Origin of the sequence: Anabaena sp. 4-3, assembly GCF_001597745.1 — a bacterium.
Lineage (GTDB): Bacteria > Cyanobacteriota > Cyanobacteriia > Cyanobacteriales > Nostocaceae > Trichormus.
Genome location: NZ_LUHJ01000068.1, coordinates 210,961 through 253,314, shown reverse-complemented (window position 1 = coordinate 253,314; position 42,354 = coordinate 210,961). Strand labels below are relative to the sequence as shown.

General features: G+C 41.6%; 37 protein-coding genes. 19 read left to right on the top strand and 18 right to left on the bottom strand.

The window, feature by feature from the left end:
- Window positions 1-330 precede the first annotated feature (330 nt).
- Entirely contained in the window at window positions 331-768 is a 438-nt protein-coding gene (locus A3775_RS20185; protein WP_066378236.1) for a hypothetical protein, read from the top strand.
- A gap of 90 nt (window positions 769-858) precedes the next feature.
- On the opposite strand, the gene A3775_RS20180 is transcribed toward A3775_RS20185, so the two are convergent.
- Window positions 859-1,875 (bottom strand): M28 family peptidase, encoded by a 1,017-nt coding sequence (locus A3775_RS20180; RefSeq protein WP_066426481.1) that lies wholly within the window; start codon window positions 1,873-1,875, stop codon window positions 859-861.
- Between the two features lie 84 nt (window positions 1,876-1,959).
- On the bottom strand, window positions 1,960-2,904 hold the full coding sequence (locus A3775_RS20175; protein WP_066378241.1) for a WD40 repeat domain-containing protein: 945 nt from the start codon (window positions 2,902-2,904) through the stop codon (window positions 1,960-1,962).
- Window positions 2,905-3,073: 169 nt separating this feature from the next.
- On the opposite strand from A3775_RS20175, the gene A3775_RS20170 reads away from it, so the two are divergent.
- From A3775_RS20170 to A3775_RS20160, 3 genes are all read left to right on the top strand, one after another.
- Window positions 3,074-3,529, top strand: a complete 456-nt coding sequence (locus A3775_RS20170) for a hypothetical protein (protein WP_066378243.1) — start codon at window positions 3,074-3,076, stop codon at window positions 3,527-3,529.
- A gap of 70 nt (window positions 3,530-3,599) precedes the next feature.
- Entirely contained in the window at window positions 3,600-4,874 is a 1,275-nt protein-coding gene (locus A3775_RS20165; RefSeq protein WP_066426479.1) for a sulfite exporter TauE/SafE family protein, read from the top strand.
- On the top strand, window positions 4,849-5,520 hold the full coding sequence (locus tag A3775_RS20160; protein ID WP_066426476.1) for a hypothetical protein: 672 nt from the start codon (window positions 4,849-4,851) through the stop codon (window positions 5,518-5,520). Before A3775_RS20165 ends, A3775_RS20160 begins: the two co-directional genes overlap by 26 nt.
- Window positions 5,521-5,629: 109 nt before the next feature.
- On the opposite strand, the gene galE is transcribed toward A3775_RS20160, so the two are convergent.
- A complete protein-coding gene (gene galE / locus A3775_RS20155) occupies window positions 5,630-6,628 on the bottom strand; it encodes a UDP-glucose 4-epimerase GalE (protein ID WP_066426474.1) in 999 nt (332 codons plus the stop codon).
- Window positions 6,629-6,976: 348 nt separating this feature from the next.
- On the opposite strand from galE, the gene A3775_RS20150 reads away from it, so the two are divergent.
- Window positions 6,977-7,672: a hypothetical protein gene (locus A3775_RS20150; RefSeq protein ID WP_066378256.1), complete on the top strand. Its 696-nt coding sequence runs from the start codon at window positions 6,977-6,979 to the stop codon at window positions 7,670-7,672.
- 199 nt (window positions 7,673-7,871) lie between these two features.
- Entirely contained in the window at window positions 7,872-9,623 is a 1,752-nt protein-coding gene (locus tag A3775_RS20145; RefSeq protein ID WP_066426472.1) for an ABC transporter ATP-binding protein, read from the top strand.
- A gap of 144 nt (window positions 9,624-9,767) precedes the next feature.
- Here the strand turns inward: A3775_RS20145 and A3775_RS20140 are convergent, their stop codons facing one another.
- From A3775_RS20140 to A3775_RS20130, 3 genes are all read right to left on the bottom strand, one after another.
- Window positions 9,768-10,445, bottom strand: coding sequence for a sugar transferase (locus A3775_RS20140; protein WP_066378259.1), 678 nt, complete (start codon window positions 10,443-10,445; stop codon window positions 9,768-9,770).
- Window positions 10,446-10,902: 457 nt separating this feature from the next.
- Window positions 10,903-11,583, bottom strand: a complete 681-nt coding sequence (gene surE, locus A3775_RS20135; protein WP_066426470.1) for a 5'/3'-nucleotidase SurE — start codon at window positions 11,581-11,583, stop codon at window positions 10,903-10,905.
- 94 nt (window positions 11,584-11,677) lie between these two features.
- Window positions 11,678-13,099, bottom strand: coding sequence for a WGR domain-containing protein (locus A3775_RS20130; RefSeq protein ID WP_066426464.1), 1,422 nt, complete (start codon window positions 13,097-13,099; stop codon window positions 11,678-11,680).
- 251 nt (window positions 13,100-13,350) lie between these two features.
- On the opposite strand from A3775_RS20130, the gene psb32 reads away from it, so the two are divergent.
- On the top strand, window positions 13,351-14,088 hold the full coding sequence (psb32, locus tag A3775_RS20125; protein WP_066378275.1) for a photosystem II repair protein Psb32: 738 nt from the start codon (window positions 13,351-13,353) through the stop codon (window positions 14,086-14,088).
- Between the two features lie 68 nt (window positions 14,089-14,156).
- Here the strand turns inward: psb32 and A3775_RS20120 are convergent, their stop codons facing one another.
- The 3 genes from A3775_RS20120 to A3775_RS20110 form a co-directional block, all read right to left on the bottom strand.
- Window positions 14,157-14,540 carry a DUF4346 domain-containing protein gene (locus A3775_RS20120; protein WP_066378278.1) on the bottom strand — a complete coding sequence of 128 codons (384 nt, stop codon included), beginning with the start codon at window positions 14,538-14,540 and terminating at the stop codon, window positions 14,157-14,159.
- A gap of 89 nt (window positions 14,541-14,629) precedes the next feature.
- The gene (locus tag A3775_RS20115) at window positions 14,630-15,811 is read right to left on the bottom strand and encodes a GNAT family N-acetyltransferase (protein ID WP_066378280.1); all 1,182 of its coding nucleotides are present in this window, start codon (window positions 15,809-15,811) and stop codon (window positions 14,630-14,632) included.
- 91 nt (window positions 15,812-15,902) lie between these two features.
- Window positions 15,903-16,631, bottom strand: a complete 729-nt coding sequence (locus A3775_RS20110; protein ID WP_066378282.1) for a RibD family protein — start codon at window positions 16,629-16,631, stop codon at window positions 15,903-15,905.
- Between the two features lie 293 nt (window positions 16,632-16,924).
- Here A3775_RS20110 and A3775_RS20105 point away from each other — a divergent pair, with 293 nt between their 5' ends.
- Window positions 16,925-19,009 carry an ATP-binding protein gene (locus A3775_RS20105; RefSeq protein WP_066426463.1) on the top strand — a complete coding sequence of 695 codons (2,085 nt, stop codon included), beginning with the start codon at window positions 16,925-16,927 and terminating at the stop codon, window positions 19,007-19,009.
- A gap of 52 nt (window positions 19,010-19,061) precedes the next feature.
- On the opposite strand, the gene A3775_RS20100 is transcribed toward A3775_RS20105, so the two are convergent.
- The 5 genes from A3775_RS20100 to A3775_RS20080 form a co-directional block, all read right to left on the bottom strand.
- Window positions 19,062-19,709, bottom strand: coding sequence for a heterocyst differentiation related protein (locus tag A3775_RS20100; protein ID WP_066378287.1), 648 nt, complete (start codon window positions 19,707-19,709; stop codon window positions 19,062-19,064).
- Window positions 19,710-19,952: 243 nt separating this feature from the next.
- A complete protein-coding gene (trpA, locus tag A3775_RS20095; protein ID WP_066426461.1) occupies window positions 19,953-20,753 on the bottom strand; it encodes a tryptophan synthase subunit alpha in 801 nt (266 codons plus the stop codon).
- Between the two features lie 93 nt (window positions 20,754-20,846).
- Entirely contained in the window at window positions 20,847-21,158 is a 312-nt protein-coding gene (locus tag A3775_RS20090; RefSeq protein WP_066378291.1) for a DUF3007 family protein, read from the bottom strand.
- A 25-nt stretch (window positions 21,159-21,183) separates the two neighbouring features.
- Window positions 21,184-21,444, bottom strand: a complete 261-nt coding sequence (gene ndhL / locus A3775_RS20085; protein ID WP_255362879.1) for an NAD(P)H-quinone oxidoreductase subunit L — start codon at window positions 21,442-21,444, stop codon at window positions 21,184-21,186.
- 1,001 nt (window positions 21,445-22,445) lie between these two features.
- Window positions 22,446-23,372, bottom strand: coding sequence for a lysylphosphatidylglycerol synthase domain-containing protein (locus A3775_RS20080; protein WP_066378295.1), 927 nt, complete (start codon window positions 23,370-23,372; stop codon window positions 22,446-22,448).
- Between the two features lie 685 nt (window positions 23,373-24,057).
- On the opposite strand from A3775_RS20080, the gene A3775_RS20075 reads away from it, so the two are divergent.
- Complete coding sequence (locus A3775_RS20075) at window positions 24,058-24,609, top strand: DUF6658 family protein (protein ID WP_066378297.1); 552 nt, start codon at window positions 24,058-24,060, stop codon at window positions 24,607-24,609.
- A gap of 80 nt (window positions 24,610-24,689) precedes the next feature.
- Window positions 24,690-25,292 (top strand): hypothetical protein, encoded by a 603-nt coding sequence (locus tag A3775_RS20070; protein WP_066378299.1) that lies wholly within the window; start codon window positions 24,690-24,692, stop codon window positions 25,290-25,292.
- A 215-nt stretch (window positions 25,293-25,507) separates the two neighbouring features.
- On the opposite strand, the gene larC is transcribed toward A3775_RS20070, so the two are convergent.
- Window positions 25,508-26,797: a nickel pincer cofactor biosynthesis protein LarC gene (gene larC / locus A3775_RS20065; protein ID WP_066378301.1), complete on the bottom strand. Its 1,290-nt coding sequence runs from the start codon at window positions 26,795-26,797 to the stop codon at window positions 25,508-25,510.
- 160 nt (window positions 26,798-26,957) lie between these two features.
- Here larC and A3775_RS20060 point away from each other — a divergent pair, with 160 nt between their 5' ends.
- From A3775_RS20060 to A3775_RS20040, 5 genes are all read left to right on the top strand, one after another.
- The gene (locus tag A3775_RS20060; protein WP_066378321.1) at window positions 26,958-27,623 is read left to right on the top strand and encodes an L-threonylcarbamoyladenylate synthase; all 666 of its coding nucleotides are present in this window, start codon (window positions 26,958-26,960) and stop codon (window positions 27,621-27,623) included.
- Window positions 27,624-27,953: 330 nt separating this feature from the next.
- The gene (locus tag A3775_RS20055; protein ID WP_066378329.1) at window positions 27,954-29,168 is read left to right on the top strand and encodes a HetZ-related protein; all 1,215 of its coding nucleotides are present in this window, start codon (window positions 27,954-27,956) and stop codon (window positions 29,166-29,168) included.
- A 348-nt stretch (window positions 29,169-29,516) separates the two neighbouring features.
- The gene (locus A3775_RS20050; RefSeq protein ID WP_066378331.1) at window positions 29,517-29,723 is read left to right on the top strand and encodes a DUF751 family protein; all 207 of its coding nucleotides are present in this window, start codon (window positions 29,517-29,519) and stop codon (window positions 29,721-29,723) included.
- Between the two features lie 121 nt (window positions 29,724-29,844).
- Window positions 29,845-30,243 (top strand): 30S ribosome-binding factor RbfA, encoded by a 399-nt coding sequence (rbfA, locus tag A3775_RS20045; RefSeq protein WP_066378334.1) that lies wholly within the window; start codon window positions 29,845-29,847, stop codon window positions 30,241-30,243.
- A 1,064-nt stretch (window positions 30,244-31,307) separates the two neighbouring features.
- Window positions 31,308-31,544: a DUF4327 family protein gene (locus tag A3775_RS20040; RefSeq protein WP_066378336.1), complete on the top strand. Its 237-nt coding sequence runs from the start codon at window positions 31,308-31,310 to the stop codon at window positions 31,542-31,544.
- A gap of 549 nt (window positions 31,545-32,093) precedes the next feature.
- Here A3775_RS20040 and A3775_RS20035 read toward each other — a convergent pair.
- The gene (locus A3775_RS20035) at window positions 32,094-32,444 is read right to left on the bottom strand and encodes a hypothetical protein (protein ID WP_066378649.1); all 351 of its coding nucleotides are present in this window, start codon (window positions 32,442-32,444) and stop codon (window positions 32,094-32,096) included.
- 449 nt (window positions 32,445-32,893) lie between these two features.
- Here A3775_RS20035 and A3775_RS20030 point away from each other — a divergent pair, with 449 nt between their 5' ends.
- From A3775_RS20030 to A3775_RS20015, 4 genes are all read left to right on the top strand, one after another.
- Window positions 32,894-33,799: a cation diffusion facilitator family transporter gene (locus A3775_RS20030; protein ID WP_066378347.1), complete on the top strand. Its 906-nt coding sequence runs from the start codon at window positions 32,894-32,896 to the stop codon at window positions 33,797-33,799.
- Window positions 33,800-34,111: 312 nt separating this feature from the next.
- Complete coding sequence (locus tag A3775_RS20025; protein ID WP_082803803.1) at window positions 34,112-36,364, top strand: ATP-binding protein; 2,253 nt, start codon at window positions 34,112-34,114, stop codon at window positions 36,362-36,364.
- Between the two features lie 162 nt (window positions 36,365-36,526).
- Window positions 36,527-36,982 carry a response regulator gene (locus A3775_RS20020; RefSeq protein ID WP_066426459.1) on the top strand — a complete coding sequence of 152 codons (456 nt, stop codon included), beginning with the start codon at window positions 36,527-36,529 and terminating at the stop codon, window positions 36,980-36,982.
- 2 nt (window positions 36,983-36,984) lie between these two features.
- Window positions 36,985-39,306, top strand: coding sequence for a PAS domain-containing protein (locus A3775_RS20015; RefSeq protein WP_066426458.1), 2,322 nt, complete (start codon window positions 36,985-36,987; stop codon window positions 39,304-39,306).
- Between the two features lie 77 nt (window positions 39,307-39,383).
- Here the strand turns inward: A3775_RS20015 and guaA are convergent, their stop codons facing one another.
- Together guaA and cbiD are read right to left on the bottom strand one after the other, a co-directional pair.
- Window positions 39,384-41,006 (bottom strand): glutamine-hydrolyzing GMP synthase, encoded by a 1,623-nt coding sequence (gene guaA, locus A3775_RS20010; RefSeq protein ID WP_066426456.1) that lies wholly within the window; start codon window positions 41,004-41,006, stop codon window positions 39,384-39,386.
- A gap of 221 nt (window positions 41,007-41,227) precedes the next feature.
- A complete protein-coding gene (gene cbiD, locus A3775_RS20005) occupies window positions 41,228-42,340 on the bottom strand; it encodes a cobalt-precorrin-5B (C(1))-methyltransferase CbiD (protein WP_066426452.1) in 1,113 nt (370 codons plus the stop codon).
- Between the last annotated feature and the right edge of the window lie 14 nt (window positions 42,341-42,354).

Genomic DNA, 42,354 nt, shown 5'->3' with positions numbered 1-42,354 from the left:
GGTGAAACACTGCTGCGGCTACGATAGTTGGAGGGTTGCCTCCTGCCACAATTGCTCGGCGCCAGGTTGATTTTTTAAAAGAAATACCCAGATTATGGCAAATACATAATCTGGGTGTTTCTTTTTTTTTGAAATTGTCATTTTCCCTCAGCCTTTTTGTGCTTGTTAGTTTAAAGTCCAGTAATAAGATAGTCCAACAGGCGATCGCCCAATCATATCATTTGATTTTCTGTTTTTTCCTATATAAATGTTTGTGGCTGGTAATTGGAAACAACAGCAGCTAAATATTCATCTAATTACATTAGATAGAAAAAATTCTCGGTTGACTCTATGCGTCGCCAAATCACCGTTTATGTTCTCATGTTCTTACTATCGATGATTCTGACTAAGCTTTGGTGGCCTATAGATGATACTCAGTGCAACTCAGAAGCTTTTCTAGCATCAAAAAACCAAAAATTCCAAGTTCAAGCTACTAAGGTAGTAGTTCAGCCGTGGCGTGGTGAACACCATGTATATGGAATCTTTATGGTGCCTGACGAATACAAGAAAACTCCTTTTTTTGTCTTAACTGTGAAAGGTGCGGAAAGTAAATGTTCTAAGCCATTTGGTTACAATCAAAACTATGATGATATCTTCGCTGAACCAAACACTCATCTCATCAGAATGTATTTCAAAACCCGCGTTGCACTGCGGCTAATTCTCCAAGGTTTGTACTCTCAATTAAATAATCCACAAAACTGGACTTTAACTTACCCGCAAGCAAAGTAAGGAATGGGGAGTGGGAAGAGGGGGGAAATCTAGCGTCAGCTTTCCTACGCAGGCGTAAGCCTACCCGCAGGATGGAAGAATAACTAATAACTATTGACTGAGTGACTTGATTTGTTGATTTAACAATTTGTTAGTGGCATTGATGACAATTTGTGCAGAACCAGCAAAAAATGATCGTTCAATATTTTGGGGTATATCACTGGGTTGGTGGTAGTGCGGTGTACGGAGATTAGCCGTATCTGTTACTAACACCGCACCTACTCCTTGATACCAAAACGGAGCATGATCACTACGAAGAGTGTCTGGTGTCATTAAGCCTTTGAGGGGAATAGGTAGCTTTAAGACATCTGGTAGATTATCTATATCTGAATTGCTAAAGGCATTAAGTAAATGCAAATGTTCTGTATCACCGACGGCTACTAAAAAATCACCTTTGTCGCTGGGTGGAGTTACAGGCAAACCCGCCGGGTATTTCTGACAACCTGTTATGTAACAAGCGTAACCTACCATATCCATCACAATCACACCGCGTAGGTTTTGCAAGCGTTTTTCTTGAGCCACAAACGCTTTACTACCAATTAGTCCGGCTTCCTCTTTGTCAAAAAATGCTAGTTGCAAAGTCAAGGGTGTAGATGGAAAACTAAAAACTCGCGCTATTTCTAGTAGCACAGCCACACCACTGGCATTATCATCAGCACCGGGAGATTGATCAACAGTATCATAATGGGCTGCAACTAAAATTGCTCCGGCTGTGGTGTCAGTTCCCTGATGTTCAGCGAAGATATTCACACCTTCTGTAAACTTTTCTAATTTGGGTTGCCAGCCTAGTTTTCGTAATTCATTGATGATATAAGTACGAGTACGCGATCGCTCTGTTGTTGTGTAGCGTTGAAAATTTAACTTTTGAATATGAGTTAATAATTTATCAATAGATACTTGCGGAGCATTGTTAACTTCCTCAAACTCAGGCTGTGGTGACGGTGTGACGACTGGTACACTCTCAACAATTTTTGGGGAGTAACGCTGCTCAAAAAATGTGCTACCTCTACCACCAACAATTACAATTGCTACTAGCACCAACAACGCCAGCCAAATTTTAGCTTTCATTTCAGTTCGTATTTGCCTTTTAGACTAGGTTAACGTAACAAAAAAGAGTTGCAGCCTAGAATCTCCCCAAAGATATAACCGAAATTAGGAGATACGCAAACAAGGATAAAGTATAATCTTTTTATCTCCGCTACCAGCAGCTAATTTTTTACCATCAGGAGTGAAGGCTACAGTATAAACAGAATCATCAGCACCTTGATAAGTACAAATCTCTTGACCAGTTTCTACCTGCCATAATTTGACAGTTTTATCTTTACTACCACTAGCTAATATTTTGCCACTAGGATGAAAAGCTACAGAACAAACATCATTATCATGGCCTAATAATGTACGCATTTCTGCACCAGTATTTATATCCCATAACTTAATTTTCTTATTCTGACTACCACTAACTAAAATCTGACCATCTGGGCTAAAAGCCAAAGAGTTAATATTAGCAAACCAATCAGAATCTGTTTGAATAGTTTGAACTTGTTGCTTAGTTAAATACCAAATTTGAATATTCTTGTCTTTACTACCACTAGCTAAAATTTTACCATCAGGACTAAAGACAACAGATAATACATCATCAGAAAAACCTTTAAAAGATGATATTTCTTGTTTTTTTTCTAATGACCAAAGCTTAACAGTTTTATCTTGACTACCACTAGCTAAAATTTTACCATCTGGGCTGAAAGCAACAGAGTAAACTTTTTCTTCATGTCCTGTAAAAGTATGAATTTCCTTACCTGTTTGCACATCCCCAATTTTGACAGTTTTATCATCACTACCACTGGCTACAGTTTTGCTATCTGGGCTAAATGCAACTGCATTTACACTTCCAAACCATAAAGATTCACCATGTCCCTTTAATATGCAATATTCTTGATTAGCTAACACATCCCAAATTTTGATAGTTTTATCATCGCTAGCACTTGCTAACATTTTGCCATCAGAACTAAAGTCAACACTACGAACTTTACTAGAATGTCCTTTGAGAATTTGGACAGATACTAAATTTTGTAGATTTTTTTGGTTAAAAGTGTCCATGATTTCCGTGCAGGATCAAAATTTCAGCCCTTTGAAAAAGATTAGCACGGATATATGCTTCAAGCAATTTCTGGGAAGTTTGACGGCTTGTCTTTTGACATAATGGCTAATTTAACGTAAATTTCCGCATGAAACACAGGATTTTTCAATTTAGACACTGTAAATTGCCATGCGGTCAAAATTTGTTTTAGCATCAACTACTTTAGCTTGCCTGACTTTGTTAGTGAGTAATGGGCAAATTGCCAGAGGAGATAATCAACACAATCATCACTCAGAGCATGATCATAAAACAATTGAAATTCCTCCTGGTCAACCCATACCAAAAGTTGACTTAGTTGTGCATAAAGATTCCTCCAAAGGATGGAATTTAGAAGCTAAAGTTTCTAATTTCCGATTTGCGCCAGAAAAGATTAATCAAGCAGCTAAACCAGGAGAAGGTCATGGTCATATTTATATCAATGGTCAGAAAATCACGCGATTATATGGTTCTTGGTACTATCTAGAAAAACTCCAACCGGGTAAAAATGAAATCACAGTTTCCCTCAATGCCAATAGTCATGAGGCGTTAGTTCATAATGGTAAAGTGATTCAAGATACTGCAATTATTGATGTGCCTAGAGACTAGGAGCTAGGGGCTAGAGGGTAGGGGCTAGTATATTTTACTCAGCACTATCTTAGACTAGCCATTACCAGATATGTTTGATTTATTTTTAATGACAATTTTGGGTTTTCTGGGTAGCTTTGGGCATTGTTTCGGAATGTGCGGGCCGCTGACGGTGGCGTTTTCTCTGTCTCATCAACCGTCATCACCACAGCAAACATCCCCAAATAATACATCAACTTTAGAAAAACCCGCCACTACTTGGCAACAGCAATTAATATTTCATTTTTTGCTAAATTTCGGGCGAATGCTGAGTTATGCCTTAGTCGGGGCTGGCATTGGTGCGCTGGGTTCGGTACTGTTACAAGGTGGACAGTTGGCGGGTGTGGGTAGCGACTTGCGTCGTGTAATGGCAATTATTACTGGTGTGATGCTGATTTGGTTCGGGTTAGGACAAATCACACCTAACTTATTACCCCGCATTCCTTTGCTACATCCCCTGTTAAAAGGTGGTTTACATCATCGTCTGAGTACAGGAATGGTGAACTTGTCTTTACATCAACGATGGTGGACACCGATACTTTTGGGTATGACTTGGGGTTTAATGCCTTGTGGTTTTTTGTATGCTGCCCAAATTAAAGCGGCGGAAACGGGTAGTTTATGGCTGGGTACGGCGACTATGCTGGCTTTTGGTGTGGGAACACTGCCAACAATGTTAGGTGTGGGTGTGTCTACTTCCTTGGTGAGTCAAGACAGGCGGAGTCAATTATTTCGCTTAGGTGGTTGGGTGACGCTGAGTATTGGGGTAATTACTTTACTGCGGACTGGTGAGACAATGGTAGATTACACCGGACACGCTGCTTTGTTCTGTGTAATCATGGCGTTAATTGCCCGCCCCATTAGTAAATTGTGGGCTTCGCCTTTACGTTATCGTCGCGCTTTGGGAGTGGGGGGGTTTGTGCTGGCTGTGGTGCATACCACCCACATGATAGAACATTCCTTGCAATGGAATTTTGCTGCTTTTTGGTTCTTACCGCCAGAATTTCAACTGGGGATGGCTGCTGGTGCTGTAGGATTGATATTAATGACCCCCGCAGCTGTGACAAGTTGGGAATCTTTGCAAAAATCTTGGGGTAAACGCTGGCGACAAATTCATTTATTAAGTGTACCAGCTTTACTTTTGAGTGCTATTCATGCGGTGTTGATTGGTTCTCATTATTTGGGTTCTTTACGATTGACTTGGGGAAATAAATTAGCAGCTGTTTTAATGGGAATTGTCACCTTGGGAGTTTTGTTAGTGCGAATGCGCTGTTTTTGGTCTAAGTTAAACCTAGAAAAGTTTTATGTTCCCCCCACTAAATCAAACTAAAGCCACCCAAGACAAACAAGTTTCTGCACTTAAGGGTGTGTCAGCTATCCAGTATCTTTCATTTCTGAGTTGCTTAGTTCTATCCATAAATAATATTCCTCCTGCTGCTGCTCATAAAATAGAAATAGCAGGAGATGTTGGCGGTACTCTCCATATTGAACCGAATGATACTCCTCGTGCTGGAGAAGCTGCACAAGCTTGGTTTGCTTTGACTCGTAAAGGTGGTAAATCGATTCCTTTGACTCAATGTGATTGTCAATTAGCTGTGTACGCTGAACCTCACATACCTGGCGAACCTGCATTAATCGAACCATCATTAACGCCTGTGAATGCTGAACGTTATCAGGGTATACCTGGTGCAGATATTACTTTTCCCAAACCGGGAATTTATCAGCTACAGTTAACAGGCAAGCCAAAAGCTGGGGCAAATTTTCAACCGTTTGATTTGAAGTTTGAGGTGACGGTAGCTGCTGGTGCTGCTGGGATAGGGAAACCATTACAAAGCCAGGAAAATGTTGTGGTTGTGGAGAGTGAAGCATCATCCTTGAGAATGGGGGGAATTCCCATCTGGGCGATCGCTCTCTCCACTGTGGCAGTCTTGGGTATAATCTTGTTTGTCTGGCAACGTCAAAAAGGTAAAAGTTGAAAACCCCTGAAAAACAGCAACGCCGTTGCGTATTTCTTGCTGTCTTAGGTAACTATTGTGCATTGAAGTTAGGGGAGATGAGGTTAATTAATCCTCAATCCCCATGCTACTACTTATGTCTGTTTAAGTGCCATTGCCACGCATGGGCAACAATATCTTGAATATTTGGGTACTGGGGTTGCCAGCCTAAAATCTTTCTGGCTTTTTCACCACTACCAATTAAACTGGGGGGATCTCCGGGGCGGCGATCGCATTCTTGTGTTGGTATAGTTAATCCTGTCACCTGTTCGGCAGCTGCTATCACTTCTCTGACAGAGAAACCTTGTCCGTTACCTAAATTGAAAACTTCGCTGTCGCCACCTTTAAGTAAATACTCTAACCCTAAAACATGGGCATCTGCCAAGTCGCTGACGTGAATATAATCCCGAATACAAGTACCATCGGGCGTAGGGTAGTCAGTGCCAAAAATCGAAATAGATTTACGTTTACCTAAAGCTGTCAACAGTACCAAAGGAATAAGATGAGTTTCCGGGTTGTGATCTTCACCTAATAACCCATCAGGATGTGCGCCAGCCGCATTAAAATAACGGAAACGTACCGATTTTAAACCGTAAGCCCCATCAAAGTCAGATAAAATCCGTTCTACCATTAATTTAGTAGCACCGTAGGGATTGATAGGATTTTGGGGGTGGTTTTCCGGAATTGGTACAACGTTAGGTACACCATAGGTGGCACAAGTGGAAGAAAAGACAAAATTCTTAATAGATGCCGCCAGCATTGCTTCTAAGAGAACCAGTGTACCGACAACGTTGTTGCGGTAGTATTTAGCAGGGTCACTCACTGATTCACCGACATAAGCATAGGCGGAAAAGTGCATGACGGCGGCAAAGTTACGAGTTGTAAATAAATTATCTAACAGAGGGCGATCGCTGGTGTCGCCTTCGATCAACTCTACCTGCAACACCTTTTCCACAAGATCACGATGCCCATAAACTAAGTTATCTAAGATCACCACATCATAACCTGCTTGTTTGAGAGCTAATACCGTGTGTGAACCGATATACCCTGCCCCCCCCGTGACTAAAATACTGGGCTTTTCAGGTGACATAGTTTTTCCCTTTGAGTGACGACTACTCAATTAATGTAATTTAGTGGTGTACCAAATTACTCATCTGGAAAATTATAAATATTAGACGCATTGTGAAAAAATTGCACTAAAATCACTACGACAGTAGTCTTTGGTGTGAGGGTTGAGGTATTTTAAGTCAAATTGACAGTTGACTCTTAAATCCAGTTCGTGAAACCTCTAGGCTAACCCTTCAGGGTACTCGACGAGAACCCCATCGGGAAACGCCAGTTGCTTGATATCGAAGAACCCTTTTGACAGTTCCTTAAGTCGAAACTGTCTCACCACCGCACTGGTTCATCACAAAAGGAGATTTGAGAGTAAATATCTATGTTTTTACTGTTAAGCCGAGTATTGTTGTGGCTACTAATTGGTGTGATAGCCTACTCTGTGTTTCAGAGATTTTATCCTGCTGGAACTTTCGTGGGACGATTAGTTTTTGTCATTGTGTTGGTTGTGATAGCTTTATCATTTCTTAACCCCAATGAACCAGCTGTAGCTTCTTTGTGGAGGTTGGTATCCTTTCCCCTCAAACCTTTAGGAGCTTCAGTTTTGATGTTGATTTTAGCGGCTCAAAAAATTAAGGGAGGTGGCATCGATAAACCAGGGGGATATTTAGTTGGTTGGTCGTTGACAATTTTACTGTTGGCTAGTACACCTGCGATCGCCTATTTCTTGGTGAGAGCTCCTTTAGCAACCGGGGCATTTCTCCCCAATGGTCAACTATTATCATCTCCATCGTCAACACTTGTAGCTTTCGAGACACAAACCAACCCGATGCTAGTTACTGATGTGGTTCAGGATTCTATCTTACCCAGTTCTCAACTGAGTCAGTCCACGTTAGCATTCCAATACTGGGAGACGAAAATCCCCCCTTACCTGTTGCAGAATCCTCAACAAATTCGAGAAAGAGGATTAAGACTCGAAGACTTTGTACCCAGTGCAGAAACACTCCAACTCACAACACAAGTCTGGGAAAGTTATCTTAATCAAATTTACATTTTTTTACGTGGTCGTCAGTCCTAAAGTTCAAAGTCAAAAGATGAGGGGAGGGTATGAAGAGTAAAACTTTCTCCTGTCCCCTCCCTCTTGCCCTTCGATTACTCTACGACAACCCCTTTGGAAAACGCCAATCGCACCCTAGTGTCCGGGTAAATCAACAGAAATCCCCTGTTGTGCGTTTTGGCTGACTTCCTGCCCCTTGCCGCCAGCTTTACTTCCATCCATGAAACAATCTCGACGAATTGCTCAACTTGGTGCTTACCTACGTCCCCATTGGCGGGATGCTACTTTAGGCATCCTGGCTTTGTTGTCTGTTAATGGACTAGGGGTTTATATTCCCTGGTTAATTCGTGCTTGCGTTGACCAAATTGCCAAAAACGTGAGCTGGAATCAAATAATACGTTATGTCATCGTGATTATTTTGCTCAGTTCTGCTATGTGGCTGATCCGCATGGCTTCACGACTGTGGATATTTGGCGTAGGAAGACAAGTAGAATTTGACCTCAAACAAAGAATTTTTGAGCATTTACTCAAGCTGGAGCCTGCTTATTTTGCGACTAACACGATTGGGGACTTAATCAGCAGGGCTACCAGTGATGTCGATAATGTCAGGCGGTTGTTGGGTTTTGCAGTCTTAAGTTTTGCTAATACGATATTTGCTTACACTTTAACACTGCCAGTCATGCTAGCCATTAACATCAATTTGACACTAGCAGCCTTAGCAGTTTATCCCTTGATGTTTTTCTTAGTGCATTTGTTTAGTAATCGTTTACGTCAGCAACAGGCAGTAGTACAAGAAAAACTGTCAGATATTAGTGAACTTATTCAAGAAGATGTCAGTGGCATGGCTTTGATTAAAATCTACGCCCAAGAAGAAAATGAGCGTCGTGCCTTTGCCCACAAAAATCAACAGCTATTAGCAGCTAACTTGTCACTGGCAAAAAGCCGAAATACTCTGTTTCCTCTGATTAGTGGTTTAGCTGGTTTGAGTTCACTGATTATTATTTGGTTGGGGACAACGCAGATTGCTGCTGGAACTCTGGCTGTTGGCGACTTTTTGGCATTGCTGATTTACGTAGAACGTTTGGTTTTCCCCACAGCTTTGTTAGGTTTCACTATTACCGCCTACCAACGGGGAGAAGTCAGTATAGACCGTTTGGAAGCGATTCTGAGTGTCACCCCGAAAATTCAAGATGACACAGAGGCGATACATCTACCGCTAGCTGAGGTAAAGGGGGAATTGTTAGGGCGAAATCTCAGTTTCACTTATCCCGGTGCTACTACTCCGGCTTTAGATCAAGTGAATTTTCAGATTCACCCTGGAGAAACAGTTGCAATTGTGGGGGCGATAGGTTCAGGGAAGTCAACTTTAGCCAATGCTTTGCCTCGCTTATTGGAGATTGCACCCGGACAGTTGTTTTTAGATGGGGTGGATATTACTCAGATTAGCTTGGCAGATTTACGTCATGCGATCGCCTACGTTCCTCAAGATAGCTTTTTATTTAGCACTACCATCAAAAATAATATTCGCTACGGTGAGCCTTTGAGCGCACAAGAAGATGTAGAGTATGTAGCTCAATTGTCCCAAATTAACCAAGAAATTATTAATTTTCCGGCGCAATACGAAACTATAGTCGGTGAACGTGGCATTACTCTCTCTGGCGGTCAAAGGCAACGTACCGCTTTAGCTAGAGCCATTTTAGTCAATGCTCCGGTTTTAATCTTGGATGATGCCCTCTCTAGTGTAGATAATCAAACCGCTACACAAATTTTGAATAATCTCTCTCAGGGTAATGACAGTAGAACCGTGATTTTTATTACTCATCAACTTTCCGCCGCCGCCGTAGCTGACAGGATTTTAGTGATGGATAAAGGCAGAATTGTCCAAGTAGGCAATCACTCAAAACTATTACAAGAACCAGGGATTTACAGAGATTTGTGGAGCCGACATCAAGTTGAAGAATTACTAAATTAATGCTTTATTTCTCATGGCTGGGATGGCTGGGTGTGGGGAATTACAAATCTAGTTCTCCACTTGGCAAGTCTGGCTAGTATCATAGCCAATGGGCAATTAACTACTGAAAATTACATAGTTAATTACCCATTAATTGTTATTTATTTAAAAAGCTCCAACTTTGCCAAATATTGCGAAGATTGTTTTTATAATTAGTTGTAAATCATATAAAGGATGCCATTTTTGTTGATATTGTAAGTCTAAATCAACTATTTTTTCAAAATCTTTGATATGAGAACGTCCATTAGCTTGCCATTCACCAGTTAAACCTGGTTTGACATTCAAACGTTGCCAGTGGCGGTTGTTATATTTTGCTACTTCATCACCAGTCGGGGGACGTGTTCCCACTAAACTCATATCACCCATAAAGACATTCCAAAACTGGGGTAGTTCATCTAAACTGCTGCTGCGTAAAAAACGCCCCACTTTTGTCACCCGAAAGTCATTTTTGTTTTTAAAGACAAATCCGTCTGCTTCATTATCTACTAAAGATTTCAGTCTTTCCGCATCATTGACCATGGAACGGAATTTCCAAATCCGAAAGGGACGACCCTGAAGACCATAACGTTCTTGAGAGAAGAAAATCGGGCCTGGACTATCGAGTTTAATGGCGATCGCAATCGGTAGAAACACAATTGCCAAAATTGACAGCCCCACTATGCTGCCTAAAATATCCAACCCACGTTTGAATTTAGAATTTACTGAGGGATGATTGGTAAATTCTATCTTCCACTCTTTATAGCTAGTATCTAGCAATACTTTTTGTGAGGGTGTTTGATACATGGTAGATTTACTATCTTACTTTTAGTAACTCTCGTAATTTTACTGATTTTCCAGCGAAAATTAAACTTTAAGACCACAAAAACCGGGAATTTTACGGTTTTTTTACGGAAACTTTATTTACTTGCAGGTTAACATCAATTTTTGTAAATTTAAGATGAAGAGCAATCCATCTCTGACATTAGAATGGTTAGTATAGTCTAATACGTATTAAATAAATTATACACAGATACAATTAATACTTGTCAAATTGCAATAAGAGACAAGCAGCTATAGCAGTAAGGAGAGCAAATTTTAGCTTTGTGAGGAATTACGCAAGTTTCGTCATGAAACTTGCTTGTAGGGTGCGTCAGAGAAGATTATTCTGTAACAATTAACAGATTTTTGACATCTGACGCACCCTACTAATGTGCCAGTTGTGTCAGTCCTGTTTGGTAAAAACCCAATTATTCGCTATTTCCTAAACCCTGAGTTGAGTGACGGCAATATTACCAGAAAAACAAACATCTACATCACTACCGGGTGTACGTTCCCGTTTGCCATACTCCCCCACATAATAAAAATCATCACCATCAATGTGAAACTTGAGTGGTAAAGGTTTGGTACAAGGTTGACAGAAAACCATTTCAGGTTTTGGTTCTCCTGGTTGTAGATGGGGTAAATTCACATTCCAAAAGTATCCCGGTTCTAGGGGAAGGTGGAGTAACTCAGCTAAAACTTCAGCCGTTAACTTAGCTGCCAACTCCCAATCAAAATTGAGTTTAGCTTTACGATAGTGAGAGATAGCAATACCGGGGATACCGTGCATAGCTGCTTCTCGCACAGCTGCAACAGTACCAGAAATATAAGCATCAACACCCAAGTTTCCCCCAGCGTTGATACCTGACAAGACAAATTTGGCATCTTGGCAAATTTGGGTTAAGGCGATTCTGATACAATCGGCGGGAGTACCTGCGATCGCATACTCAACATCAGAACGCCGCTTCAAATTAATAGGACGAGTCGTGGTAACTTGATGACCACAACCAGATTGATGATGCTTGGGTGCAGCAATAATCACATCTTTACCGTTGACAGCTTCAGCTAAAGCTTTAATCCCTGGAGCATCAATACCGTCATCATTAGTTAATATTATGGTCACGTCGCCTCACTTTGACTTTAAAATTCCAACCTGTTCTCTATTTTGTGTCCCAAGTTGTGATTAAGTTACAATGATTTATCAAGGTGAGTGTCAACTAAACTATTCTGTGAATATCACCATAGGCACGATAAAAACCGCCACTAGCTGATTCACGTATTTCTTGAACAAGGTAACGCGCACCTTCAACACGAATATCCTTGGGAAACTGCACTTTCCAGTTAGAGTTGTACCCCTGAGAAACAACGCGAATTCTGAGTTTAGTTCCTTCTCGAAAGCACTCAACAATCACCCCAGAGCTAGTATTTGTAGTAGTTTCTAGAACAGATGAAGGTGCGACTCCTTCCCCTGATGGTGCTTTAATAACTACAGCTTCGGGAACTGTACCGGTTTGAGCAGAGTGAATCGCCGCTTCACTAGCATCAATGCAAGCCAAATAACCATCTGTAGTCACAAGATAAATATGGTGATCGAAAAACTGCATAGATAAAGCCGAACCGCAGCCTGTAGCCAGCTTCCACAGACGTTCTCCTAGCTGATCAAAACAATAAATCGAAGAACTATTATCTCCGGCAAACACATACTTACCGTTGAGTGCGGTGGCGCAAGAGTAAACTGCCGCATCACATTGATAAATTGAACCAACTTTTCCATCTTTACTAAAGCTGTAAACTTTATGGTTGCTTGTGCCGGCATAGACTGCGGATGCTTCTTGCCAACCAAACAGTACACTACCTTGAGTTTTCTGATGCCACAACATTCGACCTTCTTGGTGATCATACATAGTCACACCTTTACTGTGACCGTGATAAACACCAGATTCGTCACAACGCACCATCCAACCTGAATCACCTTGACTAAGACGAGTCCACTGTGATTCATCATCATGATCAATTGTTGTTACACCACCATTGGCATCAGAGACAGCTAATAGACCATCTTTGATATCTAACCAAAAAATATCAACATTCTCATCAATCTTGTAGCTCACTCGTGGTAGCTTACCAGTCAGGTCGTAAACATTGCCATCATCGCAACCCGCATAAATCCAAACATCATCAGCAACTAAACATTTAACACCATCAGGTAGTTTAAACCGATTGACTACTTCACCCTGATGATTCAAAGCAAAAACTTGGCCTGCTTGATTCCCTACCCAGCAACGTTTGGCATCAATGAAAACTCCAAAAGCGGCTGAGTTAGAAGCAAACTTCCAAAGAATAGGAGCTTGTTTAGCTTTGGAGACGGTACTGCTGATTTGGCGGCGTGTCACAGGACGCTTCTGACGCACACCCATGAGAGCTACCTCATACCCTTTTTTGAGTTTTTCTTTAATCTTTTTGCTAGCTTCTGCTTTGGCTTTATCTGGAGTCGGAAAAGTTTTTGTTTGAGTTTGTCCTGAGTCGCCAATACGACCGTAACGTATGGTTAATTCATTGTCTTTAACAGTCACTTCATAAAACTTATGAGAGCCTCCATTAGCTTCGGAAAGTTCTAAATATGTCTTTGCTTCTGACATAAGTTCTCTCTGGAAAATTAATTAAGGTTTCCAATATACACAGTGAATCGGCGTGTTCATCGGAGTGATGAACCAAAGTAACTACTAAATGAGACTGTGCCATGATTTATTGTGTTAAGTATGTTGCGTTTTAGCACTGATCTATATCACTGACTAATGTCTGAGGCGCGATTAATCAATCCTTGCAAGAGGTGATTCTGACATTAGTTGTATAGTATTTTTGGTGCTAGTCGGTATTATAGGATGATCAAATGAAACAGCTCCTCAACCCAGTTTTTAGGATGAAGACAATCCTCGTCCGGCTGATTTTACCTGTGCTGACGGTGATTTTAGCTTCCTCCCTATTTGCTACCTCTGCCCTAGCTACGGGTGTTTATCAAATACCCAGCCTGACAGCAGGCGATTCCACCTGGGTGATCGATCAAGGTGAAGTCATCAGCCGCATCAATGAAGGTCAAATTAGCAGCAGCTTTGAGAATTTAGCAAAGCAAAGCGGTAAAGAAGTCAGATTTGTGACAATTCGCCGCCTCGATTATGGAGAAACACCAGAAAGTTTTGCTCAAGCACTGTTTGAGACATGGTTTCCTACTCCAGAAGCTCAAGCAAATCAAACTTTGTTAGTTTTAGATACAGTCACTAACGGTACTGCAATTATTTCTGGTGAGCAGGTGAAATCGCTGCTTACAGATGAGATTGCTCAGAGTGTGGCTGAAGAAACATTAGCTGCACCCTTACGGGATGGTAATAAATATAATCAGGCATTTTTAGATGCGAGCGATCGCCTAGTTGCAGTTCTCTCTGGCGAACCTGATCCCGGCCCTCCCCAAATTGCTGATAATGTGCAAGTAGAAGGCACATTCAAAAAAGCCGAAGAAACAGACAAAGGTAATGCCACTGCTTGGGTAGTTGGACTATTAATTGCTGCCACTATCATCCCCATGGCAACTTACTATATTTATCTAGCTGTTCAACCATCCTCAGAAGGTTAGGGAATGGGGAATCGGGAATCGGGAAAATTACCATTTATTGCCCCATGCCCAATACCCAAAGCCCAATTTTAATCTTGAATGTACTCTTGCCCTGTTACTAAAGCGACTTCAGCACGGACAAATTCCCGTCCTAAATAGGCAGCGTGGTCTAATTGAGTTACCGGACAGGGCTGAGTTTCTTCAAAGATTTTCACACATAACTCTTTAGCTGTTCTACCACTAAAAACTGTGGTGTGAGTGCGTTCTACTTTACCCCTAGCCGGAATCACTTTACCTGTTTCTGGATCAACTGCTAAACCCCGGTCATCAATGATATTTGTAAAATGTTTGGCGTAAATTAAACCCTCAGCTCGATCCACGTAGATAATGAAATATCCACTGGGGTCAAGGTCAATATGACGCTGAGAAAGTTTATCATCAATTGCTGTTAAATTTTCTAGAATCAAATCCATAATCGTTCTCAAAAGTAAATTTCTTTAGTCAGGGTTTTTACACTCTAGATCCAGTGTAAATCTTGAGTCACCATATCTTTAACTATTATTTAAGATTTTCGGTTACTAAAAGGTAACTCTGCATTAATCGCCGCAATTTCTTGTGTCTCTAATTGATTAACTTCACTAATGTAAGGTCTGAGAATTTGCGCTAAACGATTATTGTAAAAGCGATGCAGACTGTAATTAGGTGCGGCAGGGAAACCACGCCGTTTTTTATGTCGTCCACCCGCACCAGGGTCAAATAATTGTATACCGTTAGCGATCGCCCACTCAATCGGTGCATAATAACAAGCATCAAAATGTAAACAATCTACTTCTTGCCAACTACCCCAATAGCGTCCATACAATCTATCGCCTTTATACAAGCAAAAAGACATACCCACAGGGTGACGGGCATCCTGTTCACTATAGGCGGCAAAAAATACCACCCGATGCCGATAATCAGCGTTTAGCTGCTCAAAAAACCGCTTGGTTAAATACTTGCTACCCCACCAGCCAAACTTATCACAAGTATCAGCATAAAACTGATACATCAACGGAAACAAAGACTTAGGAATCTCATCCCCAGTCAGGGGTTGTAATTTTAAACCAACCTTTTCTACAGCTTTGCGTTCGCGTTTAATATTGCGGCGTTGGTTAGCATTAAAAACTGCCAAGTAATCATCGAAATTATTAAACCCTAAATTTTCCCAGATATAACTATGGTGTAACCAAGGTGTAAAACCTTGGCGTTCTAACACTGGTTGCCAATCAGGATCAACATAGAGAAAATGACAGCCAGAAATGCGATGTTTAACACAAAAAGCGTCAATTTCATGCACCATCATCGCTGTAATTTCCTCTTCATCTTCCCCATCGGCTATTAAAAAGCGATATCCTTCCGTCGGGGTGAATGGTGTCATCCCCAAAAGTTTAGGATAATACTGCACACCAATGCGATCGGCTAACTCTGCCCACTGGTGATCAAACACAAATTCACCATAACTGTGTCCTTTAACATACAAAGGAGCAGCCGCAATTAATGTTCTGTCTCGCCACACAGTCAAATGATTTGGTAGCCAGCCAGTTTTAGCCGTGGCACTTTGGGAAGCTTCTAGATTATGCAGCCAATTCCACTCTAAAAAAGGCGTTTTTAGTGGTAAAGCTAGAGCATCCCAAGCATCTTGGGGTACTTCATCGATTTTGTTAATCCAAACAAGAGAGTAGCGCGGCTTGAGTTGTTCTACCATTGCAAGGTTTTGGTTACTGGGTACTGGGTACTGGGTACTGGGTACTGGGTAAGATTTTTGCTGATTCCTAGTTCCCCATGAATAGCGTAGTTCACACTACAGGTCTTTGCAGACGATAATGGAGAAAAACTTCTTGTTCTACGGTTTTGACTTCTAGCAATTGTAGGCGAGGTGCGAATTTAGCAATGAAGCCTTCACCATCTACGGGTGTGGGTGCTGTCACACCACCTAAAATGAGTGGACAAACCGTAACCCAAAGTTCATCAATTAAATCTGACTCCAGCATAGAAGCTACCAATGCACCCCCACCGAGTACCGCCAAGCGTGTTATACCTAAAGATGCTAGATGTGCTACAGTCGCAACCATGTCAATTTTTCCCTGTGACGTTTCAAAAACTAAAATCTGATCGAATTTAGGAGGAGATTCGCCGACAGTTGGGGGAAGTGTCCCTTGAGATTCTTCCCAAGACAACGCCCCGGCTGTTGTTGTCAGTAGCCAACGTTTGACAGGTTGTTGAAAAAACTTCATTTCCGGATTCAGGGTGGCTGACTGCGTAATGACTATATGAACCGGCTGGGCGGGTTTGCCCTGTTTGATTCGATGTTGCAGCAGCATAGGACGCGATACGGTCAATGTTGTACCGTAGGCACGCACAGTGCCAGCACCTAATAAAATGGCATCAGAGGCAGCAATTTGTTCTTCTAGGTGTGCTTTATCAGCACTTGAACCAAATCGAGCAGGCGATCGCCTATAATCTGCTATCTTGCCATCTGCACTCATTGCCAAAACTACTGTAGTCTGAGGACGATGTTGCACCATTGAGTTGGTTTGATAGTCTTAATGTTTTTCTTGCTGGTATGATGATTGGCAAAAATCACTTGAAAGCAAGTTACTGTTTACCAATTTCACCACTATATCTGTATGCAACACAACTCACTTTCATCTCTACTCAATATTAGTTTTGGTATAGCACATTGCTTTTTGGTAAGTAAACTTTTGATACCTTTACGGGCTGATGCCAAAGTGCAAGTAACTTAATACAATGTCTCATTTAGCTGGTTGAATTGCATATCTTGGCTGTTGTGGTTTGCAGTTGTGAAGTGAGACACTAGATGGCTAATCCCCGTCAATCATCCTTTAGACGTATTTTAGTAACAAGAATTTTGTTGCTGTTTGTGCCAGTTTTATTTGTGGGACAGATAGCAGCTTTAAATAAGGCACGCTCTAGCCTGTTGGATACTGCGCGGCAAAATCTGACAGAAAGTGCCACTATCAAAGGTGAGAAAATTTTAAATGCGATCGCTAATCTCAAAAATAGTTTATTACTTGCTAGTCGCACAGCAATTGTAGAATCGGGAACATCTGAAGAAATTCAAGAATTTCTCACTCAATTAACACAACAATTACCTCAATACGTCAGTTGTTTACAATTAACTAATTCGCGCAATGGAAACATTATTGCTAGTAGCTGTGAGCAAAATGTAATTGCTAATTTTAACTTATCTGTTCGTGAGCCAAGCTTAGATATTAAAACTGTAGCACCGCCCCAGCCAGGAACTACCGGTCAAAGAAATTCACCCAATCAACTGCAATTGGTACTATCTGCACCTGTGTATAATCGCTCTGGGCAACTGCGATATAATTTGAGTCTGCAATCAGCGTTATACCAACAAACTAAGAGTAAGCGCGGGTCACTCACGGGTAATACTATAGTGATTGACCAAGAGGGCATAATATTAGTACATCCCATAGCTAAGTATGTAGGGAAGAAGATTACCCAACACCCAGATACTGCCCAACTCAAAAGTATTGTCAAAAATGCGATCGCCGGCAAGAAAGAGTCGATTAATTTCTCCTTGGGAGATGGCAAAGAATTAATTGCAGGTTATACAGCGATTGCCGATCCCATCACACAAGAGCAACAACAAAAATGGGTAGTTCTGGCTGTCACAACTGTCGATGATGCCCTCTTAGGTTTAGAAGAAATCAAACTCATCCTCATTGTATTAACAGTTGGTTTAATTGGTGCCAGCTTGTTGGCATCATTATATTTAGCTCCCTACCTCGCAAACCCTGTAGAACAATTACGCGACTATGCCTTAAATATTCATAGTCACCACGCCGCCAACCCCGTACCCTATAACTTTAAGATTCGGGAGTTTAATCAACTGGCACAAGCACTAGACCAAATGGTTGATAGACTCAAAGCTTGGTCAGAAGAAATAGAAGTTGCTTGGAAAGAAGCAAAAACCGCCAACCAAACTAAAAGCCAATTTTTAGCCACAACTTCCCACGAATTACGTAACCCACTCAATATTATTATCAACTGCATCCGCTTAGTTAAAGATGACTTGTGTGATAGTCGCGAAGAAGAAATAGAATTTTTACAACGCGCTGATGAAACAGCTATTCACTTATTAGGAATTATTAACGATTTATTAGATATTTCCAAAATTGAAGCCGGGAAACTCTCTGTAGTGACAGAACCACTTGATTTAAGAAAAATCTTGTTGGAAGTTATTAATTTACAATCAGTCAATGTTCAACAAAAAGGTTTGCAATTAAAAATCAATATAGGTACTGAAGCCATTCCAGTGCAGGCAGATGCAGCAAAACTGCGACAAGTATTAATCAATATCATTAGTAACGCCACTAAGTTCACAGACGAAGGTGGCATTACAATTTCTACATCTGTGCATCATCAGGGCAAATCTCATGTTACCGTTACCATTACCGATACAGGTTTAGGTATTGAACCTGCTCAACAAGACAAACTGTTTCGTCCTTTTGTCAGGATAGACGGTAACAACACCCGGAAATTTGAAGGTACTGGTTTAGGTTTAGCAATTTCCCGTAACTTAATCGAACTTATGGGAGGTAAAATTACTCTCGAAAGTGCCGGACTCAACACAGGCACAACGGTAAAAATTACCTTACCATTAATTGATATTTCTTTATTACCTGTACCCGCCGCAGCTAAAGATAGTCAGCATTTGCCAAACTTACCAAAGCAGGAAACTCAGGAGCCAGAATCAACCGGAGTTAATAATTCTCAACCCCAACAGTTAGAAGCAGAATATCCCCAGCCAGAGGTAGAAAACAATTACGAGGTGAGTATTGTATCGCCATCCGATGTTCTACCTAACCTCTCCACGGCAGAAGTTTGTCTGAAAGAAACATTGAACAGTAAATGTTGAGCGCAGTCCCTACCCATAAATAAATTTGGGTAGGGTACAATCAACTGCCAACTTAGCGCATTTCGTCGTATTCATGAGTTTCCATGCGTCTGGCATCCATACCTGCCGGGGGTAGAAATTCCGCACGACGCATAGGCACTATAGGCTGTGTAGAGCCTTGATAGGGATGAATTACTTGTACTGTCCGGCTAGGACGTTGGCGCGGTGAGAATAAAGCCAAGACTCCAGCGACGACAATACCACCACCAATGGTAAGTGTGGCACCGCCAGCAGCCCAAACTATGGGGGAATGCCACCACCGTTCTTCCGATTGGAAAGCGGCAGCTGCCACTTTTTGGCTGTTTTGCTGGGCTAGTTGCATCTGTTGGTTGTTGTAGTTTTGGAATTGGAACTGGAGTTGCTGGTTTTGCGCTCTGAGTTGTTCGTTGTCATTTTTGATGCGTTCCAAGTCCATTTTCAGCCGTTCTAGTTCTACGCGCTGTTCAGAACTAGGAGCATTAGGTGGCTGACTGGGATATTGTGTTTGCCCATAGGGGGGGTATTGCGTTGGCGGTTGCATTACCGGCGCGACTACGGTAGCTGGCATTTGCGGAGTAACAGCGAAGTTAGGCTGTAGGGAGTTATTTGTCCCCCGGAGCAATAAAAGAGCCGCTAGTCCAGCTACAGCGACACCGCCAATAAATGCCATACTCTCACTCATCGCCTTTCACCCTCAACTGCGATGTCAATTTTACAACTTTTGCCTGACCCACTCTCACACTCATAATTTTTTAAGCCTAGTTAGTTCCACATAATACCCAAAGCGTAAGCTGGTATGTGAGCTAGTTTTTTTACCACTTAGGATGCTGATGTTAATATTCAAGACTATAAATATTAAATTGTCCACCAATTGCGGGTAAAAAAACTGCGTTGTTATACTTTTTAATCTAGTTTATCTTAAACATCAAGATGTTTTGATTGCTGCTTTGAGACTTTGACAGAATTGAGCGATCGCACTTAGTCCTTGTTCGGGTGTCCCTTCGGCTAATCGTTTGACAAAAGCACTACCAACAATCGCTGCATCTGCTCCCCATTCTCTAACTTGATGTGCTTGCTCTGGTTGAGAAATCCCAAAACCGACACCAATGGGTTTATCTGTAGTAGAGCGGATTTTCTGCAATAAATCAGATACTCGTGTTTCCATTTGCGATCGCATCCCGGTAACACCAGTGACACTCACCAAATAGATAAATCCTTGGGAGGAGCGAGCTATAGTTTCTATTCTTTCTGCCGAACTGGTAGGAGCAATTAACAGTGTCAAATCAATCCCCTTTGCGCTAGCTGGTTGCAGTAGTCCGCCAGCTTCTTCTAAAGGTAAGTCAGGAACAACCAATCCAGACACCCCAGCCGTGGCGATTTGCTCTAAAAATTTATCGATGCCCCGGTGTAAAATCGGGTTGTAATAGCTAAATAAAATGATCGGTGCTTGCAAACTCGGTGTAATTGTTTGCAGCATTTCCAACACCGCTTCTAATTTTGTCCCCCGTTGTAAAGCACGGGTAGCGGCGGCTTGAATTACAGGGCCATCCGCGAGAGGATCAGAGTAGGGAACACCCAACTCAATAAAATCAGCCCCATTAGCATCTAAAATCTTTAAAGCGGCGGCGGTGGTGGCTAAATCTGGATCACCAGCAGTAATAAACGGAATCAGAGCGCACTCTTGATTCCGTTTGAGAATTTGGAAGCGATCGGAAATAACGGTCATTAATCAGTAGTCATTATTCAATGGTCAAAAGTCAATAGTCAAACGCCTTCGTCTTGGGACTAGGAACTGTTGACTATTGACTCATAAAACACTTTACACCTGAGATTGTTCTTCCTGCTCAATCTCCGCTTGAATTTTCGCTAATTCTTCGGGAGAAAGTTCATCTAGGCGTTTTTGGAAAAAGGTTTCCTCATACTGCTCCCGTTGTTGATGGTAGGTCATTTTTTGCGACACCGCACGCAAGATATAGGTGGCTAACCAACCAATCAACCCAACGAATAGTAAGACTTGACTCCATATACCAGCTTGTTGACTATCTAAACCTACTACCTGTAATCCTAGATATGCCAAGCCACCAGCAATAAAAATTCCCAAGCCAATACCGAGAGCATCAATACGTCGCATGAGCGTTATGACCTACCAATCTAAGTTAAACTTCAATTTTGCGGGGTTTGGGTCGCAGATTCACAAACGGCGACAAAACCAACAGTCCGGGAAAGAACAAAAATACAAAAAAATACATGACGGTGCGCTCAATCGAGCCAGCCGTATACCAGCGTAGGTTGAGGTAAAGCATTAAAGCCACCGGGACAACTAATAGATAGGCTCCGGCTAAAGCCAGATATAGCAAGGGTACAATCATAAACTCTCTCTTGGGATGGTTCAGATTTATGGTGCATCTGTTTTCCATCATAGGCTGAACGTCGAGGCTGAAGAAACCCTATCTATTGGGCTTTTAAATGTTTCCCGCAAAAATTCCTGATTATTGCTGATCAAAATTATAAGTTAATGCTACAATTGCAAAGCTAGTCAATCAGCGTTAGTCTTGTGCAACAAGATGGTAAATGCTAAACCTATTTGGCTGCGAGGCATTAAAAGCAACTCTAAACCAGAGAAAACAACTCGCCCAATTTAGATAATTTAGATAAAAAGTTTTCCATCGCCCTAGACAAACCACGCAGTTGACGCTAAGATGGGAAAGGCGGTAAATAAAGCCTCCAACCAAATAAATAACTCCCAAAACAATGGGGGGGTGTGGCGGAATGGCAGACGCTACGGACTTAAGTAATTGAGCCTTAAAGAAGAAATTCTTTAAGTGTCCGCTCTCAAACTCAGGGAAACCTAAATCTGTAAGCAGACAAGGCAATCCTGAGCCAAGCCCGAAAATTTTAGGTACAAAAATCTAGAATTTTGGGAAGGTGCAGAGACTCGACGGGAGCTACCCTAACGTGAAGCCGAGGGTAAAGGGAGAGTCCAATTCTCAAAGCCAATGGGCAGTAGCGAAAGCTGCGGGAGAATGAAAATCCGTTGACCTTAAACGGTCGTGAGGGTTCAAGTCCCTCCACCCCCATAAAAATTAACAAGATTAGCCTGCTTAGAGATTCTATGCAGGCTTAACTGTACCTACTTTTGTGCAATTGTCACAGAAATTTGAATTTTGTTTGTCGTGTACCCCTCCGGGGAAGCAAGCTACGCGTAGCCTCTCGCAGGGAAGAGAGGACTTTAGTCTTCGTCATATCTTGCACAATTCTCAATAAGCGTCAGCCGATGCACTGCCAACAACATAAAACTCAGCGTCTTAGCAACTTGCAAGCAATGCCCACCCTACAAAAATTGTTATCAAGCAACAGGTATAAAAAAATCAGGACTAAAGTCCTTACTACGAACCTAGAACAACTACACAGTAAATTTTCACGACTTAGCTAGGCGTTCATCGAGTTGAGCTAAAGCAGCCCCAGCAACTTCGGCGATGATGCTGATGAGACGATACAAAGCGATCGCACTAATTACCACTGCCGAGGGAAAGCGATGTTGTAAAATGGCGATCGCAGTCACTTCAAACACACCCAACCCCCCAGGCGCGCCGGGAACTACAAACCCCAACAACCAAGCAAAACTAAAAGCACCTAATAATAAAGGAATTTGACTGAAATTTAAGGGCATCAGCGCAAACACAGTTAAAATAAAGCCCATACCCCGCAGTATCAAAAATATCAACTCTCCTAATAATGGTCGTAGGGGATAGCGTGCAATACTAACAGTAGCACTGGGCTGGGTGGTAGACTTCTTCGCCTTTAATTTAGACAAAACCCTAATTACAGGGTTTAAAAACCGGGGATGCACTCCACACAGTATGATTGCCAAACATAGCAACTGTATTCCTGGTAAAGTCAAAGTAATATTAGTAGCTGCAAATTGACTACCGAATAAAACAACTATGATTAAAGCCGCCGCCGCCATTAGTAACGGTTCTAGTAAAACGCTGAGAGTAGCTACACCCGTTGCAATATTGGCATTTTTCGCCGCCACAATGCGCCCGTAGTGATGCCACACATTACCCGGTAAATACTTGGCGACGTTGGTTTTGAGATATACTTGGATAAATTGGCTAGATGGTACTGGTTGATTTAACTCTTGCAAAATCCAAGTCCATATCCAACCTGCCCAGGTATGCGCTAATAAAGTCACACCAGTTGCGATCGCTAAAATTGACCATCCCACTTCATCAATGCGGATAGCTGTCACCTCAGCCCAGTTATCCTTTAAGGCTTTACCTACAAAAACTAACGTTATCCCTAAAATTAACCAGCGTAAAATTTGCTTGAGTTTGATAGTCATTTAACAGCCAAAATACCCAAAGCTAATACCAATTCTCTATGAAGTTGCACCAAATCAATGACGTAGAGACGTTGCATACAACGTCTCTACAGTGCGAAATACAGAGCATCTTCATCAAGAAACGGTATGAGTATATATCAAATCTTAAGATAAATCAGCTAAAAACAGATTCTGTCTAAAATATTGTTTTGTATATATCTTCCATGTAAGTATATTTTTTGACTAATTCTTTTTTAGATAATTTTAGCAACTACAAAAATAAATTAATATAATTTATTTAACAATTAATTTTTAATCAATTTGGCAAAATCATAGCAATATAAATAATTAAAAACAGTAAGTCAGTCAGAGAAAAATTAAAAAAAGCAAGGAAACCTCCGTACTGACTGCAAGAATTTTGAATTTTGAATTTTGAATTCGGAGCGCAGCGACGTGACACACCCTAGCAATACCAAATTAGGGATAATGTATTTTGAGATTTCACCAGATATTTAATCCTCTCTCTCCATAGTTAGATAAAATTGGCACATTTTGGGTAAAAATGATGTGACTTACGCTAGAGGACAAGCCAGATTTTACCTTCTAACATGAATAATTGTTGAGCTTAAAACAATATGCAATTCTCTGCTTATTTATTCTCTATAAATAAGCGAGTCAGCTTGTATTTAGTGAAAAGGAGGAAGTAATGAAAAGTTTAATCTCCTTATGGAAAAAGCTAAGACCACGCCAAGTTTTAACTGTATTTTTGGCTAGTCTATTGTTAATATTTAGCACTGCTTGTACTCAAGCAAATCCTCAAGGTTCAAATCCTAGAAATCCTGCTGTACAGGCTGGTGGTGCTAATAATCCTTATAAGAATGGTGGAGACAACTATACCAAATATAGAATGTCTACTGACCCCAAAGTTCATCAAGGAAATGACAGCGCGAGCTTAGAAATAAATCCACAAGTTTTGATTGCTGCGAATAGAGAATCTGAAATACTCTACCCAGGAGCAGAAACACCCACAGGAAGAGTTCTCAAAGAAGGGGAATTACCAATCATTACTGAAGAAGATTACAAACAACCCAAACCAGGTGGTTTAATTCAGCGTGAACCAGATGTAGGGACTCGCATTCAAGAAAGAATTGGCACAGTGCAAGAAAACATTAAAGAAGCTTCTGGTTTTATCAAAGAAAAAGCAGACGAAGCCAGTGCTAGACCTGAGTTACAAAAGAATCCCGCAGTGGGTAGATAGAAATTTGGAAATTTGACACACCATCAAAATTTCATCTTGGTTTACTTTGAATCGATGCAAAAAAAATCAGGAGTTATATAATGAAAAAAGTGATTGATTGGGTAAAAAACCTTCGTCCTCTAAAAGTATTTGCAGTGTTCTTAGCAGGTGTTTTCCTGTTATTAGTACAAGCTTGCAACCGTCCAGGAATTGCAGCCCAGCCACCCCAACCCAGCGCACAACCACCTAATGTGGAAAAATATGACCCTACAAAAAGTTATCCTCTAAATGCGCCTCAAGGTGGGATGAACAATTTTAGTGATGTAGATCCCAGAGCGAGAGCAGAGGAAAAAGCAGCAGAAGCTAAAGCCAAAGCTTTGCGGGATATGGCTAAAAGAAACGTTGAGCAAAAAGGTATTGACAGCACAGAGCAATATGTCCGCAATTATCAGCAAGGTACACCTTTTGGTCAAAGAGTGAAAAACTTAGGTGAAGACATTGGTAGTTCTGCTGAAGAAGTGCGGGAAGGTGTTGTTAAAGGAACTCAACGCGGACTGGAAAATATTAGAGAAAACACCCAGAATGCTACTGAAGATGTGAGTAAGAGTGTTCAGCGTGGTGCAGAAGATACGAGCAGAAACATCCAGCGACGTGCTGAAGATGCAGCCGATACAGTTAACAGAACCATTAGAGACGCTGCTTGAGATTAGTTTTTAGGATGTGAGGATGTGTGTAGAGACGTTGTATACAACGTCTCTACATTACATTTATAGGGGTAAGGTTTAACACACATCTTGCACCTGTTCCTTGATGATAATTTTTGTAGGGTGGGCATTGCTTGCAACTTGCTGAAAGCCTTAGTTTTACCTCATCAGCAATGCCCACCTGACGCTTATTCAGAAAGGTGCAAGATATGACTTTAACCTACAGGTTGTGTTAAAGTGGATTGCCAAGTCTGGAGGGCGAGTTGGTGAATTTCTCGCCAAGGAAGATTGTATTTTCGGGCTAATTCGGCACAATCTTCGTATTCTGGCTGAACATTAGCAATACGTTTATTTGATGCTTGTCCTTGCCATGCTAGCTTAACTCGCACGCTGCCATATTTAGTTTCTACTTGTTGAATTTCTCTGGCTAAGATGCTGCGTTGCTGGGTAGTGCGACGGATGCCTAAAGTGGTGGTTTCGCGGAATAAAATAGTTTCACAATCGAGTAGGTTTTCGGGATGGCAAATCACGGTGAGTAAAATTCCTGGGCGGGATTTTTTCATCCCTATAGGTTGGGTAAAGACATCGACTGCACCAGCAGAAAATAAGGCTTCAAATACATAACCTATGGCTTGGGGGTTTAAATCATCAATTTGGGTTTCTAATACCGAGATGGTTTCTAGATTTGGGCTAGTTGTTGCAGTCTCCTTGAAATTTGACTGTGTACTAGGAGTTTCGCCCAGCCACAGGCGTAGTATATTGGGGATAGGTAAATTGATTGTTCCTGCTCCTAATCCTATCTGTTTGATGGTAATTGGGGGTGTAGCACCAAAGTCTTGTGCTAGAGTGGTAGCGATCGCCGCTCCTGTTGGTGTCACCAGTTCCCGATCAATACCATTACTATAAACAGGACAATGCCGCATTTCCCATAACTTCAAAACGGCTGGAACTGGTACAGCCATTTCACCGTGGGCAGCGTGTACAGTTCCCCCACCCGTAGGTAATGGTGAACAATAGAGTAAAGGTAAACCTGTGGCATCGCTATCAATACCCAACCAATCTAAACCTAAGCAAGTGCCAACAATATCGACAATTGCATCCACAGCACCCACTTCATGAAAATGCACCTTCTCTGGAGCAATTCCATGTACAGCCCCTTCAGCTACCGCCAATTGCCGAAATACAGCCAAACTCCAAGCCTCAGCCCGTGATGGTAAACCAGCTTTGAGAATCATTTGCTCAATTTCTGGTAAGTGACGGCCATGATGGTGTTCGTGGTGATGATGGTGGTGATGGTGATGCTTTACTAAATCTACATCAACTTTAGTCGCTTGCTGACCATTTTTTTGCACCAGTTCCGCCCTTAACTGATATTCTGAGGCAATTCCCAAATTATTGAGGTTTTCGGTTAAATATTCTAAGGGAACACCTAAACTAACTAAAGCTCCCAAGCACATATCACCGGAAATCCCCGTAGGACATTGAAGATAAGCTATTTTGCTCATAAAAGTAGATTATTCAACTAGGTGTTGGCCTTACACAATTATTGTGATCTCATCTGTAACAATTCATTGCACTAAATTAAGGAATTGCCCGTCTGTGTAAATATGTGCAACGCTTAAGTTTAAATTTTCCCTTGAACACCGACTGTTACCTAAAACTTTTATGGCAAAAATTATCTCCGTCCATCCTGAAAATCCCCAAAGTCGCAGAATAGAGGAAATAAGGGCTGCGCTCTCTAGTGGCGCGGTGATGCTTTATCCTACAGATACAGTTTATGCAATTGGTTGTGATTTAAACGTCAAGTCTGCGGTGGAAAGAGTGCGGCAAATTAAGCAGCTAGCAAACGATAAACCACTGACATTTTTGTGTCCTTCACTGTCAAATGTAGCTACTTACGCCTTTGTCAGTGATACAGCCTACCGGATGATGAAGGGACTTATCCCAGGAACATATACATTTTTGCTACCTGCTACTAAGTTAGTACCGAAATTAGTACAAAGTCCTAAACGCAAAACTACCGGGATTCGCGTACCAAATCATAACGTTTGTTTAGCATTACTGGAAGCTTTAGGAAATCCGATTATTTCGACTTCAGCCCATCTCCCACCCGATGTGGTAGAGGATGGCAAAGTTAGTTTCGATGCAGAACTGGGATTGTCACGCGTGGAGTTATTTGATCGTTTGGATAAATTAGTAGATGTAATCGTAGATACAGGTCAAGAACCCACAGATCAAGTATCTACGATTTTGGACTTAACGGGTGATCAGCCAATGATTATCAGACGGGGTTTAGGTTGGGAAGCAGTATCAGCGTGGGTTGACAATTGAACTTGATAGCCTCCCCCGTCGGTTGCCTTGATCATGCCAAAAATTACTGTTTGGCGTTGATCATACCTACAATCACTGAGACTGGACACCAGAAGTTGGCAGAGATTGAGACATATTAAGCTTTTTAGCCATTTTGAAGGCAAAGCAAATAGGCTTATGTTAATCTCTATTCGGTGGTTCGTGAAAAAAGCGACACACTACCGTCTATGTAACTTTTTTTGATTGTCTACTGTCTGATATATCAGCAGTGCTTGTTATGGGCAACTCAGCCTGTTATCAGGTACTGTTCGGCCATTGCATTCAGGTGCAACACCACACCCAGGAAGAGTCATGAAACTAAACTTTGCAAATCTACCAACCTCCGCATCTGCTTTTGCCAAAGAAGTAGCTACCACACAATCACCCACTACAGATGCTTTACTCCAACAACTGTGTCAGGAAATGCAAACTCAGGTTAAAGCATCCTCTAGGTGTATAGAAGCCGTAGCGCAAAGGATTGCTAAAGAAGTTGAGCGTATTTGTGATAAAAGTTCGCGCATTCAAACCTCTGGCAGCGTTCAATCTTGGCAATTAACTTTATCGCGCCATCGCTTGCAAAAATGCCTCTATTATTATCAACTCGGTTCAAGACGCGGACGGGTGGAACTACATAGTAGTTTGGGGGCGATGGTTTACCGCCATGTCACCGTCGCCGGTTCGGAGTTGGGATTTGATGGGCGTTACAGTTTGATTGAGGATTTTTTACAAGCGTTTTACATTGAGGCTATTAAAGCTTTTCGCCGAGAAAATGAACTACCGGAAGTTTACACCCCACGCACACAGTTACAACTAGCTGAGTACATGGCGTTTACAGAGCAGTATGCCAAGCGTCGGATTAATTTACCTGGTGGCAGTAATCAACAATTAATTATCTTACGCGCTCAAGGTTTTGCCCGTCGTCAGCCTCAAGAAACAACTGTAGATATTGAAATGGCTGTAGAATCTGCCAAAGGAGAGGAGGCGGAATCTTACCTACGGAACTCGGCAGTACAACAAATTAGATCACAGATGATTGCTCAAGCTAATTTTGATCCATCTGAAGATTCCGAACGCGATCGCGTGATTGCCGAATTAGTCAATTACTTCGAGTCGCAAGGGCAATCTGACTGTGTAGATTATCTCACGTTGAAACTGCAAGACCTTTCTGCCCCCGAAATTGACGAAATTCTCGGTCTTACTAGCCGTCAGCGCGACTATCTCCAACAACGTTTTAAATATCATGTCCAAAAGTTTGCCAAGCAACATCATTGGCAATTAGTGCATCAATGGCTAGGTGCTGGTTTAGAACACAAGTTGGGTTTGTCTGCCCAGCAGTGGCAAACTTTTGTTAATACCCTATCACCAGAACAACAGCAATTATTAGAATTGAAAACGGCAAGTTACGCTGATCAAGCGATCGCTAAAACTCTCAAATGTACCCCCAAGCAACTGCAAAAGCGTTGGACTCAACTGCTAGATACAGCCTGGGCTATCCGCAACGGTAATAATGAAATGCAAACAGGCTAAATTTGCCACAAACTCACTACATTTCATCAGTGTTTTGTCTCTGAGTTACAGACATTATTACCAATAAATTACATCTACACCCATCTGCATAACGTCACAATTTCTGTATTTTTAGGTTCGAGTTATAGTAATTATGTACTATAGATTGGGGAATCTATAGGCGTTGTTTCGTGGGCGAAATCAAGCCTGTGTCAACATGTCGATGCGTTCGGTTGTTTGGGTTTCCCTGTGTAGAAACAATCCCCGAAATAGAATTTCGGTGAGTGTCAAAGCCCCATAGATTACAATAGGGAAGATAAAATTGATCAAAACAAACTTTTATTCTATAACAAGGCAGTCTCAATCAAAATGTTTGACGGATTTTGGGATAACGTTTTTCGCTACCCCCGCTACTTGATTACTATCATCTTAGGCATTATGCTCAACACCTTTGAGCCGCTATTCCCACTATTAAAACGTCCAGTTACCTTAGTGGCTCTTTTGGGTTTAGTCGTGGGTGGCTTGGCATTCATCACGTTTACTTTACGGGCAATGCTGGGCTTGAGTACAATCTAGATTAAGACTATACTGTGGCTTGGTCTGAAAAACAGGGTTTGTGTTGTCAGCTTCTTGTGCTGCCCTCTCTAACCTCAAGAAAGTTGTTGTTGTCTAACCTCTATGGGGAGGCAGGATTTATATGGCTACAAATCGCCGCGTTTCCCGTGTTGCTGAATTGATTAAACGGGAAGTTAGCCAAATGCTGATCAACGGGATTAAGGATGATCGTGTTGGTGTAGGCATGGTAAGTGTAACTGATGTCGATGTCTCAGGGGATCTCCAACACGCCAAAATCTACGTCAGTATATATGGTACAGAGGAAGCCAAGGCCGAAACAATGGCTGGTCTGAAGTCAGCCACAGGTTTTGTGCGTAGCGAATTAGGGGCGCGGGTGCGATTGCGTCGCACTCCCGAAGTGATTTTTATCGAAGATCGTTCGATTGAGCGGGGAACTAAGGTGCTATCCCTATTAAACCAACTCCAGTATGAGCGATCGCACCATGATCCCAATGAAAGTGATCAAGAAGTCGCAGAATAAATAACCGCTACCAAAGTGTCACCAGCAAACAATTAATCACCGTATCATTCCCCAACCATTTGACAGATGCGACTGGCTCGCGTCTGTTTCAATGTGACTGGATATCAGGAAGCAGAGGCAGCAGAGGAGAAAAACTTTTACCAATGACTAATGACTAATGACTAATCACTATTGGGGGTGAGAACCCCTAAACCTTTACTGGCTAAAAATGTTACGATTCGTTCACAAACAAATTCACCCAATTTCATCTCCTAATAACGAATCTGACTGCAAAAATCTCTATTTTGTTCACAATTGACCATTCTACAGAAATTTACTGACATCCCAGATGTTATGAAAAGATGACTTAAGTCATAATTACAACACATAAGGCTGACTAGCTATACCTCAAGTTGGATATGCCCTGATTTACATACTGTTACTCTAGAAACATCTAGTTTTAACCTGCGACAGATGTTAAGTTCTCCGAATCAGTTAGTCAGCAACATGGTTTGTTCCAGAAATTCCGGACTTACACAACGAGACTGCAAGGCTCACGGGAGAGCGTAAGCTGATGTTTCGGTTTCATCCGTAAGTTCATAAAATTATTAAATTATGGCACTTTCACATCTAGCTAGTGTAAGGTAGCCCTTAACTTGACTATACATTGACGTTGGCTAGAAATTTTGGGTCTGTTCAGCAATGAATATAGCTCCAAATTTCTAGAGATAGTTCTAGTGTGATGATTTGTGTTTTAGGGATGTGCTTTATGGACTTTGTTTTGTCGCCTCCCCAATTGTGCTTCAGTTTGCAAACAGCTTCAGTGTCAGGATTGCTGCATCCACAATGAATTGTTTGCTTGTTTGCCAGCAATCACTGGGGATTGGTAAGCTACACTATGCTCATAATGTCAGAATAATTTGACATATTTAACATTTATTTACATAATTTGAGAGGGTATAGCGTCAAAATGAAATTAGTTCCGTATAGCAAAATACAAAACCCTAAGCGCAAGTCTAATGCCTGTGATATTTCCCATAATGAACGGGAAAACTGTTTACGTGTAAATTTTGTGAGTAAAAACCATGAGTGTGAATACGGTACCCTCTATAAATTACTATTCTCTAGATGTAATTCAGGAAGAAGCACGCCGACTGGTACAAAAAGGAATGATTAGCCGACAGCAGCCAATATATACACTTTGTCAGTACATTCCAGCGCGAGAGTGGGTTTGTGTGGAATGTGAGTTGGAGAAGTGCGATTTCTTATTACGCGATCGCATTGGCGACCTGATTGGTCGTGAAGAGTGGGACAATGACTAATCAAAGATAATTCCAGGGTTGATTTCAGATTTTGGAGCCACTGCCTGACAAAAAGCAGTTGCTAGCCAGATACCGCAGGGTAGCCTCCGGCTGTTGGGGGTTTTCCGTTGTGGTAATTGGCATGATGGGGAGTTAACGTTGGATGAGTAAATATGGCAACTCACGGTTTATTAACAAGCTGAGGGGATAATCTCTGTTTTTAATCCCGCCTTCCCAATCCAGAATCTCAAATTGATCATTAAAGCTCAAGTTTTTTCGTCTGATTTGTCCAACTTTTCAGATAAAAAACCAATAGAAAAAAGTTTTTGTGTAAATCCGGTATTTGAGCTTGAGTATTTTGCTTAAATTTAAGACTGGAGCAGTTTTTTAAGATGAAACTGCTCCTTAATTTTTGATTAATACCTGAGTAGGAAGTTAGGACTCACGCAAGTGTCACACTCAATATCTATATGTAGAGTGCGTCAGCCTGCATCAATCCTGAGAATAAACTTGTGTTTGGCATCTGACGCACCCTACTAATGTACCAGTTGCGTATATGTCGTGGAAGTCTTAACCAGTATGCTGCTCTAAATACTGGTTAACGTCTTCCATCAGGCGGGTAAGTTCAGCTTCTGTAGTTAAACGGATGTTGATATCACGCACGGTGAGCAATACTTTGGCTGCAAAAGGTGTAGGCCAAATATTAGGATTACAGAAAATTTCTAAAAATACCTCTCCAGTGTGACGATATTCTAATGGGGGTTGAGGAGAGACTTTACCAGAGGTAGGTTTTGTCGCCACCGCTTTCAGGCGTTCCATCAACTGGGCGATCGCAGCTTTTAATTCTTGTGCTGCTGGCGGTGAAAAATTGAAAGACACAGAACCTTCAACCAGGTTCAGCGTCAGAGGCGTAGAAGGCATAAGCTGTTGATTATCAGTAATGTCATATCTGGCACCATTCTCAATAACCTCCAGGCGATGCACAGCCAACAACTTAAAACTAAGGTTCTTAGCAGCAGACAAGCAATGCCCACCCTAGAAAAATTATTATCAAGGAACAGGTGCAAGATGTCAATAATTGTACCGAATCTAGGTTAAATCGAGTTTGTGCATATCGCTAAACCTTCTCAATCAAATATCTCGGAGATTAATCCTAAAAATATGCTGTTATCTCCAAATTCTCTCCCAATATTTCTTAATGCCATAGTATTTTTTAGTAAAAATTAATATCAATAAATAGGCTGGATTTTTGAGGATTATAGCGATATATCATCCTGACAGCGTAAGACTTTGATACAATTGATTAGTGTTTAACCTTTGATATTAGGAGTACACTGAGAAGTCATAGAAGAGAGTATTAAAAATTATCTATGACTTACGATAACCGCGCTGAAGTCAGAAAGGTTTTAATCATTACCCTAGTCCTCAACTTGTTTGTTATGGGACTCAAAGCATTTGTCGGCTACTTTACAGGTTCTCTGAGCTTGTTAGCTGATGCTTTGCATAGTGTGACAGATAGTGCCAACAATATTTTAGGATTGGTTGCGAGTAAGTTTTCTTCGCCATACCCAGATCGTGAGCATCCCTATGGACATCATAAGTTTGAAGCTGTGGGAGCATTGGGAATTGCGGCGTTTTTAGGAATTGCTTGTTTTGAAATTCTCCAAGGAGCGATTGAGCGTATTCTCAAACAAGGTGGTGAACCTGTCAGAATTTCACCGCCTGAGTTGTGGTTACTGCTAATTGTCTTAGGTGTGAATATTTTTGTCGCGTTTTATGAGCGCAATGTGGGTAAGCGGGTAGGTAGTCAAATTTTAATCGCTGATGCTACCCATACTATGAGTGATGTGTGGGTGACAATCTCAGTGATTGGCGGTTTGATTGGGGTTTGGTTAGGTTATCAATGGCTGGATATACTGCTAGCCTTTCCGGTGGCGTTGCTGGTATTTTGGAGTGGTTGGTCAGTGTTAAAAGAAAATTTACCTTGGCTTGTGGATGCAATGGCGATCGCACCGGAAGCAATACACGCGATTGCAACTGCTGTTCCTGGGGTAATTAACTGTCATGATATTGCCTCACGGGGTATTCTCGGCCGTCAAGTCTTTATCGAAATGCACTTGATTGTGGATGCGCCGGATGTAGAAACAGCGCATCGCATCACCGAACAAGTAGAACGGCAACTAGAAACACGCTTCAGCCCAGTGAGGATTGTTATTCACGTTGAGCCACCAGCATATCAGTCAGAAAAAATTAGCTTTGAGCAGGGAGCGAAATAGTTACGGTAACAGGCAAAGCCCCTTTCTTGCCCATCGCTACAATTTTTTGAGCAAATAATTAATTCAATTATCGTAACTAATCTTAACAAAAGTTCATTCTTTTTAATTTGCCATAAACAGAGATTTACGTACAAAAAAGCAGGTTTTTCAAATAACTAATAGTAAAAAGTAGAGATGTGGTTAATTATATCTGCACTAATTGTTATCCTGAGAAGAGATACCGTTATTAATGAAAACGAATTAGGATAGTAATAATACTCTAATTTCAATACTAAATTACAAGTATATTCAAGTCAGTATGAGGACTGAAAGGTGAGCGATAACAATATTACAATGCCATTTACCGTAGATGTCAGCAACTGTAATAAAGAGCCAATTCATATTCCTGGACATATTCAGCCTCATGGTGTGCTTTTCGCCTTAGAAAAATCAGAATTAACCATTTTACAAGTTAGTAATAATAGCCGGGAAATATTTGGCATACATCCAGAGGAATTACTCAACAAGAGTTTAGATTTATTGCTAGATGTAGAACAAATTAATTTATTCAAAGAGTGTTTAGATCAAGAAGATTTACCAATTATTAATCCTATCGAGTTTAGTATAAAAATAGGAGAGAACATTGTTAATTTCGATGCGATAATTCATCGCTCTAATGGATTATTGATTTTAGAGTTAGAACCGAACTTATCTGATAAAAACAATGCCTTTTTCAAGTTTTATCACTTAGTCAAGCTAGCAATGCTGAGAATCCAAGGAGCCACTAATGTTAATGAACTCAGTCAAATATTAGCTAAAGAAATCAAAAAAATGACTGGCTTCGACCGCGTGATGGTTTATCGCTTTGATGAAGATTGGCATGGTACTGTGATTGCGGAAGAAAAACCGGAATACCTGACAACTTATTTAGGGTTACATTACCCTGCGTCTGATATTCCTCCACAAGCCAGAAAGCTATACACAGAAAATTTACTCAGACTAATTCCAAATGCTCACTATCAACCAGCCGCCCTTTTACCAATAAATAACCCTTTAACGAATCAGCCTTTAGATTTAAGTGGCTCAGTATTGCGGAGTGTGTCGCCATTGCATATTGAATATATGCAAAATATGGGCGTAAGGGCTTCTATGTCCATTTCAATCATGAAAAATAAAAAATTATGGGGGTTAATTGCTTGTCATCATCAATCACCAAAATATATTCCTTATGAAATTCGTAGTGCTTGCGAATTTTTAGGACAAATGACTTCTGTAGAAATGGGTGCTAAAGAAGAAAGCGAAGATGCTGAAGCCAAAATTCAAGCGAAATCTGTGCATAGTAAGTTAGTAGAATATATGTCAGTAGAAAACAACTTTATTGACGGGTTGATCAAATATCAACCAAATATTCTGAACTTAGTGAATGCAGAGGGGGCGGCAATTTGTTTTAATGGGCAATATTTTACTGTGGGTAATGCTCCTACAAAAGAAGATATTGATGATTTAGTAGAGTGGATTAATCAAAACCTGCATGAAGAAATCTTTTACATTGATTCATTAGCAACAGTTTATCCAGAAGCGGAAAAATTACGGGATGTAGCCAGTGGTTTAATTGCCCTTTCGATTTCCAAAACACAGAAAAACTATGTTTTATGGTTTCGTCCCGAAGTAGTGAGAACTGTTAATTGGGGTGGTAATCCTCATAAACCTGTAGAAATCACATCAAATGGTAGTGTGCGTCTTTCACCACGTAAGTCTTTTGAATTGTGGAAAGAAACCGTACTGATGAAGTCACTACCTTGGAAGTCTTATGAAGTGAATGCAGCACTAGAGTTGAGAAGTGCGATTATTGGTGTGGTGCTACGTAAGGCTGATGAATTAGCAGAATTAAATATAGAATTAGAACGCAGCAATAAAGAATTGGATGCTTTTGCTTATATTGCATCACACGATTTGAAAGAACCACTCAGGGGGATTCATAATTACTCTAACTTCCTCATTGAAGACTATGGTGATCTTCTCAATGAAGAAGGTAAGGAAAAATTAGGGACTCTGATTCGTTTGACTCAGAGAATGGAGGATTTAATTGATTCACTACTACATTTTTCACGGTTGGGAAGGGTTGATCTTTCCATGCAGCCGACTAACTTAAATGATGTAGTGCATCGAATTTTAGATATGTTAAGGCCGCGCATTGAGGAGACAGGTGTAAGAATTCATATTCCTAGACCGTTACCGACAGTGTACTGCGATCGCATCCAGATTGGCGAAGTCTTCAGTAATTTAATTGTTAACTCCATCAAATACAACGATAAAGCTGAGAAATGGATTGAGATTGGGTATTTAGACAATCTACCACGACCAATCACATTCTACGTGCAGGACAATGGTATTGGTATTCGGGAAAAACACTTTGAGTCAATTTTCCGTATTTTTAAACGCTTGCACGGGCCAAAAAAATACGGTGGTGGTACAGGAGCCGGGCTGACCATAGCCAAAAAAATTGTCGAACGGCATGGTGGTAAAATTTGGGTGGAGTCTGATTATGGTCAAGGCACCACTTTCTATTTTACATTGGATAGTTAATCATCTTTGGGCATTGGTATTGTAAAACATCAACTAACTTGTCTCCCTTCCTCCCCTAACCATTAAACCCTACACAAGCTACTGGGCTGCATTCGGGAAACCCCCCTACGCCAGTGGCTCTCCTACACTTCTACACGGCTACACCCCTAAAATCCCTTGTCCATGATTGGCAATATTGCCCAACCTTTACTGATAATTGAAGACAGCGACGAAGACTTTGAAGTTTTGCGGCGCATCATGCAGAGAGAAACTGTGTTAAACCCGATTTTTCGTTGTAGTGATGGTGATGAGGCTCTAGATTTTCTTTACCATACAGGAGATTACAGCGATGCCAAAACAGCCCCGCGTCCTTCAATTATTCTGCTGGATCTGAATTTGCCAGGAACCGATGGGCGAGAACTGATAGCCCAAGTCAAGCAGGATCAAGACTTGAGGCATATTCCCATAATTGTGCTGACAACATCTTCTAATCCCAAAGATATTGAAATATGTTACCGCTACAGTGTTGCTAGTTATATACTCAAACCAATTGATATTAATCGATTGGTGAAAACAATTCACACTTTTTTAACTTACTGGTTAGATATTGTGATTCTTCCTGATGCTCTTAGCAAGTAGTCATGGCGCAACCGCTAACTCTTTTAATCATTGATGATTCTCCTGAAGATCGCGAAGTTTATCGTCGCTATCTCCAGCAAGACCAAGAGCATTGCTATACAATTATTGAACAAGAATCAGGAGAAGAAGCGTTGGCATTATGTCAGCAGTTTCCACCTGATGGGATTTTACTAGACTTTTTACTCCCAGACTTAGATGGGCTGGAATTTTTGGCAGAACTACAAAAGTCTGTCAAGGAAGCTATGCCAGCCGTGGTTATGTTGACAGGTTACGGGAATGAAGAGCTTGCTGTCCAAGCGATGAAAAGTGGTGTCCATGACTATTTAGTTAAAGGACAGACAACCGCAGAGCGTTTGCGCTCAACTCTGATCTCAGCTATTACAAAAGCGCAGTTAAGCGCAGAACTCCGCCGCAGTCAGGAACAACTGCGGGAAAGTCAGAAGTTTATCGAACGCATTGCGGAAACAACTCCGGGAATTTTGTATGTTTACGACCTAGTTGAACAACGGAATGTTTATCTTAATGGTCAGGTAGTGAAACTGCTGGGTTACAGTTGCGAATCAATTCAAGCTTTGGGGGCGGAATTTTTACCTCAACTCATGTATCCTGACGATTTGGTGCAACTTCCTCATGTATTCCACCGCTTTAACTCGGCTGGGGATGACGATGTTATAGAACATGAGTATCGAATGCGACACGCCAACGGCGAATGGCGTTGGTTTTGCAGTCACAATTCTGTATTCACTAGGAATGCTGACGGTTCACCCCGGCAAATAGTTGGTACAGCTTTTGATATTACTGGACGCAAGCAGATAGACAAAGAATTGCGTGCGAGTAATGAGCGTTTCCGACTGGCAGCCGCAGCAGTCAATTCTCTGATCTATGACTGGAATGTTGAGACAGATTATGTCACGAGAACTCAAGGGTTGACTCGGATTTTAGGTTATTCTTTAGAGGAAGCAGAACCCACCTCTCAATGGTGGCTAGAAAGAATTCATCCTGAAGATCGAGATGTTGCTTGGCAGCAATTCCAAAGTATAGTTGCAAAGCAAAATCTTTATGCAATTGAGTATCGAATACTTCACAAGCATAATTATTATGTTTATGTCTTAGATCAGGGTTTAATTACCAGAAATCAACTAGGTAAACCCGTGCGGGTAGTAGGGAGTACAACTGATATTAGCGATCGCAAGTACGCGGAAGCCGCTCTACGCCAAAGTGAAGAACGCTACCGCTATTTGTCTAATGCTATACCGCAACTTGTTTGGATCACCAATACTCAGATTGAATGCGTGTACGTTAATCAACGATGGCATGAATTCACAGGGATGACAATTGAGCAAGCAAGCGGTTTTGGTTGGAAAAAAGCCATCCATCCCGATGATATCGAGTCAGCTATTCAAGCATGGATGACAGCCACACAGACAGGAGAATCTTATGAACAAGAATTGCGCTATCAAAAATATGATGGTAGTTATCGTTGGCATTTAGCAAGAGCCGTCCCCATCAAAAATGAGCAAGGAAAAATTGTTGAGTGGTTTGGTACCAGTACAGATATAGATGATTACAAAAAATTAGAAGCGGAACGTGACTACCTGTTAACACAAGAAAAAGCTGCTCGTGCGGAAGCTGAAGCCGCTAACCAAGCTAAAGACGAGTTTGTGGCTATAGTATCTCATGATTTGCGATCGCCACTCAGTGCTATTCTCGGCTGGGCGCAAATACTACGTCATCGCCAGTTTGATGAAACTATTTTTAGCCGTGCGGTAGAGATTATTATACGTAATGCTCATGCACAGGGAAAACTCTTAGAGGACTTGCTAGATATATCTCGCATCTTGCGGGGTAACTTACAATTGGAATTTAGCGCAGTCAATTTGGCTGCAATTATTGGTGTGGCTATGGAGACTGCTTACCCATCAGCCCAAGCTAAAAATATTATTTTAGAGTCTGTAGTAGAGCCATCAGTACCAATGATCATTGGTGATGCCAACCGCTTACTACAAGTCTTAGGTAATCTTTTATCAAATGCGATTAAGTTTACCCCAGATCAGGGAACAGTCACCGTCCGGCTATTACGCAATGAATCCGAAGCCTACATCACAGTCACAGACACAGGTATGGGTATTAGCCCAGAGTTTTTACCCTATGTGTTTGAACGTTATCGTCAGGCAGATCGTCAACATAGACAAGGGGGTTTAGGACTAGGTTTAGCGATCGCTCGTCACATCATAGAATTACACGGCGGCACTATTCAAGTCACCAGTCCCGGCGAAGGAAAGGGAGCGACTTTCACGATTAAATTACCATTACAACCACCATAACCCCCAAATAAGTAGAGACGTTACACATAACGTCTCTACACAACTATAAAGTTAATAACACCCTATTGACTGAGCAACTATTCCCATTCAATAGTTCCAGGTGGCTTAGAGGTAATGTCAAACACCACGCGGTTGACACCCTTCACCTCATTGACAATGCGGTTAGAAATCACTTCCAGCACATCATAAGGGACACGCGCCCAATCGGCGGTCATACCATCTTCGCTCTTAACAATCCGTAACACAATCGGATGGGCATAGGTGCGTTGATCACCCATTACGCCTACACTATGAATTGGCAACAAGACAGCGAATGCTTGCCAGTATTCATTATATAAGCCACGTTGGTTAATTTCTTGCCGCACAATCAAATCAGCGTCGCGCAGAATGTTCAACCGTTCGGCGGTGACTTCGCCCAAAATGCGAATTGCTAAACCAGGGCCGGGGAATGGTTGCCGTTGGACAATTTCTTCTGGTAAACCAATAGAACGTCCTACTTTGCGGACTTCATCTTTAAATAGTTTCCGCAGAGGTTCTACCAACTTAAATCTTAAGTCTTTAGGTAAACCACCGACGTTGTGATGGCTCTTAATTTTCACTGCTACCCGTTCCCCGGTTTGCGGATCAACGTTGGTGTCAGCAGATTCGATGACATCAGGATAGAGAGTTCCTTGAGCTAGATAATCAAAGGGGCCAAGCTCTTTTGATTTCTCCTCAAATACACGGATAAACTCGTGTCCAATGCGACGGCGTTTTTCTTCGGGGTCGGTGACTCCTGCCATAATTGCCAGGAAGCGATCGCGGGCGTTAACATACTCTACCGGAATGTGGAACTGTTCTTGGAACAACTTCACCAACCTTTCTGGCTCATACTTCCGCATAAAGCCTTGGTCAATAAACATACAGGTTAGCTGGTCGCCAATCGCTTTATGTAGCAAGAAAGCCAATGTGGAAGAATCAACCCCACCAGATAACGCCAAAAGTACGCGCTTATCGCCAACTTTGGCGCGAATTTCCCGCATAGATTCCTCTACGAATGCGGCTGTAGTCCAGGTAGGTTCGCATTCGCAAATATGATAAACAAAGTTGCGAATTAAGGCTAAACCGCCGATAGAATGTACAACTTCAGGATGGAATTGTACACCATACAGTTTTTTGTCGTGGTCAGCAATGGCAGCACAGGGAGTATTATCTGTATGGGCTAGCAATTCAAACCCTGGTGGCATTTTAGTCACAGAATCACCGTGACTCATCCACATAGTAGTACCATCTTCGACGTTAGTCAGGAGGTCTGTGGGGTCATCAATATATAGTGCAGCTTTGCCATACTCGCCTCTGTCAGCTTGAGCCACTTCCCCGCCGAGTTGGTTCACCATTAGCTGCATCCCGTAGCATACACCCAGCATGGGAATTCCTAAATGCCAAATTTCTGGGTCGCAGTGGGGTGCGCCATGACTATAAACTGAGTTAGGCCCACCAGAGAGAATAATCCCCTTGGGATTCAGTTGTCTTAGTTGCTCGGCTGTAGTGCGATAAGAAAGAACTTCCGAGTATACTTGAGTTTCACGGATGCGACGGGCAATCAATTCGGAATATTGAGAGCCGAAGTCTAAAATAACAATCATTTGACGCTCAAGCCGCCCAAATTCTTCTCCTGTTTGTGGGGCTTGTTCGGTTGGTAGAGTCACCACGGTATTCATAACGGGGAAAGTGTGAGTTTAGTAGATGTCGCTCTGTGTTCTAGGTGTTTTACCATTATGTACTGCTTGGTTAGGCAGAAAATGGTAGATCAGACTGTGACAAACGCTAGGTAGAATGCGCTTGCTTGGTCAATACTTTAGGTATTAAAAAGTATAAATTACCCTAGGGTAGCTACTGAAAAAGTTATTTATTGGAATTATTTATGATTATTCATATTAAATTAACATAAATTTCCAATTATGTTACAAGCAGTTTTGCTTTTGACGATAATTTGGCGATCGCGATCAAATAAAATCGAGCCACAGACTGTGATTGCTTGGCTTTGGCTGCTGTGACTGTGGATGTATTCTTGGCAGCGAGCATCAATAGTGTGGGCGATCGCATTGTAAACTGAGTTCACCCAATCACTACCCGTAGACTTATCTAAGACTCTTAAATGTTTTAGTGCAGCTTCTGCCGTCGGACTGTGAAACACTACCTCTAAATCTTCCTTGCTTAAACCAGCCAAAGCACAGTGAGATGTTAAAATTTCCCGTCTACCATCAGCTAGATGATGGTGGGTGTGAAAAATCCCACCCGCCAACTTCATCAGCTTACCGTGATAGCCAAACAATAAGATTTCTTTAACCCCTAACCTGTCAGCTTCGACTAACATCGGCCCTAACCAATTAGCAGTTTTTACCAATCTTTCGGGGTTAATACCGATTTTTGGGGCTAAATCTAAACCATTCTCGCCAATGCAAAACACCAGACTCTCAAAAACCCTAGCCTTTTGTTGTAACTGAGTCCGAAAAGATTCTAACTGTTCAGGTGTACTTAAAGGTTGAGAAATTCCAGAGGTTCCGAGTAAAGAAAGTCCTTCCACCACACCAAAAGCCGCATTAGAGGTACGAACAGCGAGCGATCGCCCCTCTGGTAAGATAATAGTCACCGTAATTTTTTCATCTGCTGCTAATAATCGCGATAAATTTGTTTGCAGCAGCCTGTGAGCATAACCATAAATAGCTGCTTGATTATCAGCATTGACTTGCTTACCAATTCCCTCTCCACCTTGAATAGTGACTTGCTCACCCGCAACTGTTCCCCATGACACCACCGCCCAAACAGGGGTATTTTTAGTCAAATCCAGATTATCACCCGGATCACTGCGAGTAATAGCCAAAGCCATATTGTCAGATAGCCCTGCTACCTGTTCTATGGGAATATCTGCTATTTGTGCAGGTGTGATTAAATCTACCGTTGCCACTTGTAAAGGTTGACGGTGACGTAACCAATGCAAAGCCGCCACAGCACTAGCACAAGCAAAAACAGGTAAAGTATATCCTGAAGTCATTGGTCATTAGTCAT

Excerpts from the sequence above, each read along its gene's own strand:
- A3775_RS20185 (WP_066378236.1), top strand. The coding sequence starts at position 331 with ATGCGTCGCCAAATCACCGTTTATGTTCTCATGTTCTTACTATCGATG.
- A3775_RS20180 (WP_066426481.1), bottom strand. The coding sequence starts at position 1,875 with ATGAAAGCTAAAATTTGGCTGGCGTTGTTGGTGCTAGTAGCAATTGTA.
- A3775_RS20175 (WP_066378241.1), bottom strand. The coding sequence starts at position 2,904 with ATGGACACTTTTAACCAAAAAAATCTACAAAATTTAGTATCTGTCCAA.
- A3775_RS20170 (WP_066378243.1), top strand. The coding sequence starts at position 3,074 with ATGCGGTCAAAATTTGTTTTAGCATCAACTACTTTAGCTTGCCTGACT.
- A3775_RS20165 (WP_066426479.1), top strand. The coding sequence starts at position 3,600 with ATGTTTGATTTATTTTTAATGACAATTTTGGGTTTTCTGGGTAGCTTT.
- A3775_RS20160 (WP_066426476.1), top strand. The coding sequence starts at position 4,849 with ATGTTCCCCCCACTAAATCAAACTAAAGCCACCCAAGACAAACAAGTT.
- galE (WP_066426474.1), bottom strand. The coding sequence starts at position 6,628 with ATGTCACCTGAAAAGCCCAGTATTTTAGTCACGGGGGGGGCAGGGTAT.
- A3775_RS20150 (WP_066378256.1), top strand. The coding sequence starts at position 6,977 with ATGTTTTTACTGTTAAGCCGAGTATTGTTGTGGCTACTAATTGGTGTG.
- A3775_RS20145 (WP_066426472.1), top strand. The coding sequence starts at position 7,872 with ATGAAACAATCTCGACGAATTGCTCAACTTGGTGCTTACCTACGTCCC.
- A3775_RS20140 (WP_066378259.1), bottom strand. The coding sequence starts at position 10,445 with ATGTATCAAACACCCTCACAAAAAGTATTGCTAGATACTAGCTATAAA.
- A3775_RS20130 (WP_066426464.1), bottom strand. The coding sequence starts at position 13,099 with ATGTCAGAAGCAAAGACATATTTAGAACTTTCCGAAGCTAATGGAGGC.
- psb32 (WP_066378275.1), top strand. The coding sequence starts at position 13,351 with ATGAAACAGCTCCTCAACCCAGTTTTTAGGATGAAGACAATCCTCGTC.
- A3775_RS20120 (WP_066378278.1), bottom strand. The coding sequence starts at position 14,540 with ATGGATTTGATTCTAGAAAATTTAACAGCAATTGATGATAAACTTTCT.
- A3775_RS20115 (WP_066378280.1), bottom strand. The coding sequence starts at position 15,811 with ATGGTAGAACAACTCAAGCCGCGCTACTCTCTTGTTTGGATTAACAAA.
- A3775_RS20110 (WP_066378282.1), bottom strand. The coding sequence starts at position 16,631 with ATGGTGCAACATCGTCCTCAGACTACAGTAGTTTTGGCAATGAGTGCA.
- A3775_RS20105 (WP_066426463.1), top strand. The coding sequence starts at position 16,925 with ATGGCTAATCCCCGTCAATCATCCTTTAGACGTATTTTAGTAACAAGA.
- A3775_RS20100 (WP_066378287.1), bottom strand. The coding sequence starts at position 19,709 with ATGAGTGAGAGTATGGCATTTATTGGCGGTGTCGCTGTAGCTGGACTA.
- trpA (WP_066426461.1), bottom strand. The coding sequence starts at position 20,753 with ATGACCGTTATTTCCGATCGCTTCCAAATTCTCAAACGGAATCAAGAG.
- A3775_RS20090 (WP_066378291.1), bottom strand. The coding sequence starts at position 21,158 with ATGCGACGTATTGATGCTCTCGGTATTGGCTTGGGAATTTTTATTGCT.
- ndhL (WP_255362879.1), bottom strand. The coding sequence starts at position 21,444 with ATGGAAAACAGATGCACCATAAATCTGAACCATCCCAAGAGAGAGTTT.
- A3775_RS20080 (WP_066378295.1), bottom strand. The coding sequence starts at position 23,372 with ATGACTATCAAACTCAAGCAAATTTTACGCTGGTTAATTTTAGGGATA.
- A3775_RS20075 (WP_066378297.1), top strand. The coding sequence starts at position 24,058 with ATGAAAAGTTTAATCTCCTTATGGAAAAAGCTAAGACCACGCCAAGTT.
- A3775_RS20070 (WP_066378299.1), top strand. The coding sequence starts at position 24,690 with ATGAAAAAAGTGATTGATTGGGTAAAAAACCTTCGTCCTCTAAAAGTA.
- larC (WP_066378301.1), bottom strand. The coding sequence starts at position 26,797 with ATGAGCAAAATAGCTTATCTTCAATGTCCTACGGGGATTTCCGGTGAT.
- A3775_RS20060 (WP_066378321.1), top strand. The coding sequence starts at position 26,958 with ATGGCAAAAATTATCTCCGTCCATCCTGAAAATCCCCAAAGTCGCAGA.
- A3775_RS20055 (WP_066378329.1), top strand. The coding sequence starts at position 27,954 with ATGAAACTAAACTTTGCAAATCTACCAACCTCCGCATCTGCTTTTGCC.
- A3775_RS20050 (WP_066378331.1), top strand. The coding sequence starts at position 29,517 with ATGTTTGACGGATTTTGGGATAACGTTTTTCGCTACCCCCGCTACTTG.
- rbfA (WP_066378334.1), top strand. The coding sequence starts at position 29,845 with ATGGCTACAAATCGCCGCGTTTCCCGTGTTGCTGAATTGATTAAACGG.
- A3775_RS20040 (WP_066378336.1), top strand. The coding sequence starts at position 31,308 with ATGAGTGTGAATACGGTACCCTCTATAAATTACTATTCTCTAGATGTA.
- A3775_RS20035 (WP_066378649.1), bottom strand. The coding sequence starts at position 32,444 with ATGCCTTCTACGCCTCTGACGCTGAACCTGGTTGAAGGTTCTGTGTCT.
- A3775_RS20030 (WP_066378347.1), top strand. The coding sequence starts at position 32,894 with ATGACTTACGATAACCGCGCTGAAGTCAGAAAGGTTTTAATCATTACC.
- A3775_RS20020 (WP_066426459.1), top strand. The coding sequence starts at position 36,527 with ATGATTGGCAATATTGCCCAACCTTTACTGATAATTGAAGACAGCGAC.
- A3775_RS20015 (WP_066426458.1), top strand. The coding sequence starts at position 36,985 with ATGGCGCAACCGCTAACTCTTTTAATCATTGATGATTCTCCTGAAGAT.
- guaA (WP_066426456.1), bottom strand. The coding sequence starts at position 41,006 with ATGAATACCGTGGTGACTCTACCAACCGAACAAGCCCCACAAACAGGA.
- cbiD (WP_066426452.1), bottom strand. The coding sequence starts at position 42,340 with ATGACTTCAGGATATACTTTACCTGTTTTTGCTTGTGCTAGTGCTGTG.